At 73.7% G+C, this 55,631-nt stretch carries 53 protein-coding genes and 2 pseudogenes (2 of these 55 cut by a window edge); 37 read left to right on the plus strand and 18 right to left on the minus strand.

Translation table 11 applies throughout. The features are described 5' to 3' along the window. Positions 1 to 158 carry the 5' portion of a CBS domain-containing protein gene (locus ABZ478_RS16820; RefSeq protein ID WP_359549797.1) on the minus strand. The gene continues 526 nt to the left of window position 1, outside the view, so the window shows 158 of its 684 coding nt (coding positions 1–158); it begins with the start codon at positions 156 to 158; the stop codon falls past the left edge of the window. Positions 159 to 213: 55 nt separating this feature from the next. Further along, positions 214 to 558: an STAS domain-containing protein gene (locus ABZ478_RS16825; protein ID WP_359549800.1), complete on the minus strand. Its 345-nt coding sequence runs from the start codon at positions 556 to 558 to the stop codon at positions 214 to 216. Between the two features lie 332 nt (positions 559 to 890). Between ABZ478_RS16825 and ABZ478_RS16830 the strand changes: the two genes are divergently transcribed. The 4 genes from ABZ478_RS16830 (at position 891) to ABZ478_RS16845 (ending at position 4,371) form a co-directional block, all read left to right on the plus strand. Continuing rightward, complete coding sequence (locus ABZ478_RS16830; protein WP_359549803.1) at positions 891 to 1,961, plus strand: zinc-dependent alcohol dehydrogenase family protein; 1,071 nt, start codon at positions 891 to 893, stop codon at positions 1,959 to 1,961. Positions 1,962 to 2,058: 97 nt separating this feature from the next. Further along, a complete protein-coding gene (locus tag ABZ478_RS16835) occupies positions 2,059 to 2,709 on the plus strand; it encodes a pyridoxamine 5'-phosphate oxidase family protein (protein WP_359550022.1) in 651 nt (216 codons plus the stop codon). Positions 2,710 to 3,024: 315 nt separating this feature from the next. Beyond that, complete coding sequence (locus tag ABZ478_RS16840) at positions 3,025 to 3,726, plus strand: CBS domain-containing protein (RefSeq protein ID WP_359549806.1); 702 nt, start codon at positions 3,025 to 3,027, stop codon at positions 3,724 to 3,726. 318 nt (positions 3,727 to 4,044) lie between these two features. Continuing rightward, the gene (locus ABZ478_RS16845) at positions 4,045 to 4,371 is read left to right on the plus strand and encodes a hypothetical protein (protein WP_359549809.1); all 327 of its coding nucleotides are present in this window, start codon (positions 4,045 to 4,047) and stop codon (positions 4,369 to 4,371) included. A gap of 77 nt (positions 4,372 to 4,448) precedes the next feature. Here ABZ478_RS16845 and ABZ478_RS16850 read toward each other — a convergent pair whose 3' ends face one another. The 4 genes from ABZ478_RS16850 to ABZ478_RS16865 all read right to left on the minus strand — a co-directional run bounded on the left by ABZ478_RS16850 (position 4,449) and on the right by ABZ478_RS16865 (position 7,741). Then, positions 4,449 to 5,099, minus strand: a complete 651-nt coding sequence (locus tag ABZ478_RS16850; RefSeq protein ID WP_359549812.1) for a CBS domain-containing protein — start codon at positions 5,097 to 5,099, stop codon at positions 4,449 to 4,451. Between the two features lie 26 nt (positions 5,100 to 5,125). Further along, positions 5,126 to 5,587, minus strand: a complete 462-nt coding sequence (locus tag ABZ478_RS16855; RefSeq protein WP_359549814.1) for a cyclic nucleotide-binding domain-containing protein — start codon at positions 5,585 to 5,587, stop codon at positions 5,126 to 5,128. 325 nt (positions 5,588 to 5,912) lie between these two features. Then, a complete protein-coding gene (locus ABZ478_RS16860) occupies positions 5,913 to 6,950 on the minus strand; it encodes an L-idonate 5-dehydrogenase (protein WP_359549816.1) in 1,038 nt (345 codons plus the stop codon). A gap of 20 nt (positions 6,951 to 6,970) precedes the next feature. After that, the gene (locus tag ABZ478_RS16865; RefSeq protein WP_359549819.1) at positions 6,971 to 7,741 is read right to left on the minus strand and encodes an SDR family oxidoreductase; all 771 of its coding nucleotides are present in this window, start codon (positions 7,739 to 7,741) and stop codon (positions 6,971 to 6,973) included. Positions 7,742 to 7,909: 168 nt separating this feature from the next. Here ABZ478_RS16865 and ABZ478_RS16870 point away from each other — a divergent pair, with 168 nt between their 5' ends. The 7 genes from ABZ478_RS16870 (at position 7,910) to ABZ478_RS16900 (ending at position 12,493) form a co-directional block, all read left to right on the plus strand. Continuing rightward, a complete protein-coding gene (locus tag ABZ478_RS16870; RefSeq protein ID WP_359549822.1) occupies positions 7,910 to 8,695 on the plus strand; it encodes an IclR family transcriptional regulator in 786 nt (261 codons plus the stop codon). Positions 8,696 to 8,805: 110 nt separating this feature from the next. Further along, positions 8,806 to 9,480 (plus strand): PAS domain-containing protein, encoded by a 675-nt coding sequence (locus ABZ478_RS16875; RefSeq protein ID WP_359549824.1) that lies wholly within the window; start codon positions 8,806 to 8,808, stop codon positions 9,478 to 9,480. A 10-nt stretch (positions 9,481 to 9,490) separates the two neighbouring features. After that, the gene (locus ABZ478_RS16880) at positions 9,491 to 9,691 is read left to right on the plus strand and encodes a hypothetical protein (protein WP_359549826.1); all 201 of its coding nucleotides are present in this window, start codon (positions 9,491 to 9,493) and stop codon (positions 9,689 to 9,691) included. After that, on the plus strand, positions 9,688 to 10,857 hold the full coding sequence (locus tag ABZ478_RS16885) for an alanine racemase (protein ID WP_359549828.1): 1,170 nt from the start codon (positions 9,688 to 9,690) through the stop codon (positions 10,855 to 10,857). The genes ABZ478_RS16880 and ABZ478_RS16885 overlap by 4 nt, the downstream gene beginning before the upstream one ends. A gap of 77 nt (positions 10,858 to 10,934) precedes the next feature. Continuing rightward, positions 10,935 to 11,903: a threo-3-hydroxy-L-aspartate ammonia-lyase gene (locus ABZ478_RS16890; RefSeq protein ID WP_359549831.1), complete on the plus strand. Its 969-nt coding sequence runs from the start codon at positions 10,935 to 10,937 to the stop codon at positions 11,901 to 11,903. 61 nt (positions 11,904 to 11,964) lie between these two features. Further along, positions 11,965 to 12,279 carry a DUF6400 family protein gene (locus tag ABZ478_RS16895; protein WP_359549833.1) on the plus strand — a complete coding sequence of 105 codons (315 nt, stop codon included), beginning with the start codon at positions 11,965 to 11,967 and terminating at the stop codon, positions 12,277 to 12,279. Beyond that, positions 12,266 to 12,493 (plus strand): hypothetical protein, encoded by a 228-nt coding sequence (locus ABZ478_RS16900; RefSeq protein WP_359549835.1) that lies wholly within the window; start codon positions 12,266 to 12,268, stop codon positions 12,491 to 12,493. Before ABZ478_RS16895 ends, ABZ478_RS16900 begins: the two co-directional genes overlap by 14 nt. Positions 12,494 to 12,517: 24 nt before the next feature. Here ABZ478_RS16900 and ABZ478_RS16905 read toward each other — a convergent pair whose 3' ends face one another. Continuing rightward, positions 12,518 to 13,096: a hypothetical protein gene (locus ABZ478_RS16905; RefSeq protein WP_359549837.1), complete on the minus strand. Its 579-nt coding sequence runs from the start codon at positions 13,094 to 13,096 to the stop codon at positions 12,518 to 12,520. A 103-nt stretch (positions 13,097 to 13,199) separates the two neighbouring features. Further along, complete coding sequence (locus ABZ478_RS16910) at positions 13,200 to 14,273, minus strand: NAD(+)/NADH kinase (protein WP_359549839.1); 1,074 nt, start codon at positions 14,271 to 14,273, stop codon at positions 13,200 to 13,202. 286 nt (positions 14,274 to 14,559) lie between these two features. Between ABZ478_RS16910 and ABZ478_RS16915 the strand changes: the two genes are divergently transcribed. Next, a complete protein-coding gene (locus ABZ478_RS16915; RefSeq protein WP_359549841.1) occupies positions 14,560 to 15,276 on the plus strand; it encodes a DUF4232 domain-containing protein in 717 nt (238 codons plus the stop codon). A 99-nt stretch (positions 15,277 to 15,375) separates the two neighbouring features. After that, positions 15,376 to 16,287: an NAD-dependent protein deacetylase gene (locus ABZ478_RS16920; RefSeq protein ID WP_359549843.1), complete on the plus strand. Its 912-nt coding sequence runs from the start codon at positions 15,376 to 15,378 to the stop codon at positions 16,285 to 16,287. A gap of 106 nt (positions 16,288 to 16,393) precedes the next feature. Here the strand turns inward: ABZ478_RS16920 and ABZ478_RS16925 are convergent, their stop codons facing one another. Then, positions 16,394 to 17,266, minus strand: coding sequence for a serine hydrolase (locus ABZ478_RS16925; protein WP_359549846.1), 873 nt, complete (start codon positions 17,264 to 17,266; stop codon positions 16,394 to 16,396). A 181-nt stretch (positions 17,267 to 17,447) separates the two neighbouring features. Between ABZ478_RS16925 and ABZ478_RS16930 the strand changes: the two genes are divergently transcribed. Next, positions 17,448 to 18,899 (plus strand): cytosine permease, encoded by a 1,452-nt coding sequence (locus ABZ478_RS16930; protein ID WP_359549848.1) that lies wholly within the window; start codon positions 17,448 to 17,450, stop codon positions 18,897 to 18,899. 169 nt (positions 18,900 to 19,068) lie between these two features. Beyond that, on the plus strand, positions 19,069 to 19,950 hold the full coding sequence (locus ABZ478_RS16935; RefSeq protein WP_359549849.1) for an NmrA/HSCARG family protein: 882 nt from the start codon (positions 19,069 to 19,071) through the stop codon (positions 19,948 to 19,950). Positions 19,951 to 19,959: 9 nt separating this feature from the next. Here ABZ478_RS16935 and ABZ478_RS16940 read toward each other — a convergent pair whose 3' ends face one another. The 3 genes from ABZ478_RS16940 to ABZ478_RS16950 all read right to left on the minus strand — a co-directional run bounded on the left by ABZ478_RS16940 (position 19,960) and on the right by ABZ478_RS16950 (position 22,171). After that, positions 19,960 to 20,751 (minus strand): ribonuclease BN, encoded by a 792-nt coding sequence (locus tag ABZ478_RS16940; RefSeq protein ID WP_359549852.1) that lies wholly within the window; start codon positions 20,749 to 20,751, stop codon positions 19,960 to 19,962. 236 nt (positions 20,752 to 20,987) lie between these two features. After that, positions 20,988 to 21,626: a hypothetical protein gene (locus tag ABZ478_RS16945; protein WP_359549854.1), complete on the minus strand. Its 639-nt coding sequence runs from the start codon at positions 21,624 to 21,626 to the stop codon at positions 20,988 to 20,990. A 53-nt stretch (positions 21,627 to 21,679) separates the two neighbouring features. Beyond that, positions 21,680 to 22,171 carry a peptidylprolyl isomerase gene (locus tag ABZ478_RS16950; RefSeq protein WP_359549856.1) on the minus strand — a complete coding sequence of 164 codons (492 nt, stop codon included), beginning with the start codon at positions 22,169 to 22,171 and terminating at the stop codon, positions 21,680 to 21,682. A gap of 133 nt (positions 22,172 to 22,304) precedes the next feature. On the opposite strand from ABZ478_RS16950, the gene ABZ478_RS16955 reads away from it, so the two are divergent. From ABZ478_RS16955 to ABZ478_RS16965, 3 genes are all read left to right on the plus strand, one after another. Beyond that, a complete protein-coding gene (locus tag ABZ478_RS16955) occupies positions 22,305 to 23,204 on the plus strand; it encodes a class I SAM-dependent methyltransferase (protein ID WP_359549858.1) in 900 nt (299 codons plus the stop codon). Positions 23,205 to 23,273: 69 nt separating this feature from the next. Beyond that, positions 23,274 to 25,757, plus strand: coding sequence for a helix-turn-helix domain-containing protein (locus ABZ478_RS16960; RefSeq protein WP_359549860.1), 2,484 nt, complete (start codon positions 23,274 to 23,276; stop codon positions 25,755 to 25,757). A gap of 13 nt (positions 25,758 to 25,770) precedes the next feature. Next, on the plus strand, positions 25,771 to 26,328 hold the full coding sequence (locus ABZ478_RS16965; protein WP_359549863.1) for an XRE family transcriptional regulator: 558 nt from the start codon (positions 25,771 to 25,773) through the stop codon (positions 26,326 to 26,328). Positions 26,329 to 26,365: 37 nt separating this feature from the next. Here ABZ478_RS16965 and ABZ478_RS16970 read toward each other — a convergent pair. Next, a pseudogene (locus tag ABZ478_RS16970) lies at positions 26,366 to 28,194 on the minus strand (coagulation factor 5/8 type domain-containing protein). Between the two features lie 296 nt (positions 28,195 to 28,490). Here ABZ478_RS16970 and ABZ478_RS16975 point away from each other — a divergent pair. From ABZ478_RS16975 to ABZ478_RS17000, 6 genes and pseudogenes are all read left to right on the plus strand, one after another. After that, positions 28,491 to 29,558 carry a DUF1996 domain-containing protein gene (locus tag ABZ478_RS16975; protein ID WP_359549865.1) on the plus strand — a complete coding sequence of 356 codons (1,068 nt, stop codon included), beginning with the start codon at positions 28,491 to 28,493 and terminating at the stop codon, positions 29,556 to 29,558. A gap of 29 nt (positions 29,559 to 29,587) precedes the next feature. Next, on the plus strand, positions 29,588 to 31,342 hold the full coding sequence (locus tag ABZ478_RS16980; RefSeq protein ID WP_359549867.1) for a discoidin domain-containing protein: 1,755 nt from the start codon (positions 29,588 to 29,590) through the stop codon (positions 31,340 to 31,342). Between the two features lie 31 nt (positions 31,343 to 31,373). After that, positions 31,374 to 33,815 (plus strand): glycoside hydrolase family 3 C-terminal domain-containing protein, encoded by a 2,442-nt coding sequence (locus ABZ478_RS16985; RefSeq protein ID WP_359549868.1) that lies wholly within the window; start codon positions 31,374 to 31,376, stop codon positions 33,813 to 33,815. 65 nt (positions 33,816 to 33,880) lie between these two features. Next, positions 33,881 to 34,921, plus strand: coding sequence for a LacI family DNA-binding transcriptional regulator (locus ABZ478_RS16990; protein WP_359549870.1), 1,041 nt, complete (start codon positions 33,881 to 33,883; stop codon positions 34,919 to 34,921). A 118-nt stretch (positions 34,922 to 35,039) separates the two neighbouring features. After that, complete coding sequence (locus ABZ478_RS16995) at positions 35,040 to 36,263, plus strand: MFS transporter (protein WP_359550024.1); 1,224 nt, start codon at positions 35,040 to 35,042, stop codon at positions 36,261 to 36,263. Between the two features lie 132 nt (positions 36,264 to 36,395). Next, positions 36,396 to 36,743 (plus strand): annotated as a pseudogene (locus ABZ478_RS17000) (DUF6174 domain-containing protein); the annotation flags it as partial. A 132-nt stretch (positions 36,744 to 36,875) separates the two neighbouring features. On the opposite strand, the gene ABZ478_RS17005 reads toward ABZ478_RS17000, so the two are convergent. After that, entirely contained in the window at positions 36,876 to 37,430 is a 555-nt protein-coding gene (locus ABZ478_RS17005) for a TetR family transcriptional regulator (RefSeq protein ID WP_359549871.1), read from the minus strand. Positions 37,431 to 37,779: 349 nt separating this feature from the next. Here ABZ478_RS17005 and ABZ478_RS17010 point away from each other — a divergent pair, with 349 nt between their 5' ends. Then, the gene (locus ABZ478_RS17010; protein ID WP_359550026.1) at positions 37,780 to 38,652 is read left to right on the plus strand and encodes an SGNH/GDSL hydrolase family protein; all 873 of its coding nucleotides are present in this window, start codon (positions 37,780 to 37,782) and stop codon (positions 38,650 to 38,652) included. 96 nt (positions 38,653 to 38,748) lie between these two features. Beyond that, the gene (locus tag ABZ478_RS17015; RefSeq protein ID WP_359549873.1) at positions 38,749 to 39,552 is read left to right on the plus strand and encodes a maleylpyruvate isomerase family mycothiol-dependent enzyme; all 804 of its coding nucleotides are present in this window, start codon (positions 38,749 to 38,751) and stop codon (positions 39,550 to 39,552) included. Positions 39,553 to 39,568: 16 nt separating this feature from the next. On the opposite strand, the gene ABZ478_RS17020 is transcribed toward ABZ478_RS17015, so the two are convergent. Continuing rightward, a complete protein-coding gene (locus ABZ478_RS17020) occupies positions 39,569 to 40,642 on the minus strand; it encodes a PP2C family protein-serine/threonine phosphatase (RefSeq protein ID WP_359549875.1) in 1,074 nt (357 codons plus the stop codon). A 270-nt stretch (positions 40,643 to 40,912) separates the two neighbouring features. Between ABZ478_RS17020 and ABZ478_RS17025 the strand changes: the two genes are divergently transcribed. From ABZ478_RS17025 to ABZ478_RS17040, 4 genes are all read left to right on the plus strand, one after another. Further along, positions 40,913 to 42,178: a glycosyltransferase family 4 protein gene (locus ABZ478_RS17025; RefSeq protein WP_359549877.1), complete on the plus strand. Its 1,266-nt coding sequence runs from the start codon at positions 40,913 to 40,915 to the stop codon at positions 42,176 to 42,178. Beyond that, positions 42,175 to 42,996 carry a transferase gene (locus ABZ478_RS17030; RefSeq protein WP_359549879.1) on the plus strand — a complete coding sequence of 274 codons (822 nt, stop codon included), beginning with the start codon at positions 42,175 to 42,177 and terminating at the stop codon, positions 42,994 to 42,996. The genes ABZ478_RS17025 and ABZ478_RS17030 overlap by 4 nt, the downstream gene beginning before the upstream one ends. Positions 42,997 to 43,092: 96 nt before the next feature. Continuing rightward, the gene (locus tag ABZ478_RS17035; protein WP_359549881.1) at positions 43,093 to 43,851 is read left to right on the plus strand and encodes an IclR family transcriptional regulator C-terminal domain-containing protein; all 759 of its coding nucleotides are present in this window, start codon (positions 43,093 to 43,095) and stop codon (positions 43,849 to 43,851) included. A 258-nt stretch (positions 43,852 to 44,109) separates the two neighbouring features. Next, positions 44,110 to 45,222 carry a PP2C family protein-serine/threonine phosphatase gene (locus ABZ478_RS17040; RefSeq protein WP_359550029.1) on the plus strand — a complete coding sequence of 371 codons (1,113 nt, stop codon included), beginning with the start codon at positions 44,110 to 44,112 and terminating at the stop codon, positions 45,220 to 45,222. 85 nt (positions 45,223 to 45,307) lie between these two features. On the opposite strand, the gene ABZ478_RS17045 is transcribed toward ABZ478_RS17040, so the two are convergent. Further along, entirely contained in the window at positions 45,308 to 45,724 is a 417-nt protein-coding gene (locus ABZ478_RS17045; protein ID WP_359549883.1) for an ATP-binding protein, read from the minus strand. A gap of 202 nt (positions 45,725 to 45,926) precedes the next feature. Between ABZ478_RS17045 and ABZ478_RS17050 the strand changes: the two genes are divergently transcribed. Beyond that, on the plus strand, positions 45,927 to 46,694 hold the full coding sequence (locus ABZ478_RS17050) for an IclR family transcriptional regulator (protein ID WP_359549885.1): 768 nt from the start codon (positions 45,927 to 45,929) through the stop codon (positions 46,692 to 46,694). 45 nt (positions 46,695 to 46,739) lie between these two features. Next, complete coding sequence (gene glpK, locus ABZ478_RS17055) at positions 46,740 to 48,254, plus strand: glycerol kinase GlpK (protein WP_359549887.1); 1,515 nt, start codon at positions 46,740 to 46,742, stop codon at positions 48,252 to 48,254. Positions 48,255 to 48,299: 45 nt separating this feature from the next. Here the strand turns inward: glpK and ABZ478_RS17060 are convergent, their stop codons facing one another. After that, positions 48,300 to 49,091 carry an SDR family NAD(P)-dependent oxidoreductase gene (locus ABZ478_RS17060; RefSeq protein WP_358934054.1) on the minus strand — a complete coding sequence of 264 codons (792 nt, stop codon included), beginning with the start codon at positions 49,089 to 49,091 and terminating at the stop codon, positions 48,300 to 48,302. A gap of 73 nt (positions 49,092 to 49,164) precedes the next feature. On the opposite strand from ABZ478_RS17060, the gene ABZ478_RS17065 reads away from it, so the two are divergent. The 5 genes from ABZ478_RS17065 to ABZ478_RS17085 all read left to right on the plus strand — a co-directional run bounded on the left by ABZ478_RS17065 (position 49,165) and on the right by ABZ478_RS17085 (position 54,476). Next, positions 49,165 to 49,779, plus strand: a complete 615-nt coding sequence (locus tag ABZ478_RS17065; protein ID WP_359550031.1) for a TetR family transcriptional regulator — start codon at positions 49,165 to 49,167, stop codon at positions 49,777 to 49,779. Between the two features lie 132 nt (positions 49,780 to 49,911). Next, positions 49,912 to 50,598 carry a GntR family transcriptional regulator gene (locus tag ABZ478_RS17070; RefSeq protein ID WP_359549889.1) on the plus strand — a complete coding sequence of 229 codons (687 nt, stop codon included), beginning with the start codon at positions 49,912 to 49,914 and terminating at the stop codon, positions 50,596 to 50,598. Continuing rightward, on the plus strand, positions 50,595 to 52,022 hold the full coding sequence (locus ABZ478_RS17075) for a hypothetical protein (protein WP_359549891.1): 1,428 nt from the start codon (positions 50,595 to 50,597) through the stop codon (positions 52,020 to 52,022). Before ABZ478_RS17070 ends, ABZ478_RS17075 begins: the two co-directional genes overlap by 4 nt. Then, positions 52,019 to 53,851, plus strand: a complete 1,833-nt coding sequence (locus ABZ478_RS17080; protein ID WP_359549894.1) for a GMC family oxidoreductase — start codon at positions 52,019 to 52,021, stop codon at positions 53,849 to 53,851. The genes ABZ478_RS17075 and ABZ478_RS17080 overlap by 4 nt, the downstream gene beginning before the upstream one ends. Positions 53,852 to 53,909: 58 nt before the next feature. Then, on the plus strand, positions 53,910 to 54,476 hold the full coding sequence (locus tag ABZ478_RS17085; protein WP_359549895.1) for a hypothetical protein: 567 nt from the start codon (positions 53,910 to 53,912) through the stop codon (positions 54,474 to 54,476). Positions 54,477 to 54,509: 33 nt separating this feature from the next. Here the strand turns inward: ABZ478_RS17085 and ABZ478_RS17090 are convergent, their stop codons facing one another. Then, a protein-coding gene (locus ABZ478_RS17090; RefSeq protein WP_359549897.1) for an FAD-binding oxidoreductase crosses the window boundary here: on the minus strand, positions 54,510 to 55,631 show its 3' portion. 291 nt of this gene lie beyond the right edge of the window; only the last 1,122 of its 1,413 coding nucleotides appear in the window; its start codon lies beyond the right edge, outside the window; its stop codon occupies positions 54,510 to 54,512.

The raw sequence follows: 55,631 nt of genomic DNA on the forward strand, positions 1-55,631 counted from the left end.
ACCACACCCACGACCCGGCCCTCGCCCTCGATCACCGGCAGGGCGCTGACCCGCCAGTCCTGCATCATCTCCACGATCTCCTTGAACGGCGCCCGGCGGCCGACGGCGGCGACCGTGTGCGTCATGACGTCGCTGACGATGTGCGGGGTGCCGTACATGGGGACTCCAAGGGGGGACTTGGCTTCGGCGGCGGATCCGGCGGCGGGCCGGGTCCTAGGGCAGTCGCGAGTGCACGTCGAAGACGCCCCCGAGACCCGTGAGGCGCAGCATGCGCAGGAAACCCGTGCTGTCGTCGGCGACCAGCCGCAGCCGGCCCCGGCGGGCCAGCGTCCGGTTCCGGGTCCGGCACAGGACGCCCAGCCCGGTGCAGTCGATGAAGGTGGCCGGCCTGAGGTCGAGCACCAGATCGGGGCGCGGGCCCGCGGTGAGCGTGTCGAGCCGTTCCGCCAGCGCGTCCACGGACAGCAGGTCGATCTCCCCGTTCACGGCCACGACGGTCGCGCCGTCGGCCTCGCGGAGCGCGGAGGCCGGGCTGGGCATCGTGTGGTTCTCGGACATACAACGAGACAAACGCCTGCGGGGGTGTCCGCGGAAGGGCCGGTCGGCCCCATCCCGTGGCCGACAGGGCCCGCGGGGTGCGGTACGGGCATCGCGCGGCGTGAGGACGGCGCCCTCCGGGGGGCTGAAACAGGGCGGCCCGGCGGGGGCGAGGGGCCGGGACGGGCGCCCTCCGGCCGGTGGCGAGGGCCGGTCGGCCCCATGCGCGGGCCCCGAGTACCGCACAAGCTGGACATGTGCGGCACTTCCGGCAGTGTGCCGGAGTCCGGCCGGCGCCCGCGTGCCTGCCGGACGCCCTGGTCCCGCGGCAGACCGAAGAGGTGAGGAGCGTCATGAAGGGCTATGTCTTCCACGGTCCCGGGCAGGCCTCCTGGCAGGACGTCCCGGACCCGGCGATCAAGGAGCCGACCGACGCGATCGTGCGGGTCGGTGCCGTCACCATCTGCGGGACGGATCTGCACATCCTCAAGGGCGACGTGCCCGAGGTACGCCCCGGCACGGTGCTCGGCCACGAGGCGGTCGGCGAGGTCGTCGAGGTCGGCAGCGACGTGAACACCGTGCGGCCCGGTGACCGGGTGCTGCTCTCCTGCATCAGCTCCTGCGGCCGGTGCCGATTCTGCCGGGACGGCGCCTACGGCCAGTGCCGCGGCGGCGGGGGCTGGATCCTCGGCCACCTGATCGACGGCACCCAGGCCGAGTACGTCCGCGTGCCCTACGCCGACCTGTCCGTGCACCCGCTGCCCGGCGCGGTCCGCAGCGAGGACGCGGTACTGCTGGCGGACATCTTCCCGACCTCCTACGAGGTCGGCGTCCTCAACGGGCGGGTCCGTCCCGGTGACACCGTCGCCGTCGTCGGCGCCGGCCCCATCGGACTCGCGGCGATCATCACGGCACACCTGTTCTCGCCCGAGCGGATCATCGCCGTCGACCTGGCGCCGGCCCGGCTCGAGGCGGCCAGGCGGTTCGGCGCCGACGCGGTGGCCGACGTGCACGAGGCACCGCGGCAACTGGTGGCCGACCTGACCGACGGGCTGGGCGCGGACGTGGTCATCGAGGCGGTCGGCGTCCCCGAGAGCTTCGAACTGTGCACCCGCATGGTCCGCCCCGGCGGGCACGTCGCCAACATCGGCGTGCACGGCCGGCCCGCGACCCTGCACCTCGAGGACCTGTGGATCAGGAACGTGACCATCACCACCGGCCTGGTGGACACCTACTCCACCCCGACCCTGCTGCGGATGGCCGCCGCGGGCCGGCTGCCGACCGGCCGACTGGTCACGCACACCTTCCCGTTGCAGCAGATGGAGGAGGCGTACGACATCTTCTCCCGGGCCGGCGAGACCGGCGCGCTCAAGGTGGTTCTCGGCGGGGAGCAGCACGCGGAACTGGCCGTCCCCGCGGCCTGACCGAGCAGCGAGAAGGAGGCGAACGACCATGACCGGCAGGACAGGAGCGAGGACGGCGGCCCCCTCCGGGGAAGCGGTGACCGACACGCCCGCGGAGATGGACACCCGTACGGCGCTGGGCGACCTCGGCCGGCGGCTGGCCGCCCGGCGGCTGCAGCTCGGCCTGACCCGGCGGCAGGCGGCGACCCGCGCCGGGATGGCGGCCAGCTATCTCAGGTACTTGGAGGAGCACCCCGGCGCCGCGCCGGGCACCGGTGCCCTGATGAACCTGGCCAAGGCGCTGGAGACCACCGTCACCGAACTCACCGGCGGCGGCGTCGACCTGCCGCCCGGCACCGGACAGGCCGGGCGCGCACCGGAGTTCAGCAAACTGCGTCCCAGCGAGTGCCGGACGCTGCTGGCCATGCACGGCGTGGGGCGGCTCGCGGTGCCCACGCCGTCGGGGCCGGTGATCGTGCCGGTCAACTACACCGTCGTGGACGGCGCGATCGTCTTCCGGACCGCGCGCGGCGCCACCCCCTCCCTGGCCGCGGGACTCCAGGTGGCGTTCGAGGTGGACCGCATCGACGACGCGTTCAGCCAGGGCTGGAGCGTCCTGGTGCGCGGGCCCGCCCGCGCCGTCACGGACCGGCACGAGCAGCAACGGCTGGCGGAGCGGGCGTACAGCATGCCCTGGGCCGGCGGCCCCCGGAGCGTGTGGGTGCGCATAGATCCCTTCACCATCACCGGACGCCGGATCACCGTGTGAGGCGGTCCGGCGCCGGGGCCACGGGCTGCTGCGCCGGGAGCGGGACGACGGAGCGACACCGCGGGGGATCGGTGCCGCTCCTGCGTTCACTGTCGTCCACGCCGCGCCCCGGCCGTAGTGCCGATGGGCCCCGATGGGGGGCCACAGGTCCCTCGGAGTACGTGGCCGGCCGTGGTCCGGGCCGCTTCGCCCCCGGGAACGGGCCACTCGGCCCATCCCCCCGGGCGGGGCGGTGGCCGCACGCTGGGAGTGTCCCAGGAAGGGATCCCCAGGAAGGGGTCCCCAGGACGGGATCCGAGCTCCCGGGAGGGCGCCATGAACGGCACTCCGACCGTCGTTGACGACGTGATGACCCGCACGGTCGTGGCCCTGCGCACCGGCGCGGCCTTCAAGGAGATCGTGCGGGCGATGCAGGAGTGGCGGGTGAGCGCCCTCCCCGTGCTGGACGCCGACGGCCGGGTCGTGGGGGTGGTCTCCGAGGCCGATCTGCTGCCCAAGGAGGAGTACCGCGAGGGCGACCCGGACCGGTCCGCACAGGTGCGGCACCTCGCCGACCTCCGCAAGGCGGACGCGGTGACCGCGGCGGAGCTGATGACCTCCCCGGCCGTCACCGTGCCGCCCGAGGCCGCCCTCGCCCACGCGGCGCGCGTCATGGCCCGCCGCGGGGTCAAGCGCCTGCCGGTCGTCGGCCACGACGGCACCCTCAAGGGCGTGGTCAGCCGGTCCGACCTGCTGAAGGTGTTCCTCCGCACCGACGAGGACATCGCCGAGGACGTCGACCGGGAGGTCGTCGTGCGGCTGTTCGGCACCGCGCAGGCACCGGTGCGGGTCGAGGTGCGCGACGGCGTGGTCACCCTCACCGGGCGCGTCCACGACACCGTGCTCGTACCGCTCGCCACCCTGCTGGCCCGGTCGGTACCCGGTGTCGTGGACGTGCGCTGCGCCCTGACCGGCCCGCGCCGCCACCCGCACGCCGGTCCGGAGCTTTCGGAGCCGCGGCGGACGGCCCCCACCTGACGGCGGCCGACGGCAGGCGGAGCCGAGAGGAGGCCACCCCGATGCCGGCGAAGACACCCCGCACGAGCAAGTCCCCTGTCCGGCTGTGGCGTTGGCGGCGCAACGCGCTGCGCAGACACAGCGACGTCGTGGAGGCCTGCATCGTGCTCGGGATGTGGCTCCTCGTCGTCGCCGGCGGGGCCGTCGCGGGGCTGGTGGCGGCACGGACGGTGGACTCGGCCTTCGCCGCGCGCCGGGCCCGGTCGCCGCCGTGGTCACCGACGTCACGCCGGCTGCCCCGCCCGCCACCGCACCGCGAGCGGACGCGACGACGGCCGGGTGCGGGTCACCGTGCGCTGGACCGACGCGGACTGCTCGGTGCACCGGGCCACGGCCAGGCTGCTGCCGGGCGCCCCGGTGGGCACCCGGCTCACGGTGTGGACGGACGACGCCGACCGGGTGGTGCCGGAGCCCCTGGGCAGGACGGAGGCGGCCCTCCAGGCGGACCTGACCGACATCCTCGTCGGCCCGCTCGCCGCCGGGGCGATCTGGGCCGGCGGCCGCCTGCTGCGGGCCGCCCTCGTACGCCGCCGCCTGAACGAATGGGCCGAGGAGTGGAAACGAGTCGGCCCCGAGTGGCGCGACCTCAGCGGCGGGCGAGGGTGAGGACGCCGGCGTGTCGCCCCGTGAGGGGCGACGGTCGTCGGCGTCAGCGCCGGCGGAGGGCGAGGGCGAGGGGGGCGTCAGTCGTCGGCCGAGGTGAGGTGGCAGTCCACGCCCACCACGCCCTCGACGGCCCGGACCATGCCGACCGCCAGGGGGATGCGGGTCGCGTCGGTGACGCGGCCGGTCAGGGTGGCCACGCCGTCCGAGACCGTGATGTGCACGGGCTCGACCGGGGCCGGGAAGAGGACGTCGACGACGTCGCGCCGGATCTCGTCGGCGAGGTCGTCGTCCGGGCGCAGGAACACCTTGAGCAGGTCCGAGCGGCTGACGACGCCTTCGAGTACGCCCTCGGCGTTCACCACGGGCAGCCGCTTGACGTGCCGCAGGGCCATGATCCGTGCCGCCTCGGCGAGCGTGGCGTCGGCGTGCACGGTGACGGCCGGGGCGCTCATCACCTCGTCCGCCGAAACCGCGCCGGCCTTGGCCATGTCGGGCAGCCGGCGCAACTGGGTGCGCCGGTCCGGATCGCTGTCCCGGAACTCCTCCTTGGGCAGCAGATCGGCCTCGGAGACCACGCCGATCACCCGTCCGTCGCCCTCCAGCACGGGCAGCGCGCTGACCTTCCACTGCTCCATGCGCTCGACGATGTCCTTGAACGGGGCCTTGCGGCCCACCGCGACGACGGCACGCGTCATCACGTCGCCCACCCGGTACGGGCTGCCTGCCATGATGTCCTCCTCGCCGGGCCGGGTGCTCACACCAGGCCGCCGCTGCCGTAGGGGGCGTAGAGGTCGAGCAGCCGGATCCGGGACGCGTGCAGCCGCTGAGCGACCACCCGCCCGACCCAGACCGCGATCGCCCGGCCGAACTCCGGGTCCTCGGCGCACATCTCCAGGACGGTCCCGGCGTCGAACTCCCAGGCCCGTACGGGGCTCAGCGCCTCGGCGCCCAGCTGCCAGATGTGCGGCGGGAAGTGCCAGGACCAGCCGACCAGATCGCCGTGGCCGAGCGACTCGATGACGGCGGGACGGCGGCCGGGCACCCGGAGATCCAGGGCCACGGTGCCGGTGCGCACGATCCAGAAGCGGTCGGCCCGCCGGCCCTCCTCGAACAGGCGGATACCGCTGTCGAACGAGACCTCGCGGGCGGCCCGCATCAGGCGTTCACGGTGTTCGGCGGGCAGAGCCGCGTTCAAGGTGGTGGTGGCGGAGGTCATGGCACCGGCTCCCTTCCTGGCGTCTGCTGCCAGAGTGGGCCTCCCGTGCCCCTGGCACCACGGGCCGCTCGGGCCCGAACGGGGGCCCTTCGGCCCAGGCACCGAAGGCCGGGAAGGACGCATGACCGGGTGGGTGCGTGACGGACGGGAAGGACGCCATCCGCTTCTCGTGGATCCTGATTGCGCGGTGCACGGCCGTCAGCCGCTTCTCCGCGTCTCCAAGGAGTCCTTCCCGCTACCTCCAGCACACCACGGGAAACGCCCGTCCACCAGTAGTGTCCTGCCGCCGGCCCCCGTCAGCCACCTCAGTCCCTCCAGCCCCTCCTCAGTCCCCGGACAGGTCGAGCAGGACCTTGGAGGCGACCGTGCGGTCCTGGGCCACGGCGAACGCGGCGGCGGACTGCTCCAGCGGGAAGACATGGGTGACGGCGGGTTCCACGTGCAGGCCCTGGGCCAGCAGCGCCAGCGCCTCGTCGAACTCGGTGTCGAACCGGAAGGCCCCGCGCAGCTCCAGCTCCCGCGTCACGGCGACGTTGCCGAGCAGCCCGACCTCGCCCGGCGGCAGCAGCCCCAGCAGTACGACGACGCCGCCCCGGCGCACCCGCTCCACGCAGCTGCGCAGCCCCGCCGGCGCGCCGGACGCCTCGACGGCGACGTCGAACCCGGCGGACCAGGCCGGATCACCGGACCGGTCCGCGCGCACCGTGGCGGTGGCGCCCATCGCCGTGGCGATCCGCAGCGGCTCCTCGTGCAGATCGCTGACGACGACCTCGGCGGCCCCGGCGTGCCGCAGCGCCGCCACGACCAGGCAGCCGATCGGCCCGGCGCCGGTGACCAGGACCCGACTGCCCCGCACCTCGCCCGCCCGGCGCACGGCGTGCAGCGCCACCGACAGCGGCTCGGCGAGCACCGCGCGGCGCAGGCTCAGCCCGGGCGGCAGCGCCCGGACCTGCTCGGCGGGCACGCTGATGAGCTGGGCGAAGCCGCCCTGCACGTGCGGGGTGTGGGCGGCGCTGCCCAGGTAGCGGGTGTGACCGCAGATGTTGCGCCTGCCGCGCGCGCACTCCTCGCAGGTGCCGCAGGGGGTGGCGGGATGGATCGCGACGGGGGTGCCCGGCGCCGGCCCGTCCGGGGCGCCGGTGCCGGGTCCGAGGTCCGCGACACGGCCGACCACCTCGTGCCCGAGCACCATCGGCTCACGCAGCGCGAAGTCACCCACCCGGCCACGGTGGTGGTAGTGCAGATCGGATCCGCAGATTCCGCCGAGGGCGACGGCGACCGCGATCTCACCCGGTCCCGGGCCGGTGAACGGCCGCTCCTCGATCCGCAGATCGCCGGCTCCGTGGACGACACAGGCTCGCATGGTCAGGGGCTCCTTCACGGTCACAGGACGGAGAGCATGCCGCCGTCGACGTACAGCAGCTGCCCGTTGACGAAGTCGGAGGCGGGGGAGGACAGGAAGAGCAGGGCGCCGACGAGGTCCTCGACGTCGCCCCAGCGGCCGGCCGGGGTACGACCGCGCACCCAGGCGCTGAACTCCTCGTCGGCGACCAGCGCGGAGGTCAGCTCGGTGTCGAAGTAGCCGGGACCGATGCCGTTGACCTGGATGCCGTGCGGTCCGAGGTCGGCGCACATGCCCTTGGTCAGCATCTTCAGGCCGCCCTTGGTGGCGGAGTAGGGCGCGATGCCGGGGCGTACCACCTCGCTCTGCAGCGAGCAGATGTTGACGATCTTGCCGTGCCCCCGCGGCACCATGCGCCGGGCGACCTCGCGGCCGACCAGGAAGGCGCTGGTGAGGTTGGTGTCCAGCAGGCCGTGCCAGTCCTCGTCGGTGAAGTCCAGCAGGGGCGCGCGGCGCTGTGCCCCGGTGTTGTTCACCAGGACGCCGATCGGCCCCGCCTCGTCCTCGATCCGGGCGACGGCGACGGCGACCGCGGCCGAGTCGGTGACGTCGAACGCCTCCGCGACGACCGCGTCCCCGAACTCCGCCGCCAGCTCCGCGCGGGCCGACCCCAGCGCCGCCGCGTCACGGCCGTTGAGGACGACGGTGCAGCCCGCCTCCAGCAGACCCCTGGCCAGGGCCTTGCCGATACCGCGACTCGACCCGGTGACCAGGGCCACCTTGCCGGTGACGTCGAAAAGGGGATGGCTCATGTGTGTCGTCCTCCAGGTGGCCTCGACCGCGATCCAACAGCACGTCTTTCCATTGAGCGGAAAGATTGTCTGCTCAACGGAAAGCATCGTGGGCTGGTCCGAGGATCAATGTCAACCACTGAATGAAATCGCTTTCCACCCAATGGAAAATTGGGTACCTTTGCCTCTGTGACCTCCAGTGACTCCAACGACTCCAGTACGGCCCCGGCGGACGTCGTGGGCCGGGCGATCCGGCTGCTCGTCCTGGTCGGTGAGCACGCACACGGCAGCACCCTGTCCGCGCTGGCCCGCGAGAGCGGCGTCCCGATCAGTACGGCGCACCGGCTCCTCAACACGCTGCGCCGCGAGGGCCTGGTGGAGTTCGAGCCCGACGGCAAGCGCTACAAGCCGGGCCTCAGGCTGTTCCAGCTCGGCCAGCAGGCGGGGCAGGCCCACGGGTTCGCCGGCACCGCCCTGCCCGTCATGCGGGGCGTGACCCGGCAGACCGAGGAAGCCACCCTGATGTCGGTGCTCGACGGCACCCGGCACCTGTACGTGCACTACGTCGACGGGCCCCTCCCGGTCGGCGTCCGCAGCGAGCCCGGCCGGCACGGACCGCTGCACTGCACCTCGATGGGCAAGGTGCTGATGGCCTTCGCCCCCGACGACGTACGCGCCGACCTGCTGGACCGCGTCGAGCTGACACCGCACGGGCCGAACAGCATCACCGACCGCGACGTCCTGCGCGCGGAGGTCGCCCGCGCCGCCGACCTCGGCTACGCCACCGTCGACGAGGAGCACCACGCCGGGCTGCGCGCCGTGGCCGTGCCGATCCTGCGCCCGGACGGCGGCCTCTACGGCGCCCTGTCCACCGCCGCCCCCGCGTTCCGACGCGGCGTGGACGATCTGGTCGCCTTCGTCCCCGTGCTGCGGGCGGCCGCCGCGGAGCTGGGGGTCCGCCTGCCCGCCCGCTGAGCCGGGCGCGTGCATCCGGCTCTGGACGGCGGTGAGACCCCGAGTTAGTCTTCCTGTCCAGAGTTGGATTCTCAGTCCAGATTCCGAGGTGGACGCCTATGGACCACGTCATGGACGGCGCAGAGCCGGACCCCCGCACCGGCGCGGCGGCGTTTCCGGCCGCCGAGGCGGACGAACACCTCATCGGTGAGGCGGAGAAGATCGCCGTAGCCCTCGGGCGCATGTTCCCCGGCCTGTGCGAAGTGGTCCTGCACGACCTGCGCGACCCACGGCACGCCATCCGGACGATCGAGAACAACCTTTCGGGCCGCCGGACCGGGGACTCCGCGACCGAGTTGGGCCTGGCCCGGATCGCCGACCCGGAGTACCCCAGCGTCATCCAGAACTACCCCAACCGGTTCCCCGACGGCCGCCCGGCGAAGAGCACCTCCATCGGTATCAAGAACGCCGCCGGCGAGTACATCGCCGCCCTCTGCCTGAACCTCGACGTCTCCGTGCTCTCACCCGTCACGCTCGCCCTGTCCAACCTCGTCGCCACCGGCACCGAACACCGCGAGCAGCCGCTGGAGACTCTGCGCGACCGCAACGCCCGCGAGCTGCGCCGGGCGGTCGAGGCGCTCGCCGCCGAGCGCGGCGGGACACCGCGCTCGCTGAGCCGGGAGGCCAAGAAGGCGCTCGTACGGCACCTGCAGGCGGAGGGCTACTTCGACTCGCGCGACGCCGCCCGGATCATCGCCGACCTGCTCGGCGTGTCCCGCGCCACCGTCTACAACTACACCAGGTGAGAGGCCGCCCATGACCGCCGCGGACCGCCGCACGGGGGAGTGCCGGCACGCCCCCGAGGACACCGGTGCTCACCCGCTCGGCGACGTCCTCACCGGCCGGTCCCGGACGCCCGACGCACACGACATCACCGTCTTCGACAGCTCCGGCATCGGCCTGCAAGACCTCCACCTGGGCCTGGCCCTGCTGAAGAAGACGGACATCAGCCTGTGACCACCACCCCGCCGCCCGCCCCCGCCCGGACCCTGGCCGACCCCGACACCCCCTTCGCGGTCGTCGACGCGAACCGGGTGCGGCGCAATGTCGAGCGGCTCGCCCGGCGCGCCGACCGCCTCGGCGTCACCCTGCGCCCGCACGTCAAGACGGCCAAGAGCCTGGACGTCGCCGCGCTCCTGCACGACGGCACACCCGGCCCCGTCACCGTCTCCACCCTCGCCGAGGCCGAGGCGTTCGCCGACGGCGGCCACACCGACATCACCTACGCCGTCGGCATCGACCCGCACAAGCTGCCCCGGGTGATCGCCCTGCTGCGCCGCGGCGTCACCCTGCGCGTGCTGCTCGACAGCGCCGCACAGGCGGCGTCCGTGGCCGAAGCGGCCAGGGAGGCGGGCATCGCCGTCCCAGCCCAGATCGAGATCGACTGCGACGGCCACCGCGGCGGCCTGCGCCCCGACGCGCCGGAACTCGTCGGCATCGGCCGCGTCCTGCACGAAGCGGGCTGCCTCGACGGAGTCCTGACCCACGCGGGGGAGTCCTACTTCGCCCACACCGCCGAGGAGCGGCGCCGGGCGGCGGAGCGGGAACGCGACGCCGCCGTCACGGCGGCCGGGCGGCTGCGCGCCGCCGGCCTGCCCGTGCCAGTCGTCAGCGTCGGCTCCACCCCCACCGCCCACGCCGCCGAGGACCTCACCGGCGTCACCGAACTGCGCGCCGGGAACTACGTCTTCTTCGACCTCGTGATGGCCGGTCTCGGCGTCTGCGACCTGGACGACCTCGCCCTGTCGGTCGTGGTCACCGTCATCGGACACCGCCCCGAGTTCGGCTGGATCCTCACCGACGGCGGCTGGATGGCCATGTCACGGGACCGCGGCACCTCCGCCCAGCCCCAGGACCAGGGCTACGGACTGGTCGCCGACCTCGACGGACGGCTCGTCCCCGGGCTCGTCATGACCGCCGCCAGCCAGGAGCACGGCACCCTCACCGCCCGCGACGGCGCCCGTCTGCCCGACCTGCCCATCGGCACCCGCCTGCGCGTCCTGCCCAACCACGCCTGCGCCACCGCCGCCCAGCACCACGGTTACCACGTCGTCGACGGCACCCGGCCCGCCCGGCCCGCGCCCGCGGTCCAGACGGTCTGGAACCGCGTCGCCGGCTGGTGAACCGCACCCCGCCGGCCGCCTCCACCGGCCACCGCCCCGCCCGTCACCCCCGCCCGCTCCTGCCGTAAGGAACCACCATGGCCGCCGCATCACCCGTATCGTTCGACGACGTCCGGGCAGCAGCCGCACGCCTCCGGGGCATCGCCCACCGCACCCCCGTCCTCACCTCCCGCACGCTGAACTCGGCCGTCGGCGCCGAGGTGTTCGTCAAGTGCGAGAACTTCCAGCGGGTCGGCGCCTTCAAGTTCCGCGGCGCCTACAACGCCGCCGCCCAGCTCTCGCCCGGGCAGCTCGCCAAGGGCATCGCCGCCTACTCCTCCGGCAACCACGCCCAGGCGACCGCGCTGGCCGCCCGTGAACTGGGCACCAGCGCCGTCATCCTGATGCCCGAGGACGCCCCCCGCTCCAAGCTGGCGGCCACCGCCGGGTACGGCGCCGAGGTCGTCACCTACGACCGCTACGCGCAGGACCGCACCGCGCTCGGCGAGGCCCTGGCCGAGGACCGCGGCCTGGCCCTGATCCCGCCCTACGACCACCCGCACGTCATCGCCGGCCAGGGCACCGCGGCCCTCGAACTCCTGGAGGACACGGGAGAGCTCGACGCCCTCCTGGTGCCGGTCGGCGGCGGCGGCCTCATCGCCGGCAGCGCGACCGCGGCCAAGGCGCTGCACCCCGGTATCCGCGTGATCGGCGTGGAGCCGGAGGAGGGCGACGACACCCGGCTCTCCCTGGCCAGCGGCGCGCGCGTCACCATCCCCGTGCCCCGCACCATCGCCGACGGCCAGGCCCTGGCCACGCCCGGCGAGATCACCTTCCCGATCAACCAGCGGCTCGTCGACGCCGTCAGTGTCGTCAGCGACGAGGAGATCGTCCACGCCATGCGGTTCGCCTTCGAACGCCTGAAGATCGTCCTCGAACCGAGCGGCGCGAGCGCCCTGGCGGCCCTCATGGCCGGGCGCGTCGAGAACCCGCCGCGGCGGATCGGCGTCATCGCCTCCGGCGGCAACATCGACACCGAGAGGTTCGCCGGGCTCCTCGCCCGCTGACCCTGTGACTTCTCCCACCTGCTCTTGCCGCGGCGGCCGACACGTACCTACGTTCGGACGCATGTCCACCCATGGCCCCATCATTCCTGGCGAACCGGACGAACCCGTCGTGGCGGGCAAGTCCCCGGCGGACCGGCCCGGCGCCGCCGAGCCGGTCGAGTTCACCGTCGACCTCAGCTCCCACGAGATGCTCCGGCGCACGCACACCGTGGCCGCCCTCGGTGCCGGCTGGGACCCCGTCGCGGCGCTGCACGGCGAGGAGGCTGCGTACGACCTGCTGTACTCCGGCCTCGACGACGAACAGCAGCGGCTGTACGAGGAGCTGATCGCGGCCGGTGTGCTGCCGCGGCGCGGCGGCGGCGATGCTGCCGCTTGATCCGCAGGCCGACATCGGCCGTCGCGCCTGGGTGGCCTGCCCGAACTGCGACGACCGCCGCGGCTGCGCCACCTGCGAGCAGGGGCGCCCGTGCCGCGGGCACTGGCGCTACCTGCTCTCCAACAGCGGCAGCCTGCTGCATCTGCAGTGCCCGTCCTGCCGGCACGTCTGGAACCACGAGACGCACTTCGGCGCCACCCGCTCCCAGATGTGACACGGCCGGGACCCGCGGATCCGCTCAGCGGGCTCCCGTCCAGTTGTGGGCCACGTCGACGACCAGATGGCCCGACACCTGCTGGACCCGGAACGGCAGCCGGGCCCGTACGCCGAGACCCACCTGCGTCTCGCCCTCGAAGCTGCCGGCGAACCGGGTGTCCCGGAAGGTGCGGTACCCGTGCACATCCACACCCGGCAGGGTGCGGCCCACCCGCCCCGGGTACGTGACCGCGCCGGTCGCCGGGTCGTAGCTCGGCGCGCCGGCATGGACGTCCAGCACGGCCCCGCCGCCGACCGGGATCGTGTGCCCGGTGGCGCTCTGCCGGAGCCGGTCCACGTACCGGACGTAGTAGCCGACTGTGCGGCCGCCGCCCGGCACGTCGAACACCATCCGGTCGTAGCAGTCGTGCCGGCCGGTCCTGATGTTCTTCAGCGGCACCGCCCCGGTGGCCGTACCGCCCTTGGCTCCGCTGCCCCAGCCGGTCGGACAGGCCGTGGCCCGCGCGGCGGCCGCCGGAGCCGCGTCCGCGGCCGTCGCCACGCCGCCCAGTCCGGCACCCGCCAGGACGAGAGCTGTCGCTATTACCCCTGTTCTCCGCATGATGTCCCCCTTGGTCACGCCATGCTGTTATGGGATGAGACATGCGGATATGGCGAATGGTTGCACGGAGAGAGGGGGAAACTGTCGCGCGTCCGGTCAGGACTCAGGACACAGGTGGCGTCCGGTGCGGGGCGGTGGGCAGCGCGAGGTGCGCGAGGTCGCCCGGCGGCGGTGTCGTCACCGGCCACAGGGGAGCGGCATCGCCGTCGGCGAGCGCGGCGGGAGCGTCGGTGAGGTTCATGCGCTCGCGCAGCCGGCCGTAGAAGTCCATCGGGCCCAGCCGGACCGCCTTGAGCCGGCGGGGCGCGGCGTACACACCGATCCAGTCCCCGGGGTTCAGCACCCCGCGCACCTGGCCGTCGATGCTGACGGCGGCAGGCCCGGACCGTTCCAGCACGCGCAGCGCGACGGGCTCGTCCGGGGCGGCCACGACCGAGCGGTTGAACGCCATGTGCGGGGCGACCGGGGTGAAGATCAGGCCCTCCGCGCGGGGCGAGACCACCGGACCACCCGCGGCGAAGCTGTACGCCGTCGAGCCCGTGGGCGTGGCCACCAGCAGAGCGTCGGCGGAATAGGCGGCGAGCAGCCGGCCTGCGAGATAGACGCCCACCGACACCTGCCGGTCCCGGGTCAGCTTCTCCAGCACCACGTCGTTCAGCGCGACGACGTTCAGGGCGACGCCCCAGTCGTCACCGATCTCGCACTCCGCGCGCACCCGGGGCGGCGGCAGCATGGGACCGCGGCCGTAGCGCACCAGCGCCTCCATGTGCTCCGGCACCTCCAGCCGGCACGAGGCCCGCAGGGTGAGCAGCATCCGGTTCTCGACCGTGATCCGCTCCTCCCGTACGGCGTCCAGCGCGGCGCGCACCGCCGGGGCGGGAACCTCCGTCAGGAAGCCCACCCGCCCGAGGTCGACGCCCAGCACCATGGCGTCGTTCGCGGCCGCCAGCCGGGCACCGCGCAGGAACGTCCCGTCGCCGCCCAGGGTGACGATCAGGTCCGGATCGCCGGCCGAGTCCATCTCCTCCCGGGCACTGTGCCGCCCGCCCTCCTGCCACACGTCGATGTCGGCACAGGTCACGGTGTGCTCGGCGCACCACCCTCGCGCGGCGCGCGCGGCGGCCACGGCCTCCGCCCGTCCGCCGTGCACGACCAGGCCGACACGGTTCACCGTCATACCCGCCTCCCAGCGGTTCGCCCAGAAGTCCATCCTCGCCGGGATTCCCGGCGGGCACCTCCCGCGCCGGCCGGCCATGGCCCGGCCCTCCCGGGCGCGGCCGGTCCGCGCACCCGGTGCCGGGCGGCTCCCCGGGCCGGGTTCCGTGCCGGTCCGACCCCGTTACCGTCACCGCCGTGTCACAGGTGGAGCGGCGCGGAACCCCTGCTCAGGCCGCTCTGTCTGGGTGAGTGAGCACCGGCGCCGAGCCGGTCGACCTGAGCACTTCGAACCATCGGGGGATCCCATGCCGTACCGCAGCACCGTCCGGGTCACCACATCCGCCGCCGCCGTCATCGCGGCCGCCCTGTCACTGACGGCATGCCAGTCCGGCGGCGACGAGCCGGCCGCCGGGGCGTCCCGGACACCGGCGACGTCCGCCGCCTCCCCCACCGCGTCCGCCGGAACCGCCTCGACGCCCACGAGCCCGCCGCCCGCGGCCTCCCGGCCCGCCGGGGGCGGCACGCCGGCCGCCACCGCGGCTACCGCCTCGCCGGTGTCCCGCACCTCGGCGAAGCCCGCGCCGCCGTGCCCGGCGACGGCCCTTAAGACCAGGGCCTACCAGGCCGCCGACCGCCCGGACGGCACGGGCACCGGTGCGGCGGTCGTGGAGTTCACCAACGCCTCCGGCGGGGCCTGTGTGCTGCGGGGCCACCCCTCGGTGGCCGGGGCGGGCAACGGCTCGCCCGAGCACAACACCCCGCTGTCGGTCACCCCGCAGGGCACCGCGTCGAGCGTGCGGCTAGCACCGGGCGGCAAGGCGTGGGTGAAGCTGACCTTCGTACAGGTGCAGGGCGAGGGCGACGGCTACTGCGCCTCCGGTGCGAAGCCCGCCGCCTTCCCGACGCTGGTGGTCGGCCTGCCCGGTGCGGGAGCGCACCAGGTCGCGCTGGACGACGGTGTGTTCGCCGAGTGCGACAACAAGGTCACGGCGACCGCGGTGGCGTCCGTCAAGCCGGTCTGACCGTCCCCGCCGCGCCGTCCGTTTCCCCGCGGCACGGCCGAGGACCCCGGCGGCCGACGCGGGAGCGGGCCGCGGCGGCCGGTTCCGTACCCTGGCGGCATGCGCATGCGCCCCACCCTGAGCTGGACCCCCGCGGAGGACCTGCCGCCGGGCACCACGGACCTGGAACCGGTCGCCGACGCGCTGAGCACCGGCGGAGTGCTGGTGCTCAGCGGGGCCGGCATCTCCACGGAATCGGGCATCCCCGACTACCGGGGCGAGGGCGGCAGCCTGAGCCGGCACACCCCGATGACCTACCAGGAGTTCACCGGCGACGCCCAGGCCAGGCGCCGTTACTGGGCGCGCAGCCACCTCGGCTGGCGCACCTTCGGCCGCGCGCGGCCCAACGCCGGGCACCGGGCCGTGGCCGCCTTCGAACGGCACGGTCTGCTCGCGGGCGTGATCACCCAGAACGTCGACCGCCTGCACCAGGCCGCCGGCACCGGGAACGTCGTGGAACTCCACGGCAGCCTCGACCGGGTCGTCTGCCTCACCTGCGGCACCTTCGGCCCGCGTCGCGAACTCGCCCGGCGCCTGGAGGAGGCCAACCCGGGCTTCGATCCGGTTGCCGCCGGCATCAACCCGGACGGAGACGCCGACCTGACCGACGACCAGGTCGGCGACTTCCGCGTCCTGCCCTGCACGGTCTGCGGCGGCATCCTCAAGCCGGACGTCGTGTTCTTCGGCGAGGCCGTTGCGCCGGAGCGGGTCGAGCACTGCCGCACCCTGGTCCGCGAGGCCGCCTCGCTGCTGGTCCTCGGCTCCTCCCTGACGGTGATGTCCGGCCTCCGGTTCGTCCGTCAGGCGGCCCAGTCCGGGAAGCCGGTGCTGATCATCAACCGGGACGTCACCCGGGGCGACCGCCACGCCCGCACCCGCGTCGCGCTCCCCCTGGGAGCGGCCCTGACCAGGGTGGCGGGGCGGCTCGGCATCCCCCTCGACGGGCAGGCCGAGGACTTGGCGAAGTCCTGAGCCGCCGAGTACGGCGGCCGGTGCCACCGCACCCACGGCGCCCTACGGGCGGCGCGCCACCCTCGGGCACCGGGCACCGGGACCGCGCCGTGTACCGGGCCGTGTCCTAGGAAGCGCGGGCCGTCGTGGTGGACACGGCGGTCCGGGCCGCCCGTTCCACCAGCGAGACGCCGTCCTTCATCGTCTTGTTGCCGTCGGACAGGACCGCGACGAGGTAGTGGTGCCCGCCGGCCGTGATCCGGCCGACGCTGTTGACGTCCCACAGGTCGGTGGTGTCGCGCTGCAGCCAGCCGTTCTTCAGGGCCCATCCGGAGCGGCCGGCCGCCGAGACGCCCCAGGACTGGTCGTCGGCGACATGGCTCATCAGCGAGCGGATGTAGGCGCGGGGCGCCGCGTCGAGCGCCGGCCGGGAGCTCTTCTTCGTGGCTTGCCCGGTGTCGAACACCGCGCGCAGCAGCCGTATCTGGTCGGCGGACGTGGTCCGGGTCAGCCCCCACTTGCCGCCGGGGCCGCCCTCGGTCTCGGTCAGCCCCAGCCGCTTGTTCGCCGCCTTGAGACCAGGGGCGAGGCCGATGCGGCGCCACAGGGCGTTCGCCGCCGCGTTGTCGCTGTGCTCGATCATCTTCTTGGTCTGCGCGCGCTCCTCGGTGGTCAGCGCACGCCCCGAGTCCTGTGCCTTGAGCAGCAGCGCGGCGAGGATGTCGACCTTGACGATGCTGGCCGTGTCGTAGGGGGTGCCCTCGCCGAACACGGCGGGCGCGTGGCCCGGACGGTCCAGATCGAGGACCGCGGCGCTCACCCGTGCCTTGCCGTGCGCCCCGACCGACGCGGGGAAGTCCGCCGGGCCGGCGGCGGCCCGCCCGGCAGCGGGGGCCGCCGAGGCGGCGGACGTCAGCAGCGTCGCCGCGGCGGCCGCGAGCGCGCCGCAGGCGGCCGCGCGCTTGCCCGGACGCGGGAAGGGGGAGGTTCGGAACGGCATGGTGGCAGGCCTCGGCGGTGCGGGGAACAGGAACACGGACTTGCGAACGTAGCCAGAACGCCCGCTCCGTGAAGTGACCGCTGCCACGAAAAGGCCCCTTCAGGGCGATATGTGAGCAGAGCAACAGGTTCTGGTGGGCGCAGAATGAGACCAGGGAGGCGTGACCGGTCCGGGAGGCGTCATGAGCACATCAGGCGAGTCCAGGGTGTCCGGGCTGGAGGTCCGGTCCATCGACTACGTGCCCCTGGACGAGCGGCACGGCCGGCTCTGGCACCTGGGCCCGCTGTGGTTCATGTCCAACGCGACGATCGCCACCCTGGCGGTGGGGCTGATCAGCATCACCGAGGGCGGCAACCTGATCTGGTCGCTGCTGGCCATCGTCGCCGGCACCGTCATCGGCACCTTCTTCATGGCCTTCCACTCGGCCCAGGGCCCCCAGCTCGGCCTGCCGCAGATGATCCAGTCGCGGCCCCAGTTCGGCTACGTCGGCGCCCTCCTGGTGTGGCTCTTCGCCTATGTGCAGTACGCGGGATTCAACGTCTTCAACAGCATCCTCGCCGCCGAGGCCCTGCACACCACGCTGCACGGAGGCGTCAAGCTGTGGGTGGCCGTGGTCACCGCGGTCGCGCTGGTCGTGGCGCTGGTGGGCTACGACATCATCCACAAGGCCGAACGCTTCCTGACCTACACCTTCCTCGTCGTCTTCGGCGTCTTCACCGTCGGTGTCCTGGTCTCCCTGCACTACCCGGCGGGCTCCTTCGACCTCGGCGGCTTCCGGTGGACCCCGTTCCTCGCCCAGTTCGGCGTGGTCGCCGGCTACCAGATCAGCTGGGCCATCTACGTCTCGGACTACTCCCGCTACCTGCCGCCGGACGTGACGGTCCGCAAGACCTTCTACTGGACCTACTTCGGCTCCGCGCTCGGCGGCATCTGGCTGATGGTGCTCGGCACACTGCTGGCCGCCTGGGCCGGCAAGGACTTCGAGACGATCCGGTCCATCAACGCCGCCGGCGACATGGTGTTCGACGGGTTCGGCGCGATCGTGCTGCTCTTCGCCTCCCTGGGCCTGATCTCCGTCACCGCGCTGAACATGTACGGCGGTTCACTGACCCTCATCAGCGGCCTGGACTCCATCCGGCGGGTGCGGCCCACCCTGGGCGTACGGCTGGTGACCATCGGGCTGACCGCGGTGCTCTCGCTGGTCGGCGCGCTCGCCGCGACCGCCCACTTCCTCGAGAACTTCAACGACTTCCTGCTGCTGGTGCTCTACCTGTTCATCCCGTGGACCGCGGTGAACCTCATGGACTACTACGTCGTGCGCCGCGGCCACTACGCCATCGCCGAGATCTTCAACCCGCGCGGCATCTACGGCCGTTGGGGCTGGCACGGCATCATCGCCTACCTGGTCGGCTTCGCCGTCATGGTCCCGTTCTTCTCCGTCGGGAAACTGTTCGTCGGTCCCGCCGCCGCAGCGCTCGGCGGCGCCGACATCTCGCTGTTCATCGGGCTGCCGGTCTCCGCGCTCCTGTACTGGTGGCTGACGCGCTCCGTCGACGTGGAGGCCGAGACCCGCATCGCCGAGGCCGAGGCGGAGGCACTGGAGCAGGCGGCACACGAACACCGCGAGCCCTGAGCGTCCGCACCTCGGAGCGGAGTTCGGTCGCCGCGATTTATTACCTGCGCGACGCAGGAGAACCAAGGTATGTTTCTGCGTGGCGCAACCAGTGTGCCGCGCAGTGTTCGGCATGCGCTGCCCCGCGCCCCGCCCTGAAACCCGACTGCCTTTCCCGAGGAGCCCCGCCATGCTCACCATCGCTGTCACCGGTGCGACCGGCGCCCAGGGCGGTGCCACCGCCCGCGCGCTGCTCACGGCCGGACACCATGTCCGCGCCCTCACCCGGGACCCGGCCGCACCGGCGGCCGAAGCCCTGCGCCGGCTCGGTGCCGACGTCCGCCGCGCCGACTTCGACGACCGCCCCTCCCTGGACGCGGCCCTCGCCGGCGCCGACTCCCTCTTCGCGGTGACGACCCCGTTCGGCACGGACACCACGACCGAGGTGCGCCAGGGCAGGACCCTGCTGTACGCGGCGGCGGACGCCCGTCTCGGGCACATCGTGTTCACCTCGGCGGCGCACGCCGACCGCCGCACGGGCATACCGCACTACGACAGCAAGGCCGAGATCGAGCGCGCCCTGAGGACGACGGGCGTTCCCTGGACGGTCGTCGCCCCGGCGGCCTTCATGGACAACTTCGCCTCCGGCTGGACTCTGGAGGGCCTGCGCGAGAACACCTTCGCCTGGCCCATGGCGGCCGACCGCCCCCTGACGCTCATCCCCGCCGAGGACATCGGCGCCTTCGCGGCCCTGGCGCTGACACGCCGCGCGGAGTTCAGCGGCCGCCGGATCGACATCGCCTCCGACGAACTCACCGCCGCCGGGATCGCCGCGGTCCTGACCGCCGTCACCGGCCTCCCGGTCGGGCACCACGAGGTGCCCCTGGCCCAGGTCCGCACCCATTCGCACGACCTCGCGGCGATGTTCGGGTACTTCGGCACCACCGGCCTCGACGTCGATGTCGCCGCCCTGCGCCGCGCCCATCCCGAGGTCGGCTGGCACACCTTCGCCGACTGGGCCGCCGCCCAGGACTGGCCGGCCCTGCTCACCGCGCCCGCCCGCGCCTCCTGAGCGCGAGCCTCACTCCTCGTGGGACGGCATCCAGTGGTGCTCGCAGAACCAGCGGCCGAACAGGGCGCCCCCGTACACGACGAAGCCCACCCCGATCAGCCAGGACTCGACCACCAGCACCGTCCCCACCGCCCCGTAGTTCAGCGCGTTGGTGACGATGAGCGGGGTGAAGACGAGGTACGAGAAGACGCGCAGCCCGGCCAGGCCCGCGACGGTGGCGATCGCGCCCGGCAGCAGGCGGCGCCAGTTGACCTGCCCGCCCAGCAGGAAGCGCTGGCCCCACCAGAAGAACAGCACCCCGCTCAGCACGGACACCACGATCCGCGCCGTCCCGTGCAGCGCCGGGCGGGTCTGCACCTCCTGGTAGAGGTAGCCGGTCAGCACCACGAGCCAGGTCGCCTGCCGCCACACCCGGTGCCAGGGGCCGGCCGCGAGACCCCAGACGCGCTCGTAGCCGTTCTGCACACTGCCGGCGAACGACACCCCGAACACGGCCAGCAGCACCAGGCTCAGCACACTGGTGGTGCCGATGACCTTGCGCGGCGGACTGATGATGCCGGTGAGCGCGTCGGCGGACTGGCCGGACAGGCCCATGCCGTCGGTGAGCCAGGACGCGAAACCGCCCCGGACCAGCGGATCGCCGGCGGCGACCACGATGAGCAGCGGAGCGAGCGTCACCAGGGACAGCGTGGCGAACCCCATCGCCCGGTGCATCAGTTCCAGATCCCGCCCGCGGCGGAACAGCGCGCGCACACCGAGCCACTGCCACGCGCGGTGGAGGCCGCGCCGCCACTGCCTCACGGGTCCCTCCCGTGCTCGCCGCACCCGGGCTCGTCGCCGACGGCCGTGATGTCGCCCCTGGAGCGGGCGGCACCGGTCGAGCCCCTGGTGCCATGATCCGACGAACGGAGCCGGTCCGCTCGGTCCCCTCTGGTGGGCGGCACGCTCGGCTCAGGCTGCCGGGTCCCCGTGGCCGAGGGGAATACACCGGGCGGACGGCGCCGGGAGCCCTGGACCCGGCGGTTCCGCGGGCGTCGTCAGCCGTGTGTCTCCCGCACCGTGGTGGTCACGCGTACGAGGGAGGGCCGGCGGGGAGTGGAGCCGAAACCGAAGCGCACGGGCGGTGCGACCGGCGCGAGAGTGCCCAGCTCCTGGCCCTCGAACGTGGCCGTCGCCGAGGTCAGGGCGCGCAGATCACGGGCCCCGTACCACTCGCGTCTGCCCCCGCCGGCGCTCCCGCGCGTGCGTACGCCCATCAGCAGGTGGGCGAGCGGATCGGTCACCGCCGTCCAGGCGGGTGACGCGGCCAGCGCACCCGGTACGGCCCTCAGCAGCAGCCCGGTCGCTCCGCGCCGCCCGACGGTGAAACGCAGCCGGAGCAGCGGTCCGGCCTCGACCGTCCAGCAGCGGTCGTCGTCGTGCACCCGTACGGGCGCGACCCGCACCTCGTCGAAGGTGTAGGTACTGCTGATGAACCGCGCCGTCCGCGAGGTGGGGGCCAGCAGCAGCCGGTGGCCGTCGGCCCGTTCGAGCATCACGTCGCTGAACGGGCCGAAGGGCGAGCGGACCCAGTGCCCGACCACCAGACGGGTCCCGGACGACGTCCCGACCCCCGCGATCCAGCCGTCGAAGCGCAGCGGAGCGGGCCGGGCCCGGTTCCGGGCGCGGCCGCTCATCGGCGCGGGCCGGGCGGGGGCGGCGTCATCGGACGGGTCCGTCCCGGCGTCCGCTAGACCGTGCCGCTCTCGGCGATCGTGACCTTCGCGCTCGGCGTGCCGCTGCGGCTGCCGAGCGACTCGATGCGCTTCACCAGGTCCTGGCCCTCGACGACCTCACCGAAGACGACGTGCTTGCCGTCGAGCCAGTCGGTGACGATCGTGGTGACGAAGAACTGCGAGCCATTGGTGTTCCGGCCCGCGTTCGCCATGCTCAGCAGGTACGGACGGTCGTGCTTCAGGTCGAAGTTCTCGTCCTCGAACTTCTCGCCGTAGATGCTCTTGCCACCGGTGCCGTTGCCCCGGGTGAAGTCGCCGCCCTGCAGCATGAACTGCGGGATGACGCGGTGGAACGAGGAACCGGCGTAGCCGAAGCCGTTCTGGCCGGTGGCCAGCTCGCGGAAGTTCCTGGCGGTCTTGGGGACCACGTCGTCGAACAGCTTGAAGACGATCCGGCCGGCCGGCTCGTCGTTGATCGTGATGTCGAAGTACACGTTGTCACTCATGGCGATCAACCTACCGTCGAGCGGCGTCCCGGCGCGCGGAAGGGTCCGCCTGGACGCCGGTGTCGTAGCCGGCGGCCGAGGCGACTCGGACTGCCGGCGCCTCAGGGAACCCTACCGGAACACGCGCCGTGGCATGATCGCCCCGGACGGATCCGGTGGGGGAGAGGAGGCCGTCGTGGCCGAGGGCTGGACCTGGGACGAGACCCTGTTCGCCGGCACGGCGGTCCACTACGAGCGGGGCCGGCTGCCCTACGCCCCGGCCCTGGTGCCGCGGCTGGCCGAGGTGCTCGCACTGGACGGGACCGGACGGCTCCTGGACGTGGGATGCGGGCCCGGCACGCTGACGCTGCCCCTGTCGCACCTGTTCGCCGAGGTGGTCGGCGTGGACCCCGACCCCGGGATGATCGCCGAGGCCGCACGCCGGGCCGCCGGCGGGGAGGCGGCCGGAAAGGTCCGGTGGGTACGGCTGCGGGCCGAGGGCCTGCCGGGGGGCCTCGGGACGTTCACCGTCGCGGCCTTCGCCCAGTCCTTCCACTGGATGGACCGCGACCCGGTGGCGGCCGCCGTGCACCGGATGCTCGTGCCAGGCGGGGCCCTGCTGCACGTGTCGGACATGAAGAGCGAACGGCGTGGCGTCGAGGGCCTGCCGTATCCGGCGGTGCCCTACCCGGCCGTCGTCGAACTGGTCAAGGAGTACCTGGGCCCGGTCCGCCGAGCCGGGCGCGGGGTGCTGCCGCGCGGCACTCCCAGCGGTGAGGCGGCGGTGCTGGCCCGGGCCGGGTTCCTCGGGCCCGAACGGCATGTGGTGCCCGGCGGGCAGGCGCTGGAACGCGAGGTGGACGACGTCGTCGCCTGGGTCCTCTCCCTGTCGTCCTCGGCTCCGGGGCTCTTCGGCGAGCGCCTCGGAGCCTTCGAGGCCGACCTGCGCGGGCTGCTGTGGTCCCGGTCTCGCGAAGGGCGCTTCTCCGCGCGTGTACCCGGTACCGAGGTCTTCGTCTGGCGCACGCCAGGATCGGGCCGGCCCTCCCGATGAACGCGCCATGCACGCGGTTCGTACGCGAAACGTGCGCTTGACGCTAGGGTTCGGGGTAGGAGGTGCCGCATGTCCGAGCTGTTCGACGCCATCGACGCACTGGTCGCGTCCCGGGCTCCGCTGCCGCCGCCGGCCGAACGCAGGAGGCTGCGCCAGGCCCACGGCCTCACGCTGGACGAGGTGGCCACCGCGCTGCGGGTACGGCGTGCGACCGTCAGCGGCTGGGAAGCGGGCCGGACCGAACCCCGCCCCCCGGAACGCGACGCCTACGCCCGCCTGCTGAGGCAACTCGCCGAGCTCTACCCCGCCGACACCGCGGACACCGGGGGGCTCGCGGGCGCCGCGGGGGCCGCGGATGCCGGGGGGACGGAGGGTGCTGCCGGGACCGGGCGCGCGGATGCCGGGAGGCCGGGGGGTGCTGCCGGGACCGGGCCCACGGATGCCGGCGGGCCCGAGGGCGCCGCCGATCGCGGGGCCGACGCCTCGCCGGGCCACACCGGTGGGCCTGCGCCCGCCGCCACCGCCGCCGGGGCGAGGGCAACTGCCTCAACGCCTCGACCCGCCGCTGGTCATGAGGCCGCTGCCGAGTCCGACACCGTCGTCAGCCCCGATTCCGCCGCCGCTCCCGCTCCCGCTCCCGTCCCCCGTACCGCCCCGGCGCCCGAGTCCGCCGAGCCCCGCCGGCCCGGCGGCCCGGCCCCCGCGTCCCGTGCCACCGGCGTGCCCCGGCCGGCCGGGGGTGCGCCCCGGCCACCGGTGCCGGGGAGCGGGGCGGCGACGCGTCCCGGGGTGAAGAAGGAAGCACGCTCCGCGTCCGGCGCCGATCCCTTCGCGCACGGGCCGCTGCTCGTGATCGATGCCGGTGAGGACCGGCAGGTGACCGGATACGGGGTCGGGGGCCTCGTCGTCGACGTGCCCGCCAAGTCGCTGCCCGCGCTGGTCGAATGGACGCTGGCGGAGGCCCGGCTCGGGGCCGCGCGGCTGCACGGCTCGGGCAAGGACGCCGACCCGCTCCTGGTGCTCACCGAGGCCGCGTGCCGGCGCTACGGGTTGCCGGGGACGCTGTCCCAGGAGGAGCGGCTCGCCGGGCGCCTCCCGGACGGGCACAAGGTGCTCGGGCAGCTCGACCGCGCCGACTGGCGGCTCACCAAACGGGGTTTCGGCCCCTGGGCGCGGATCTACCGCCCCGCTAAGGGCGGCCGCAGGCAGTGCGTGCAGCTCTGCCTGCCGTCCTGGGGCTCGCTCGACCCCCGGTCCTGGCGCCACGCCGCCGAGCTCGAACCGGCGGAACTGGCCCGGGTCCTCGGCACCTACGCGCGGCGGGTGATGACACCGCGCGGCTCCACCGCCGTGACCGGCCTGGAGCTGATGACCGCGCTGAACCCGCCCACCCGGGCGAGTGAACCCGACGCGCACGGCAGGCGGCACAAGGAGCACCGGCCCGGCTCGCTCGGCGAGGACCCCGTCGACTGCGCGCCGTGCGAGGCGCCCGACGGGCATCCGCTGCTCGCCGGGCTGCCCCGATTCCACCAGCGCGGCCCCGACGAGATGCTGTTCGAGGAGGCGTACGACTGGGCCCGTGAGCTGACCGACGACGAGTGCATGCGACGCCACCTGGTCGGCATCGACGTCAACCTCGCCTTCGGCGCCGCCGCCAACGGCGCGGTCGTCGGACTCGCGGCGCCCCCCGTGCACGTCACCGACCCGGAGTTCGACCCCGCGCTGCCCGGCTCCTGGCTGGTCGACCTCTCGCACGTCGACCTCTCCCACGTCCTGGTGGCCAGGCAGTGGCGGCGGCTGGAGGGCGAGTTGCTGCCCAGCCCCTTCACACCGTCCGGCGAACGCCCGTCCGGCCCCGCCTGGTACGCCACGCCGACCGTGGCGTACGCGGTGGAACTCGGCTACGAAGTCGCCCCGCTCGAAGCCTGGGTGCGCCACGACAAGGGCAGATTCCTGGACGCCTGGTACAAGCGGCTCCGGGACGCCTACGTCGCCACCATGGCGGACCTGGGCGTGACCGAGAAGCTGCCCCCGGAGCGGTTCCTGTCCGCGATGGACGGCTGCAAGGAGCACGACCCGGAGCTGGCCATCGTCCTGGACGCCGTCAAGTCCACCGTGAAGGGCGGCATCGGCAAGCTGCGCGAGCGGGCGCGCGGCGGCGGCTGGAAACCGGGACAGGCGTGGCCCGCCCTCGCACGGCCCACCTGGCGCCCCGACATCCGCGCCGCCGTCATCTCCCGCGCCCGCGTCAACATGCACCGCAAGATGCTCGCCCTGGCCGCGGCCACCGGACGCTACCCGGTGGCGGTCCTGTCCGACTGCGCCGTGTACGCGGCCGACGGCCCCTCACCGCTGGACGTCCTGCCCTACGACGCCGACGGGAAGACCGTGCCCGGCGGCTTCCGGCTCGGGGTGTCCCCGGGCATGGTCAAGCACGAGGGCACCCGGACCACCCTGTGGGCGGAGGAAGTACGCGAGAAGTACGGCGCGAACCTCAACCTCGCCCGCTACATCAAAACGGGCGAGGTAACCGCCCACGACGACGGAGAGTAGGGGAGGGGAACCGATGGAGACGGTCGGGGAAGGGCTCGACAAGGCGGTGCGCGGCGCGTTCACCCGCCCCCTCCCCAAGTCCGCTGGGGCCAGGATGCGTTACCTGGTCCGGCAGCACCGGGGCAGCACCGGACGGGTCGCCGAACTGCTCGGCATCAGCCGGCGCACCGTCGAACGGTATGTGAAGGACCAGATCCGGCATCCGAGGCCGGGCCTCGCGCAGCGCATGGAGCGCGAGGTCGCCAGGCGCTGGCAGCCCCAGATCCGCGCCAGGGCGAGGCGGACCGCGGCCACCAGCACCGGCATCGTCATCGACACCCGCGCGCGGTTCGGGTACACGGCCGCCCCCGGCTCGACGGACGACGCCCGGCTGCGCCACCTCACCCTGGCCCTGCCCCCGCGGCACGCCGCCCGCCTCTTCGAGGCGCAGGAGGCGGGGGCCGGCGAGGACCGGCTGCGGGAGATCGCCGCGGAGGCACTGGGCGAGGTCTACTTCCGCGACAGCGGCCGCCGCGCCCACGGCCTCGAGGTGGAGTTCACCGACCTCGAACACGTGGAGTTCGACCTGTAGCCCAGCCCGCCGCCGCGCGCCGAGGCCCGCCGGGGTCCTAGGGGTACGAGACCACCGTGGACGGTGTCGTCGACGTGCCCGAGGTCGGGGCCCCCGTCTCGTTGATGACGTGCTCGTACTGCCCGTTGCCGCCGAGCGAGACGACCAGCAGGTCGTGGAACTTCACGCCGGGCCGGTTCGGCGCGGAGAAGCCGTGGTGCTGCACGATGCCCGGGTCGACGTTGTAGTAGCAGTAGCTGCCCAGGCCCCAGCCCTCGTGCGCGGTGACGTTGTCGCCGACCTTGTAGGCCGCGTAGCCCTTGATGCTGCCGTTCTGCACGGCGGCCTGGTTCGGGGCGTCGTACGCCTTCTCGTTCTGGAAGAAGACCGTGCGGCCCCGCTGGCCGTTCCACTGCACGTCGTACTTGTTGAAGTGCTCCACGAACAACCCCGTGCAGAGCACGTCGTCGCCGTTGACCACCACGCCGTAGTCGGCGCGGTTGGTCTCCCACCCGACGCCGGTGCCGTGGTCGGCGCGCCACACCCAGGTGTGGTCGACGATGGTGTGCCGGTTGTTGATCACCATGCTGGTGGTCGCCTTGCCGGCCCCCGCGCCGCCGATGCGCACGAAGACGTCCTGCACCGTGGTCGGGTTGGCCGAGTGGTCCTTGGCGGCACCCGCCGGACCGATCTCCAGCAGCGACCGGGAGTTGACCGGCCCAGCGTCGACGAGGAACCCGGCGAGCCGTACACCGTCGACGTCGGCGACCTTCACGGCCGTGCTCCCGTTGTCGGGCACGATCGTGGCGTAACCGAGGCCCAGGACCACGGTGTTGGGTCGGTCGACCTGAATCGGCCGGTCCACGTGGTAGACGCCGGGCGTCAGCAGCAGGTGCAGGCCCTGCGCGAGCGCCTGGTTGAGGGTGGCCGCGCTGACGCCCGGCTTGGCGACGTAGAACCGCGACAGCGGCACGCTCGTGCCCCTCGGCGTGCCGTTGCCCCAGGTCACCCCGCGGGCGTTCGTCCGCTTCTCCGGCAGGAAGACCCGGAACTCGCTGCCGCTGACGTACAGGAACGGCTTCTCGCGGGAGACCGGGGTGGTGTCCAGCGTGGTGTACACCGGGTTCGGGAAGCCCTGTGCCGGGGCGCCCTGGACGCCGGAGAACACCAGTTCCACACGCCGTTGAGCCAGCTCCCGATGACGCTGTCGCGGGTGTACCACTGCTGCTGCGAGTAGGGCCCGACCTGGCCGTCGATCCGGCTGTCCGCGATGTAGCCGCCGCTCGCCCAGCCGTAGCCGGACGGCGCGAGGTTGAGCCCGCCCCGTACGTGCATCCGGCGGAACGGCGCCGCCTGGGCGACCGCCCACCGGTTGGTGCCGTTCACGGGGACCAGGGCCAGGTTCTCCGCCGAACGCCAGAAGTTCTGCGTGGCGTTGCCGTCGAACCAGCCCGCGTCGACCGTCACGTCACCGTTGATGGTCGTGTCGTCGGGGGACAGACCCAGGCCCGCGATGGAGGTGTAGAAGCCGAGCTGGGCGTTGAGGCCGTTGTACGTGCCGGGCTTGAACAGCAGCGCGTAGCGGCCGGTGCCGAACTGGGCCGACTCCTGCTTCGCGAAGACCTCGTTCAGCTTGGCCTGTATGCCGGGCGTCGCCGGGTCGAAGACGAGCACGTTCGGGCCGAGGTCGCCGCCACCGGGCAGGGCGCGCGGGGACCTGCGGCGCCCGGTCGCGGCGCCGGCCGGGGCGGCCGCACCGGCCAGCACCGGGACGGCCGCGGCCGCGGCGCCCAGAACGGTACGGCGGCCCACGGACGGCGAGGACGGCGAGGACGGCGAGGACGGCGAAGAAGGGGAGGTGGGGGAGGTGGGGGAGGAGGGGGGCATGCGCGGCTCTCCTGGTTCAGGAAGTGAACGATGCGGGGCATGGGAGCGCTCTCTCGACGTTGGATGCTTCATTGGCGTGAACGATGCGTCAAGAGTTACGACGGGATTTCCCCACAAGGCCGCTGAGCGACCGTCACATTCCCACCCATGCCTTCGAGAAGTGAGCGAACGGGCATCGCGGATCCTTTGGTCGATCCCCTTGACACCTCTCGTCACCGCCCCAACACTCCAGCGGTGGGAGAGCGCTCTCCCGATCCGTACGACCGTCAGCCCCCACCTCCCTCCGAGGAGTCCGTATGTCACGGAGATCGAAGGTCCTCTCGGGCGCGCTCATCACCTCCGCCCTGCTGCTGACCCCGCTCGGCCTCGGCGGAGTCGCCGCGTCCTCCACGCCGTCCGCGGCCGTCGTGCACACCGGCCACACCATGGCGCTGTCCACCGCGTCCTCGCCCGAGGACCCCGACGGGGACGGCTACATCCCGGCCAACCCCCCGGTCACCGGCGGCACCCCGTCGACGCAGAACCCCCCGCACCGCTACTTCCACGAGTTCCAGGCCAACTGCTCCGTCAGCCACACCAGGCCGGACGACCCGATCGTCCATCCGCAGCAGCCCGGCAAGTCCCACGACCACACGTTCATGGGCAACACCACCACGAACGCGAGCAGTACCACCGCGACCCTGAGCGCGGGCGGCACCACCTGCAAGGCCCCCGGTGACCGCTCCGGCTACTGGATGCCCACCCTCTACAACGGGGACAAGCCGGTCCTGCCGGTCGGACCACAGGTCATCTACTACAAGGCCGGCGTCACCGACTACACCAGCGTCCGGCCCTTCCCCAAGGGGCTGCGGTTCGTCGTCGGCAGCCCCATGCAGAGCGCCGACGAGTTCCGCCGCCACCCCGGCTTCGTCGAGGGCTGGGAGTGCGGTGACAGCTTCTTCAACACCGAGTTCCCGGCGAGCTGCCCCTCCCGGCCCGACGTCCAGCTCAACATCCGCTTCCAGGCACCCAGTTGCTGGGACGGCAGGTACCTGGACACTCCCGACCACAAGAGCCACATGGCCTACCCGGTGGTGAAGCCCGGCACCAACGACAACATCTGCCCCGCCGGCCATCCGGTGGCGCTGCCGATGATCGAGTTCAAGACGGCGTTCCCGGTCAACGGCGACATGTCGAAGGTGCGGCTGGCCAGCGGCCTGGGCCACAGCTTCCACTACGACTTCTTCAACGCCTGGGACGACCGCACGCTCAAGGCGCTGGTCGACCACTGCGTCGTCGGCGGACTCCAGTGCGATGCCCGCGGCTACGACGAGACGCACCCGGAAGCGGGCGCGGCCCTCGGCACCGACTACCGCCTCCCCTGATCCCCCCTCACACCGGAAGACCCCACACCATGACCCCACCACCCCGCACCCGCGCGCGCCGCCTGGCCGCGCCCCTCACCGCCGGCGTGCTGACCGTCGGCGCCCTCACCGCACTGCCCGCCCCACAGGCCCACGCGGCCGGCAGCGTCGTCAAGGTGACCGGCGCCCAGGGCGACTGGCAGCTCACCGTCGACGGCAAGCCGTACCAGATCAAGGGCCTCACCTGGGGGCCGTCCATCGCCGACGCCGACAGGTACATGCCCGACCTGAAGTCGATGGGCGTCAATACCATCCGCACCTGGGGCACCGACGCCTCCAGCAAGCCGCTGTTCGACTCCGCCGCCGCGCACGGCGTCAAGGTCATCGCCGGGTTCTGGCTGCAGCCCGGCGGTGGACCGGGCAGCGGCGGCTGCGTGAACTACCGGACGGACACCGCCTACAAGAACCAGATGCTGGACGAGTTCCCCAAGTGGGTCCAGACCTACAAGGACAACCCCGGCGTCCTCATGTGGGACGTCGGCAACGAGTCGGTGCTCGGCCTGCAGAACTGCTACGGCGGAGCCGAGTTGGAACGGCAGCGCGACGCCTACACCTCCTTCGTGAACGACGTGGCGAAACGGATCCACGCCGTCGACCCCGGCCACCCGGTGACCTCCACCGACGCCTGGGTCGGCGCCTGGCCGTACTTCAAGAAGAACGCACCCGACCTCGACCTGTACGCCGTCAACTCCTACAACGCGGTCTGCGACGTCAGATCCGCCTGGGAGAAGGGTGGTTACACCAAGCCGTACATCATCACCGAGACCGGGCCGGCCGGTGAGTGGGAGGTGCCCGACGACGCCAACGGGGTGCCCCTGGAGCCGGGCGACCGCGCCAAGGCCGACGGGTACACCCGGGCCTGGGGCTGCGTCACCGGGCACCGGGGAGTCGCCCTCGGCGCCACGATGTTCCACTACGGCACCGAGTACGACTTCGGCGGCATCTGGTTCAACCTGCTGCCCGCCGGCCAGAAGCGGCTGTCGTACTACGCGGTCAAGCGGGCCTACGGCGGCGACACCTCCCACGACAACACCCCGCCGGCCGTCTCCGATTTCACCGTCGAGGGCGACGCGGGCCGGGTGCAGGCGGGCCGCGACCTGACCCTCGCCGTCCGGGCCACCGACCCGGACGGGGACGCGCTCTCCTACGAGGTCCTGGACAACAGCATGTACATCGACAAGGGCAAGGACCTCACCCCGCTGCCCCTCACCGATCTCGGCGGCGGCCGCCTCAGGGTCACCGCGCCCGACCGCCCCGGCGTATGGAAGGTGTACGTCAAGGTGACCGACGGCCACGGCAACGTCGGCGTCGAGACCCGGTCCGTCCGGGTCGTCCCGCCCACCCCGAGCGGCACGAACCTCGCCCTCGGCAGGCCCGCCACCGCCTCCTCGTACCAGCCGGGTTACGGCGACTGCCCGTGCCCGACCGCCAACGCCGTCGACGGGAACCAGAACACCCGCTGGGCGAGCGACTGGAGCGATCCGCAGTGGCTCCAGGTCGACCTCGGCGCCCGCACCGCGTTCCGGCACGTCCAGTTGGTCTGGGAGGCCTCGTACGCGAAGGCGTACACCGTGCGGACCTCGGACGACGGGCAGAACTGGCGCACCGTGCGCACCGTGACGGACGGCAACGGCGGCGTGGACGACTTCGACGTCACCGGAACCGGCCGTTACGTGCGCGTCAACGGCACCGCGCGCGGCACCGGCTACGGCTACTCGCTGTACGAGTTCGGCGTCTACGGCTGACCCGGGCGGCCGGCGGAAGAAAGGGGTGGGAATGGCCGACGAGGACGAACTCGACCGGCTGCTCGACAAGCTGACCCTGCGGACCGCGGTCCGTCTGCTGACCGGCGCCACCACCTGGCGCACGGCGGCCGAACCCGCGGTGGGACTGGGCCAGTTGGTACTGTCGGACGGCCCGGCGGGGGTACGCGGGGAGGGCTGGGACGAGCGCGACACCTCCGTCCTGCTGCCCTCGGCCACCGCGCTCGCCGCCACCTGGGACGAACCGCTGGTCGAGGAACTCGGCGGCCTCCTCGCCTCGGAGGCCCGGCGCAAGGGCGTGCACGTCGTCCTCGCCCCGAACCTCAACCTGCACCGCAGCCCCCTGGCCGGGCGGCACTTCGAGTGCTTCTCGGAGGACCCGCTGCTGACCGCCCGGACCGGGGCCGCCCTGATCCGCGGCATCCAGGCACACGGAGTCGCCGCCACGGCCAAGCACTTCGTGGCGAACGACGCCGAGACGGACCGGCTGACCGCCGACGCGTCGATCGACGAGCGGACGCTGCGCGAGGTCCACCTCGCCCCGTTCGAGGCGGCGGTGGCGGCGGGCGTCCGGCTGGTGATGGCCGGGTACAACCGAGTGAACGGCACCACCATGACCGCGCACGAACTCCTGACCACACCGCTGAAGGACGAGTGGGGGTTCGACGGCGTCGTCGTCTCCGACTGGGGCGCGGTGCGCGGCACCCTGGACACCGCCCGCGCCGGTCTCGACCTCCAGATGCCCGGCCCGGCGGGGGAGTGGGGCGAGTCGCTGGCGCGGGCCGTGGCGGCGGGCGAGGTCGAGGAGCGGGCCGTGACCGGCAAGGTGCGCCGGCTGCTGCGTCTCGCCGCCTGGTGCGGCGTCCTCGGCGGCCCGGACCGCCCGGCCCGGCCGCTGCCGCGGTCCCGGCAGGCGCGGGTCCTGGCCCGGCGGGCGGTCGCGGCCGGAGCCGTACTGCTGACCAACCGGGGCGTCCTGCCCCTGGACCCGGGACGCCTCGGCACGGTCGCCGTCATCGGCGCTCCCGCGGCCCGCACCCGCACCCAGGGCGGCGGCAGCGCCGGCGTCTTCCCCCAGGACGAGGTCCCACTGCTGGACGGCATCCGGGCCGGTCTGCGCGGCCGGGCCCGCGTCGTCCACGTACCCGGACCGGCCCCGGACGGGCCGCCCCCGCCCCTGGACATGACGCTCGCCGCCGACCCGCGCACCGCCACGCCCGGTGTGCTGCTCCGCGTCCTGGACGCCTCCGGTGCCGAGCTGTACGCCGGGCACCGGCGCGGCGGACGGCAGCTGGAGCCACCACTGCCACCCGGCGCGCACACCGTGGAGATCAGCGCGCGGCTGCACCCCCGCACCTCCGGTTCATGGCGGATCGGCATCGCCGGATTCGGCCGCCTCAGGCTGCACCTCGACGGACTCCCGCTGCTGGACGGCGAGTTCGCCGCCACGACCGACGACCCGGCCGTCATCCACGTGAATCCGCCCACCCAGGTCGTCACGACGCGACTGACCCGCGGTACGACTCCGTTGCTGGTCGCCCGCCGGGAACTCGCCCCCGGCACCGGCCGGGCCACCGTCGTCGGCGCCGAACCCCCCGCGCCGGGCGCCGCCGAGGCCCTCGCGGCCGCGTCCCGGGCGGCGCGCGCGGCGGACGTGGCGGTGGTGGTGGTCGGCACCGGCGAGCAGCAGGAGTCCGAGGGGCGCGACCGCACGCACCTCGGGCTCGGCCCGGAACAGGACGCCCTGGTCCGCGCGGTCGCCCGGGCCAACCCGCGCACGGTGGCCGTGGTCAACAGCGGCGGCCCGGTGGAACTGCCCTGGCGGGACGAGGTCGGCGCGCTGCTGCTCGCCTGGTTCCCCGGCCAGGAGGCCGGTGGTGGCCTGGCCGACGTACTGCTCGGCCGGACCGAGCCGGGCGGGCGGCTGCCCACCACCTGGCCCGCCGCGCTCACCGACGCCCCCGTCACCCGCACCCGGCCGGACGCCGGCCGCTTCTCCTACGACGAGGGCGTGCACGTCGGCCACCGCGGCTGGCTCCGCGCCCGGCGCACCCCCGCGTACTGGTTCGGGCACGGACTCGGCTACACCACCTGGGAGTACGAGGAACTGTCGGGCCCGCAGCGGACGCCGGCCGGGGCGGACCTCACCGTACGGGTGCGGCTGCGCAACACCGGCACGCGCGCCGGACGGGAGGTCGTGCAGATCTACCTCGCCCGCTCCCGCCCGACCACCGTCGGCCACCCGGAACGATGGCTCGCCGGCTGGACGGCGGTACGGGCCCGGCCCGGGGAGAGCGCCGTCGCGCAGGTGCGGATCCCGGCGCGCGCCCTGTGCCACTGGGACGTCCGCGCGAAGGCCTGGCGGACGGAACCCGGACCCTGCCGGATACTCGCCGGACGTTCGGCGGGAGACCTGCCCCTGAGCCTGGAGGTGGACGTGCCCGACCGGCCCTGAGCACCCGCGCTGTGGCATGGAGAGCGCTCTACCCGCGCGGGCCGCCGGGCCGTTAGGGTGCGGGCATGAGCAGACAGGCCCCGACCCTGGAGGACGTCGCCCGGGAGGCCGGTGTGTCCCGGGCGACCGTCTCCCGGGTCGTCAACGGCGTGCGCAACGTGGATCCGGCGATCCAGGAGGTGGTCCGCCGGGCCATCGACCGGACCGGGTACGCGCCCAACCGGGCCGCCCGCTCCCTCGTCACCCGGCGGGCCGAGACCGTCGCCCTGGTCGTGTCCGGTGCCGGGGAGACCTCCGACGAGGCCCGGGCGGCCTTCGCCGCCCGGGTGTTCGCCGACCCCTTCTTCGGGCGGGTGGTCGCCGGGATCGTGGGTCATCTGCGGCCGCGCTCGGTCCACCCCGTGCTGATGTTCGCCGAGTCCGCCGAGGCCCGCCAAGAGGTGCTGACCTATCTGCGGCAGGGCCGGGCCGACGGCGCGCTGGTCGTCTCCAGCCACGCCGACGACCCGCTGCCCGCCCTGCTGGCCGAGGCCTGGCTGCCCGCGGTGCTCTTCGCCCGTCCCTCCCGCCCGGTCCCGCTCAGCTATGTCGACCTGGCCCACCGGGACGGCGGCCGGCTCGCCGCCGAACACCTGCTCGCCCGCGGCCGGCGCAGACTGGCCACGATCTGCGGCCCGTTGGCGGTCGCCGCGAGCCAGGAGCGGCTGGCCGGCTTCCGCGACACCCTCGCCCGCCACGGCCACCCCTACGTGCCCGTCGCCGAGGGTGGGTTCACCCTGGACAGCGGCGTCGCCGCCATGACCGACCTGCTGACCGAACACCCGGAGCTGGACGGGGTGTTCGCGGCGAACGACCTGATGGCCCAGGGCGCCTGCCAGGTGCTGCGCGAACGCGGCCGCCGGGTGCCCGAGGACGTCGCCGTGGTCGGCTTCGACGACTCCACCGTCGCCGCCACCTGCCGGCCCCCGCTGACCACCGTCCGTCAGCCCGTGGAGGACATGGCGGCCGACATGGCCCGGCTGCTCGACGAGCACATCCACGGCACCCGCACCGCCCCCACCTCGGTCGTGTTCGACCCGGAGCTGGTGGTCCGGGACTCGGCCTAGGGGACGCTCCCGGTCGGCACCGGGCAGCCGGGTGCGCCGGCCGGAACCGCGCCGGGCCCCCGGACGGGCGATCGCCGGTACGCGGCGGCCGGGCGCCCGGTGCCTAAGGTGGAGTGTGATCAGTAGCGCCACAGAGGACCGCGGGCAGGACCGGCGGGCGGACCGGCGGCGGCCGGGATACCTGGCCGCGGCGGCCGTCTTCGCCGTCGGCATGCTCGGCACCACCCTGCCCACACCGCTGTACGGGCTGTACCGGCAGCAGCTCGGCTTCTCCGAACTCATCGTGACGGTGGTGTTCGCCGCCTACGCGATCGGTGTCATCACCGCCCTGCTGATCGCCGGTGGCTTCTCCGACGTGCTGGGGCGGCGGCCGGTGCTGCTGGCGGCGCTGGGTCTGTCGGCGCTCAGCGCGGTGTGCTTCCTGGCCGAGGGCGGACTGCCGCTGCTGTACACGGGCCGGGTGCTGTCGGGCTTCTCGGCCGGGCTGCTGAGCGGCACCGGCACCGCGGCCGTCCTCGAACTGGCCCCGCCGGGCAGGAACGCCCGGGCCGGGTTCGCGGCGACCGCGGCCAACATGGGCGGGCTGGGGCTCGGCCCGCTGCTGTCCGGCATCCTCGCCGAGTACGCGCCGCAGCCGCTGAAGCTGCCGTTCGCCGTCCATCTCGCGCTGCTCGCGGCGGCGGCCGTCGTCGTCTGCCTGCTTCCCGAGACCGTCCGCCGCTCCCATCCGAGGGGGTCGCTGCGGCCCCAGGGGATGACGGTGCCGCCGGAGGTGCGCGGGGTGTTCGCGCCCTGCGCACTCGCCGCGTTCGCCGGCTTCTCCATGCTCGGGCTGTTCACGGCGGTCGCCCCGGCCTTCCTCGACCAGACCCTGAAGGAGCACAACCTGGCGGTCGCCGGCGCCGTCGTCTTCTGCGTGTTCTGCGCCTCCACCTGCGGACAGCTCCTCATGGGCCGGATCGGAGCGCGCCGGGCCCTGCCCTGGGGATGCGCGGTGCTCGTCGCCGGACTCCTCCTCATCGCGCTGTCGCTGCTGCTGACGTCCTTCCCGGTGCTGCTCGCCGGCGCGCTGACCGGCGGCGCCGGCCAGGGAATGGCGTTCCGAGCCGGCCTGAGCGAGGTCAGCTCCGCGGCGCCCGAGGCCCATCAGGGCGCCACCATCTCGGCGTTCTTCGTCGTCGCCTACGTGGGCATCTCGCTGCCGGTCGTCGGCGTGGGCGCCCTGACGTCGGCGCTGGGACTGCGCGGCGCCGGGCTGGTGTTCGCGGGGTGCGCGGTACCGCTCGTCGCGGCGGTGGGCCTGCGGGTGAGCCGCACCCTGTCCCGGGCCTCCGACCGCTGACCGAGGGGCCGCGCGCCTGCGGTGAACGTCCGGCCGGCCACCGGCGTCGAAGGAGAGACAGCCGGCCGAGCCGAGAGGCGCCCCATGACACGCGCACGTTCCGTATCCCGTCCCTCGCTGCCGCGCCTCGCGATGATCGCGGGTCTGGTCTGCGCGGCCGCCGCCTGCCAGGGACCGGCCGTGTCCACCCAGCCGGCGCGGACCGCCGGCACCGCCTGGCGGGAGCCGTCCGCCTACACGTACACCCTGCGTTCGACCGGCGGGGAGCGGGCGCTGATCGGCTCGTTCCGGGTGAGTGTGCGGGCGGGGAAGGTGGTGCGCGCGGCGGGTCTGGACGCGGAGAGCCGGGCCGTGGTCCGGCGCTCGCCCGCGATCGTGCCCACCATCGGCACGCTCTTGCGGGAACTGGAGCGGGCGCGGCGCGAGGGCGCGGACCGGGCCGACGCGCAGTACGCGTCCGCCGGGTACCCCCGTCGTATCACCGTGGACTGGTCGGCGACCGCCGTCGACGACGAAGTCCGTTACGAGATGAGCGACTACACGCCCGGGGGGGGAGCAGGCCCGGCGCCGTTCGGGCACCGCGCGCGGGGCAGACGCGTGCGGGGGAGCCCGTCACGCGCGCGGGGTCAGGACTTCCTGGAGGAGCGCGCCGTAGCGTGTGATGAGTTCCTCGCGGTCGGTGCCCAGCAGGCCCTCGTCCCGCGCCACCCACAGGCCGTAGAGCAGGCCGCCGGACATCGACGCGGCGAGCCGGGCGCGCAGGTCGGCGTCGGGTCCGCGCAGCCGGTCGCGCAGTGGCGCGATGAGCACCTTCTCGTGGGTCTCGCGCAGCCGGTCGAGGATCTGCGGTTCGCCGCTGCCGTGCACCAGGGCCAGGAAGATCCCCCGTGCGGTGCCGTCGAGGTCGAGGAGGAGTTCGGCCAGCCGCTCACCCAGTCGTTCCAGCGGTACGTCGAACAGGGGCTCGTTGTCGATCGCCAGGTGCATCGTCTCCAGGAACAGCATCTCCTTGCTCTTGAAGTGACGGATCACCAGGGCCGGATCGGTCCCGGCGGCCGCGGCGATCCGGCGGACGGTGGTCCTGGCGAACCCCTGGTCCCGGAACAGCCGGGCGGCGGCGTCGTGGATGGCGTCACGGGTGGTGGAACCGGAACCGGTCTGCAGCATGCGGCACAGCCTATGCGGGTGCCCGCCCGGCTTCGCGGATTCTCCTCGACCGCTCCGCGAACAGGGCGTGAACCGGCCGCTGACCGACGGGAAGATCGGGATACGTGAGCGTTTCAAGAAGTTCGGTCAACATTGTTGACTCGCCGCCGGGCCGCCCGCACATTACCTATCAGTAGAACCGTCCGGTAATCCCGCGGCGGTCCTTCCCGGCCGTCGGCGTGCGCCTTCCCGCCCACGCTCCGCAGGCCGGAACTCCCCCTGCTCGAGCCGCCCCGTTCTCGCGCACCAGGTCCGCGCGCACCGCCGTGCCCGCGTGCTCCCCATGCGCCCCACCGAGAAGAGAGAGCAGATACCCATGCCCGCATTGCGTCGTGTCATGACCGCGACAGCAGCCGCCGCCGGTGCGCTGGCGCTCGGCCTCACCGGCACCACCGCCCAGGCCACCACGCCGCTGAACTACGCGGCCCTCGGCGACAGTTACAGCGCCGCCTCGGGCGTCCTCCCCGTCGACCTCTCCAGCCCGCTCTGCCTGCGCTCAACGGCCAACTACCCGCACGTCCTCGCGTCCCGTACCGGCGCCCGCCTGGCGGACGTCACCTGCGGCGCCGCCCAGACCAAGGACTTCACCGCGTCCCAGTACCCCGGCGTCGCGCCGCAGGTCAACGCGGTCACGGCGGACACCGACCTGGTGACCCTGACGATCGGCGGCAACGACAACGGCACCTTCATCAACGCCATCCTGTCCTGCGGCGCCGCCGGCGTCCTCAGCGGCGGCAAGGGCAGCCCCTGCAAGGACAAGTACGGGACCTCCTTCGACGACGCCATCGACGCGAACACCTACCCCGCCCTGAAGCAGGCCCTGGGGAGCGTCCGGGCGAAGGCGCCGGGGGCCCGCGTGGCCGTGCTCGGCTACCCGTGGATCACGCCCGCCACCGCCGACCCGTCCTGCTTCGCCAGGCTGCCGATCGCCTCCGGCGACGTCCCCTACCTGCACGCCATGCAGGCCCACCTCAACGCCGTCGTCCGGCGCGCCGCCGAGGAGACGGGGGCCACGTACGTGGACTTCGCGCAGGTGTCCACGGGCCACGACGCCTGCCAGGCCGCCGGGACCCGCTGGATCGAACCGCTGCTGTTCGGGCAGAACATCGTCCCCGTGCACCCCAACGCCCTGGGAGAACAGCGCATGGCCGAGCGCACCATGACCGTCCTCGGACTCGGCTGACCGACCGCCGGCCGGCCCGGCTTGCCTTCGAGCGGACTCCAGCGTCCACACTGAGCGCGACGGAGATCCGCACCAGGGACGAGGACGGCGCAGCCGATGGACACGACGAGCAGGGCAGGGCACCCGCTGCCGTACGACACCTACCGTGAAGCGGTCGCACGCGAGACGCTCCGCTTCACCGAGGTGGCCGCCGGCGCCGACCCCACGAGCGCGGTGCCCTCGTGCCCCGAGTGGACCCTGGCCGACCTCACCCGGCACGTGGGTGCGCTGCAGCGCTGGTTCTGCACGTTGCTGACCCGGCTGGTGCAGGAGCCGCCCCGCTCCCGCGACGTGGAGCTGGGGCTGCCGGACAGCGCGGCCGCGTACCCCGGCTGGGTGGCGGCCGGGGTGCCCGCGGTGGCGGCCGTGCTGCGGGACACCGACCCCGGGGCGCCGATGTGGGCCTGGGGCGAGGACCAGCACGCGCGGTTCTGGGTCCGCCGCATGCTCTTCGAGACACTCGTGCACCGGGTGGACGCGGAACGCGCCGCCGGCCTGGAGCCGGAGATCGACAGCGCGCTGGCGGCGGACGGGGTGGACGAGTTCCTCGTCAACCTGCCCCACGCGGGCCTCTTCGCCCCCGGGGTGCGTGAGCTGCGCGGCAACGGCGAGACCATCGCGTTCCGGTGCGCGGACACCGGGGAGGAATGGCGGGTGCGGCTGGACCCGGACGGATTCCGTTCGCTGCCGCCCGCGCAGGACGGCAGCGCGCTCCCCGGACCGTGCACCGCGGCGGTACGCGGGCCGGCGGCGGACCTGCTGCTCCTGCTCTACGGCCGCAGGACCCGCCAGGACCCCGTCTTCGACGTGTCGGGTGAGGCGGCGGCCCTCGACCACTGGTTCGCCCACACGGCCTTCTGACCACGGGCGGCGGTTCCTACGGCTCGCCGGTGAGCAGACAGGCGGCCAGCGCCGCGGTGTCGTCCTGCAGCCGGTTGTCGCTGTGGGCCAGCAGGTCGTGGTGGAGCCGGTCCAGCAGTTCCCGGGGCGGCAGCGGACCCCACTGGCGCAGGCGCTCCGTCAGCGGGTAGAAGCAGCCGTCCGCGTCCCGTGTCTCGGTGACACCGTCCGTGTACAGCAGGAGCTGGTCCCCGGGCCGGAACGGATACGCGTCCACGTGATAGGCGTCCCCGACCAGCACGCCGAGGTTCAGCGGCGGCGCCGACCGCCCCCGGTCCAGCTCGCGCACCTCCCCGGGAAGGATGAGGAGCGGGGGCGGGTGGCCGCAGTTGACGACGCGGACGACCCGGCCCGCGCCGGGGATCTCGGCGAACACGGCCGTGACGAACCGCTCGCCCGCGTCGTTCCCGCCGAGCTGGGCCGCCCTGCGGCTCATGCTCGTCTCCACCCGGTCGGCCAGCGCGGCCAGATCGGGCTCGTCGTGCGCGGCCTCGCGGAACGCGCCGAGCAGGGCGGCCGCGGTCTCCACCGCGAGCAGCCCCTTGCCGCGGACATCGCCGATGAGCAGCCGGACGCCGAACCGGGTGGGAACGGCCTCGTACAGGTCGCCGCCGATGCGTGCCTCCGCCGCCGCCGAGAGGTACAGGCTCTCCAGACGGAGGTTGCCGATCCGGTGCGGCACCGGCCGGAGCAGGACCCGCTGCGCGATGTCGGCCACGAAGCGCACGTCCGCCAGGGTGCGCTCGCGGCGGATGCGGTGCGCGGCCAGGATCGTGCCGAGGGCGCCGACCAGGGCGGTGCACCCGTACGCGGCCACGTAGTGGCGCTCCCACAGGTAGCCCACCTGCCGGCCGGCGCAGCACGGGGTGCCGGCCAGCACCCCTTCGAGGAACACCGCGAACGCGGCGGCGGCGACCACGATGACGGGCCGGTGGGCGAACGCGGCCACCAGCGGCAGCGCGATCAGCGCGAAACTCACCGGCCACTGCACGGGCGTGACGGGTTCGAGCAGCAGCACGGCCGCCACGAACATGACCGGCAGCCAGCGCATCCATTTCGGGGCCGCCGGTAATCCGATCCGCGAGACCGTGCCGTGCACCGGCCCGTGACCGGTACGTCCGTGCTTCACCCCTCGCACTCGCCACTCCCGTCACACGATCCCGACGGTACCCAGCCTGGGGCGCCGGGCCCCGGCGCACCGGTGATTGCTCCACCCAGCGGCATGTTCCACCGCCGCCGGCGGCCGCGGCGGCCCCGCGCCCGGAGACACGAACTGGTAACAGCGCACAACTGGAGGAGAGTTGACGAGGTCTGCACCGGCATGAAGATCTCTTTCCTGCTCCACAACGCCTACGGCATCGGAGGGACGATCACCACGACGTTCAATCTGGCCCAGGCACTGGCCGAGCGGCACGACGTGGAGATCGTCTCCGTGTTACGGCACCGCGAGCGCCCCCGGATCACCCCCGACCCACGGGTGAGCCTGCGGCCGCTGGTCGACCTGCGGCAGGAGAAGGACCACGTGTCGCACCGGACACCGGCGAAGGTGTTCCCCGCCGCTGAGTACCGCTACCGGCAGTACAGCCGGCTGACCGACGAGCGGATCGCCGCGTGCCTTGCGGCCACCGACGCCGACGTGGTCATCGGCACCCGGCCGGGACTCAATGTGCACCTCGCGCTCCAGGCCCCCGAGCGGGTACTGCGCGTCGGCCAGGAGCACCTCACGCTGGACAACCACCCTGCGCCGCTGCGTACCGCGCTGCGCCGGGCCTACCGGCGTCTCGACGTCCTCACCACGGTCACGGAGGCGGACGCCCGCGACTACCGGCGCAGGATGCACCTGCCCGGCGTCCGCGTCGAGGCCCTGCCGAACAGCGTGCCCGATCCGGTGCTGCCGCCCGCCGACGGCCACGCGAAGATGATCGTGGCGGCCGGCCGGCTCGTCCCGGTGAAACGCTACGACCTGCTCATCCAGGCGTTCGCCCGGGTCGCCTGCGAATACCCCGACTGGCGGCTGCGCATCTACGGAGCGGGCGAGCAGCGGGACGCGCTGCGGGCCCGCATCGAGCGGCTCGGGCTGAGCAACAACGCCTTCCTGATGGGTCCGGCCTCGCCCATGGAGGCGGAGTGGGTGAAGGCGTCCATCGGCGTGTCCACCTCCTCCTTCGAACCGTTCGGCATGACCATCGTCGAGGCCATGCGCTGCGGGCTGCCGGTCGTGAGCACCGACTGCCCCTACGGTCCCGCAGAGATCATCGAGGACGGGGTCGACGGCCGGCTGGTGCCCGTCGGGGACCGGGACCGGCTGGGATCGGCGCTGCTGGAGCTGGTCCGTGACGACGAGCGCCGCCGGGCCATGGGACGGGCGGCCGCCGAGAACGCCCGCCGCTTCGCTCCCCGGAGCGTGGTGGCACACGTGGAGCGCCTGCTGGAGGAGGCCATCGCGATCCGGTCCGCGGGGCGGAGCGCCACGGGGACGCCACGAGACGTGCGGCAGAACCTGGTGAGCCACGGGTTCGCGGCCCGCGACATCGCGCACACCGCCACCGGGCGGGTGCTGAGGACTCTGCGCAGGGGGCAGCGGTGACCACGGAAAGCGGCGCCGGAGCGCGCGTGTACTGCGTCGTGGACGCCGAGGGCCGCATCACCCTCGAGCTGCCCACGCCCGTGGCGGCCACCCGGCCCCACCTGCTGCTGCGTCTGCGGCCCAGGAAGGGCGAACCCGTCACCGCCCGCCGAATCGTTCCTCTGCAAGCGGTGGGGGACGGGCCGGCGCGTGCCGTCCTGGAACCGCTGCCCGCCCTCGAGGAGGGCCGCTGGGACGTGTTCCTGCTGAACGGACCCGACGACACGGCGCCCGTGCGGCTCCGGCCCGGTCTGCGCGACCTGCGGGCCCTCGTCGACGGACATCTCAGGGACCGGCCCTCCCCGGTGGCGGTGCGGATCCCGTACGTGACCAAGGAGGGCTATCTCGCGGTACGGGCCTGGCTGCGCACGGCCCACGCGGAGGCCGGCCGGATCGACACCGGCGACCGGTCCACGACGGTCACCGCCCGGCTGCACGGCGCCACGTTCGAGGACGGCGCCGTCGTCCGCCTGCGGATGCGGGGCAACGACTCCGCCGAGCTCGAACTGCGGCCGGTGACCGACGGCGACCACCGGGGCTTCCGGTTCACCGTCGACCACGAGCACCTGGCCGCCGGCACCGCCGCCGAGGGCGGCATCTGGGACGTCTTCGTCCACCCCGCCGCGGACGCGTCCCCGGTCCGGGTCGCCAGGCTCCTGGACGACGTGGCGGACCGCAAGACGTCGTTCGTCCACCCGGCCGCGCGCGCGGCAGGCGCCGTGCTGCGGCCCTATTACACGCTCGACAACGACCTCTCCATCCGGGTGGCCGCGGGCTGACCGCCCGGCGTCCGGCAGGGACGAGGGCCGGGGCTCGCGCGGCGCGCCCGGGCCCGTTGTCTTGCCCCCGCCGGGCGCCCGGCGCACGCTGTTGCTATGCGCGCGCACGACAGCCCCACGCTGATCACGTCCGTCCAGCGCGCCTTCCGGCTGATGGAGGCGGTCAGCGCGCACGAGAACGGCGCGCCCGCCAAGCAGCTGGCCCGGGAGACCGAGCTTCCGCTCGCCACCGCCTACCACCTGCTGCGGACGCTGGTGCACGACGGGTACCTGCGCAAGCTCGACGACGGCGGCTTCGTCCTGGGCGACAGGCTCCAGACGCTGCACGCCACCAGCCGCGCGCAGGTCCTGCTCAACCGGGTCCGGCCGACCCTCGCCGCGCTGCGCGACGAGCTCGCCGGCGCCGCCTACCTCACCTTCTACGAGGACGGCGAGATCAGGGTCGCCGAGATCGTCGACGGCCCCCGCGCGCCCCGGGCCGATCTGTGGGTGGGCTTCGAGGACGCGGGACACGCCACCGCCCTGGGCAAGTCCGTACTGCGCGAGCTGGACGACGGCTCCCGCCGCGACTACCTCTCCCGGCACCACCTCGCCGACCTCACCCCACGGACCGTCACCAGCCTGACCGAACTATTCAGACGGCTCGACTCCGCCCCGCTGGCCCCGGCCGTCACGGACGTCGAGGAATACTCGCTCGGCACCGTGTGCGTCGCCGTACCCGTGTACAGCGGGGACATCCTGGGCTCGCTCGGCGTCTCCGTGCCGGCGGAGCGGCTCTCCCGGCTGCCGGAGATCGGGGCCCGGTTGATGCCGGCCGCGAGCCGCGTGACCAGAAGCCTCTCGCTCACTATCTGAAAATCCACGCCTTGAAGCCGTCCCGCCGAGCCCTTTTCCTTGAATGAGGGAACAGGGCAAGGGGCACGGCAGGGGAGCACCCCGGACAGGTGAGGGACAGCGCGACAGGTGAGCGATTCCGGAGAGAACTCGAGCCGGCGCCGGGAGCACGGTGGCGAGCACTGGGCGGCACGGCTGCTCAGGACGGCCGACCCCGGCGCGTCGGCGCCCCGGCGCGCCGCCGGACAGGCGGCCGCCGCGCTTCCGGTGGTGCTCGTCATGGTCGTCGTGCTGGTCGACCTGCTGACCGGGGCGGGCCTGCCCTGGCTGCCCATGCTGGCGGCGGGGCCCGCGCTCGCGGCCACCACCAACGGACCGCGCGGTGTCCTGTGCGTCGGACTGCTGGCCTCGGCGGTGTGCGCGGCCCTCAGCACGGTCTACACCGTGCCGGGCCGTGAGCCGGCGGCCGTGCTGTGCGCGGTGCTCGCGGTCACCGCGGCGAGCGGTCTGGCCAGTGAGCTGCGCGGCCGGCGGGAGCGGGTGCTCGCGGCGGTCCGCTCGGTCGCCGAGGCCGCCCAGCACGCCCTGCTCAAGCCGGTCCCGGAGACCGTGGGCCGGTTCCAGGTGGCGGTCCGCTACAGCGCCGCCGCGGCGGAGGCCCGTATCGGCGGTGACCTCTACGCGCTGGTGCCCACCCCGCACGGGGTCCGGCTGATCGTCGGCGACGTGCGCGGCAAGGGGCTGCCGGCGGTGAGCACCGCCGCGCTGGTCCTCGGTGTCTTCCGCGAGGCCGCCTACGACGAGCCCGACCTGCTGGCCGTCGTCGGCAGGATCGAGCGGAGCCTGGCCCGCAACCTCGGGCCGGACGACTTCGTCACCGCCGTGGTCGTGGGCTGCCCGCGGCCTGGGGAGCTGGAAGTGGTCAACTGCGGGCACGCGCCTCCGCTGCTGATATCCGCGGCCGGGGAAGTGGAGCCGGTGGAGCCCGTCCGGCCCGCCCCGCCCCTCGGGCTGCGCGCGCTGTCCGGTGAACACCCGGAGCTGCACCTGCTGCCGTTCTCGGACGGCGACCAGCTGCTGCTCTACACCGACGGGGTCACCGAGGCCCGCGATCACGCGCGTGAGTTCTACCCGCTGGCCGAAGGCGTGGCGCGCCACGTGTCCGACGATCCGGCCCGCACCCTCTCCGCGGTCCACGCCGACCTCCTGGCCCACGTGGGCGGACGGCTGCACGACGACGCGGCGCTGCTGCTCCTCCGTCAGTCGGTCGAGGAGCCGGCCGGGGGCGAGCCGGAGGAGGCGGGCCGTGCGCCCGACGCGGGGCGCGAGGTCATGCCGGTGCGCTCCGGCGCGCGGCCGGTGGCCGTCACCTGCCATGGCGGCGGCCGCTGAGAGGGATGGTCATGCCGTGGCGGCGGCCGCTGGGAGGGATGGTCATACCGTGGCGGCGGCCGACGCCGGCCGCTGAGAGGGGTGGTCAGGCCGCCACGAGGTCGGCCCAGCGCGTGCACCCGCCGGGATGAAGGTGGATGCCGTGCCGGTCGGCCAGAGCGTGCACGATGTCCTCGCCCCGCCCGTGTTCGTCCGGGTCGGTCCACGTGGGCGACTGCCCCGCCGGCCGGGCCGGCCCCGCGTCGGTGACCTCCACCCGCAGCACGCCGGGCCCGTCGCACGAGAGCCGCAGCACCGCCGGCGGCAGGGCGTGCACGATCGCGTTGGTCAGCAGCTCCGACACCACCAGCAGGGCGTCCTCGACGACCGCCGGGGACACCTCCCAGTCCGCGAGGATCGCGGCCACCCGCCGGCGTACGACCGAGACGGCCCCGGCGAAGGGCGGCAACACGAAGACCTGTTCGCGGGTGTCCCGCGCCAGCGTATTGAGCTGTACCGCCATGTTGGTCTCCTGGGGATGAAGCGCTACGGGCCAGGCGTCCGGCCCGCCATTTGTGTCGGGCTCTGTAGGCACGCTATGGAGGGCCGGCGGGCCGGTCAATGAACAGAGGTCGGCATTGCCGAACGCTCCCGCCCGGGCGGGGTTACCGTACGGTCCCCACGCACGCGAAGCGAATCTCCCGCAACGGTAATAGGCTCGCTTCATGGCCGGTCCGGTCCAGTCGATCGAACGGGCGGCGGCGATTCTGCGCCTGCTCGCCGGTGGGCCCCGACGACTCGGGCTCGGCGAGGTGGCCGCCTCGCTCGGGCTGGCGAAGGGAACCGCCCACGGCATCCTGCGCACCCTGCAGCACGTGGACTTCGTGGAACAGGACGCGGCGACCGGCAAGTACCAGCTGGGGGCCGCCCTGCTGCACCTCGGCACCAGCTATCTCGACGTCAACGAACTGCGGTCGCGCTCCATCAACTGGGCCGACGCGCTGGCCGCCCGCAGCGGGGAGGCGGTGCGCCTGGGCACCCCGCTGGAGGGCAAGGTCCTGGTCGTCCACCATGTGTTCCGGCCCGACGACACCCTCCAGACCCTGGACGTGGGCTCTCTGCTGCCGCTGCACGCCTCGTCCCTGGGCAAGGTCCTGCTGGCCTTCGGCACCGCACCCTTCGAACAGGCACTGGAATCCGGTCTGGAGACGTACACCCGGCACACCCTGGTCAGCCCCGACCGGCTCAATCGCGCTCTGGCCGAGGTGCGCGACCACGGATGGGCCGCCGAGATCCAGGAGATGAGCATGGGCGAGGCCGGCATCTCCGTGCCGATCCGGGGACACGGCGGTCTCGTGGTCGGCGCCATCGGGCTGTCCGGGCCGGTCGAGAGGATCTGCGACAACCAGGGCCAACCCCGGCCGAACCTGATCACCCTGATCCGGGAGGCAGCACGGGCCATCTCCAGAGACCTGGGCGCGGCCCGCTGGTAGGCCCATCCCGCCCCTGACGCGACGCATCGGAAGGTGAACCCGATCATGGTTGACCGGTATGTGATGTCCATCGATCAGGGCACCAATTCCACCCGCTGCATCCTGTTCGACCACGGGGGACGGCTGGTGGCCGTGGCACAGCGGGAGCACGAGCAGCACTTCCCGAAACCCGGATGGGTGGAGCACGACGCCGTCGAGATATGGCAGAACCTGCGGCGCGTCGTGCCCGAGGCCCTGTCCGGCGCCGGAATCGATCCGGCCCAGATAGCCGCCATGGGCATGGCCAACCAGCGGGAGACGACCGTGCTCTGGGACCGGCGCACCGGCGCCCCGGTGGACCGGGCGATCGTCTGGCAGGACACCCGAACCGAGCCGCTCGTCGAGGCCCTCGGACGTGACCCCGGCAGGGAGTTCTTCCTCGACCGGTGCGGCCTGCCGCCCTCCACCTACTTCTCGGCCCTGCGCCTGCGCTGGCTCTTCGACCACGTCAAGGGCCTGGAGCAGCGCGCCAGGGACGGCGAGGTGCTGTTCGGCACGATGGAGAGCTGGCTGATCTGGAACCTCACCGGGGGCACCGACGGCGGACTGCACATCACCGACGCCACCAACGCCAGCCGCACCATGCTCATGAACATCCGCACCCTCACCTGGGACGAGGAACTCCTGGCGTTCTTCGGTGTGCCCCGTGCGATGCTGCCGGACATCAGGTCCTCCGCCGCGCCGTACGCCGAGTCCCGCGCCCTGCTGCCCGGAGTGTGGATCACGGCCGCCCTCGGCGACCAGCAGGCCGCCCTGTTCGGCCAGACCTGCTTCTCCCCGGGCGAGGCCAAGTGCACCTACGGGACGGGCAGCTTCCTGCTGCTCAACACCGGCACCGAGCCCGTACGGTCCCGGCACGGCCTCCTCACCACCGTCGCCTACCAGATCGGCGACCGGCCGCCGGCCTACGCCCTGGAGGGTTCGATCGCCGTCACCGGCTCCCTGGTCCAGTGGTTCCGCGACCGGCTGCGGCTGATCAACAGCGCCCCGGAGATCGAGACCCTGGCGCGGACGGTGGAGGACAACGGGGGCTGCTACATCGTTCCCGCCTTCTCGGGCCTGTTCGCACCCCGCTGGCGCAGCGACGCGCGCGGGGTCGTCGTCGGCCTCACCTCCTACATCACCAGCGGCCACCTGGCCCGGGCCGTCCTGGAGGCCACCGGCTGGCAGACCCGGGAGGTCGTCGACGCCATGAACGCCGACTCCTCGGTGCCGCTGCGGGAACTGAAGGTGGACGGCGGCATGACCGCCAACAACCTGCTGATGCAGTTCGTCGCCGACGTGCTCGACGTCCCGGTGGTCCGGCCCATGGTCGCCGAGACCGTCTCCCTCGGCGCCGCCTACGCCGCCGGACTCGCCGCCGGCTACTGGCCGGACCTGGAGGTCCTGCGCCGCAACTGGCACCGGGCCGCCCAGTGGCTGCCCGACATGGACCCCGCCCTGCGCGACGCCGAGTACGAGGACTGGCAGCGAGCCGTCGAACGCTCCCTGGGCTGGGTCAAGCCACCCCGCCCCTCCTGAACCCGGGCCACGGCGGTCCCGGCGCCCCGGCCGCGCGGCCCCGGTTCAGCGGCTCGCGCGCTGCGCCGTCACGATCGTGTCCAACGCCCGCTCCGCCCCCGCCAGCCGCTGCACCCGCTCCGCGAACCCCGGGAACTGCGACGCGACCTTCGTGAGGAGACGCAGTTCGAGCGGTGCCACGTTGATCTCCGCGACATCGCGTTCGATCGCCCGGACCACGCCCCGGACGACCTGCCCCGGCGCCACCGTGCGGACACCGCCCGGCGTGGGCGAGCCTGTGGCGGCGAACATCCCCAGCTCACGGACGAAACCGGGCTGCACGATCGAGACGCCCACGCCCGTGCCGTGCAGGTCCTGGCGCAGCGCGAGGGAGAAGCCGCGCAGCCCGAACTTCGTGGCGTTGTACAGCGACGACGACCTGGTCGCCGCCACCCCCGACAGCGAGCCGACGAAGCAGATGTGGCCGCGCCCGCCGGCCACCATGGCGGGGGCGAGCAGCCGGGCGAGCATCGCGGGCGCGCGCAGGTTCACCGCGAGCGCCCGGTCGATCTGGTCCGGCGTGTAGTCGAGCAGGTCGCCGCTGGAGGGCAGCGCCGCGTTGGCGAGCAGGATGTCCGTCCCGGCGGCCTCCCCGGCGAGGCGCGCCACGTCGTCGGCGTCGCCGAGGTCGGCCAGGATCATGCGCGCGCCGTACCGCTCCGCCAGGGGTTCCAGCGCCTCGCGCCGCCGGCCGGTGAGGACGAGCCGAGCGCCGCGCGCCGACAGCTCCGCGGCGAGCGAGCCGCCGATCCCGCCCGTGACCCCGGTCAGCAGAACAGTTGCCCCAGCAATGCGCACGGCCATCCTCCAGTGTCTTGTTCGTTCGAACGAACAATAGGCAGGAGCGGAGGTCGTGTCCACCGGTGGAACAATGCGGGGCATGCCGAACGACGCTCCCTCAGCCTCCGCCCCGACGCGCCAGCGCATCATCACCGCCGTCCTGCGGATCATCGGCGAGGACGGCGTCGCGGCCGTGACCAACCGGCGGATCGCCAAGGAGGCGGGAGTCTCGCTCGGCTCGGTCACGTACCACTTCGAGACCCAGCACGATCTGCTGCGGGAGAGCCTGCTGCACTTCGTGCGCGAGGAGGCGCGGCACTTCACCGAGCTGGCCGACCAGTGCCAGACGGACGGCCTCGACATCGCGGACGCGGCCTCCCTCGCCGGCCAGGTGGCCTGCGGCGCGGCGCTCGACAGCGCCCATCTCGCACCGTTCGAGCTGTACCTGCACGCCGGGCGCGACGAACGGCTCCGGGAGTCGGCGGCGGAGGCGTTCCGCGCCTACGACCGGCTCGCCACCCAGATCCTCACCGCGCTGGGCGTCCCGGACGCCGACCGTCTGGCGGCCACCACCGTCGCCCTGGTGATGGGCCTCCAACTGCGCCGCCTGGCCACCGGCAGCCCCGCGGACGACCTTGCCGACGCCCTGCTCCTCCTCGTACGCGGGGCCGTCGGACCGTCGGCCGAACGCGACCGCACGGCCTGACGGCCCGCCACGCTCCGTTCGTCAGCGTGGAGTTGAGGGACGTCCGGAATCCAGTCCCATCGTGCCGCCGCCATTGACGCCGTACGTCCACGTTGGTTGAGTGGCTCATCCACTGAGCCACTGGGAGGACGCGTGGAGGCACTGCCCCGGGAGACCATCGTCGACGTGCTGGAGGGCCGGCTGCGGGAGGACATCCTCACCGGGCGCCATCCGGCGGGCAGTTACCTGCCGCCCGAACGCACCCTCGCCGACGGCTACGGCGTCACCCGCACCACCCTCAAGCACGCCTTCGGACGCCTGACCCAGGCCGGACTGCTGGAGACCCGGCACGGCGTCGGCACCCGGGTGCGGGACTACCTGCGCCTCGGCGGCGCCGACCTGCTGCCGATGCTCGTCCGGCACAGCCCCGACTGGATCCGCGAGGTCTTCGAAGTGCGGCGCGGCATCGGGGCGTTGATCGCCGAGCGGGCCGCCGCCCGGGCCGCCGGCCGGCAGCGGGCCGAACTGCGCGACCTGCTCGCGGCGGTGGGGGAGGCGGCGGACACCGACGCCGTACAGCTCGCGGACATCGAGGTCCACCGGGCCCTCGCCCGCGCCACCGGCAACCGCGTCTACGTCCTGCTGACCAACACCCTCTTCAACGCTTACCTGCCGGTCCGTGCCGCGCTCAGCGGCCCGTTCACCGACGCCCGGATGGCCCGCGAGCGCCTGGCTCCGGTGGTCGAGGCGGTCGTGGCCGGTGACCGGGCCGGTGCCCGCGGTGCGGCCGAGCGGTATCTGACGGCGACCGAACGGATCATGCTGGAGGGCCTCGCATGAGCAACGGCAACCGCGGCCGCTCCGGCGCGCCCGCACGCGGCACCGCCTTCGCCGAGACGATGCTCGGCACCGTGCGGCTCGACGGCGAGGACCGCACCCGCCGGGTCCGCCTCGACCTGGAGGTCCGCGCCGACCGCCTGCCGCGGCCCCTCGGCACGACCGAGGCCCGCGCCACCGGACGGATACGGGTGGCCGGCTGGGCCGACGATCCCGGCGTGGAGGGCGAGCTGGAGATCTCGCCGGTCGCCCGCCGCCGCATCCACTACCGCCTCACGTTCAGCGCCGGCGGCCGCCGGCTCACCCTGGACGGCTGGAAGTCGGTCACCGCGTTGAGGCCCCTGGCCTCGATGACCGTACTGCCGTACACCCTCCTCGAAGACGGAAGGCCGATCGGCACCGGCACCCTCCGCTTCCCGCTCGGCACCGGGCTCCTGCCGTTCCTGGCGAGTTTCCGCTTCCCCCGGCCCGAGGACCCCGGTGCCTTCCTCGCGCCCCGCTGGCGCGGCGAGCCCGGCCGTACCGAGGTCTGGTACACCACCCTCACCGACCCTGACAGCGGCAGCGGACTGTGGCTGCACCACGAACTGACCGCGCCCGCCGACGGATCCCGGCCGTACGCGCACGGCTGGGCCGCGGTGTTCCCCAAGGACGGCCCGGTGCGGCACGCCCGCTTCGGCCCCGCGGAGTGGACACCGGGAACGTCCGGCTTCCACGCCGCCGGGGTCACGGCCGCACCGGGGCGCCTGACCGGTACCGCCGAGGACGGAGCCCTGCGCTGGGACCTCACCGAACGCCCCACGGACGAGCCGCTGTTCACCTTTCCGCGCTGGTCCTGGCGCCGGCCCCTGCTGCCGGCCGCGCAGATGCTCCCCGCCGCCCGCGCCGCCTACGACGGCACCTTCACCCACGACGGCACGACACTCGGCCTCACCGCGGCCCCCGGCGCCTCCGCCCGGATCTACGGGCACGGCAACGCCCGCCGCTGGGCCTGGCTGCACGCCGACCTCGGCGACGGGGACGTCCTGGAGATCGTCGCCGCCGTCTCCACGCGCCCGGGCCTGCGCGAGCTCGAGCCGCTGGTCTTCCTGCGGCTGCGCCGCTCCGGCCGCACCTGGCCCCGCCGCCCCGAACGGCCGGCCGTCGGCTGGGCCGGAGCCGGCCGGTTCCGGGCCGGCCTCGCCCTGCCCACCTGGACGGTCACCGGCCGCAGCGGCCCGCGCCGCATCCGGGTCGAGGTCACCCAGCCCCCGGACCGCACCCTGGCGCTCGACTACACCGACCCCGACGGCCGGCACGCGACCTGCCGCAACAGCGAACGCGCCGACGCGCACGTACTGCTGGAGCGGTGGTGGTTCGGCGGCTGGCGCACCGAGGCCGAGTGGACGCTCGACGGCACGGCCCACGCGGAGGTGGGCACCCGATGAGCCTCACCGGTCTGGTGTCCGCCCTCATCGCCGACGACGGCACCGCCGACTGGCCCCGGCGCGTCCCCGGCAGACTCCGCACGGTCCTCTCGGCGATGCCGCTGCCCGCCCGGGCCGGACTGCGGGCGGCCGCGAGCGCCGTCGACGCCTACGCCCTGGCGCGCACCGGACGCACCCTGGACACGCTCGGCGCACCCGAGAGGCAGACCGTCCTCGACGAACTGGGCGCACGGCCCGCCCTCCTGCCGCTCCTGGACGTCCTCAAGGTGCCCGTGCTCCTGGCGGCCGGCACCGAACGGATGCTCCAGGCCGGCCCCGCGCCGCGCGGCCCCGCCCGCGAGGACCCGCCGCTCGACCTGACACCCGCGGCCGACTGGCCCGCCCGGTCCCGTGCCGACGCCGTGGTCGTCGGCTCCGGCGCGGGCGGGGCGATGGCCGCACGGACCCTGGCGCGGGCCGGGCTCGACGTCGTCGTCCTGGAGGAAGGCGAACACCACTCCACCGAGTCCTTCGGCAGGAGCGCGCCCCTCGACCGCTTCACCCGGCTCTACCGGGACGGCGGAGCGACCGTCGCCGTGGGCCGCCCCCCGCTGCTGCTGCCGGTGGGCCGCGCCGTCGGCGGCACCACGGTCGTCAACTCCGGCACCTGCTACCGCACTCCGGGCCACGTCCTCGCCCACTGGAGCCAGGACCTGGGCTTCATGCTCGCCGACGGCTTCGGCCGGCACCTGGATGAGGCCGAGCGTGCCCTGAGGGTGGCCGTCCAGCCGACCGGCGTGCTCGGGAACAACGGCCGCCTCACGCTCGCCGGCGCCCGTGAACTCGGCTGGCGGGCCGCGCCGTTGCGCCGAAACGCGCCCGGCTGCCGGGGCTCCTGCCAGTGCGTGGTGGGCTGCCCGACCGGCGCCAAACAGAGCGTGCAGCTCTCCGTGCTGCCCGACGCCTGCGCCGCCGGGGCCCGGATCGTCACCGGCGCCCGCGTCGAACGCGTTCTCGTCGACCCCGACCGCCCCGGCGGCCCGCGCGCGGCCGGCGTCCGCGTGCGCCGGGCGGACGGCGCGTTCGAGATCCTCGCGCCGCTGGTCGTCGTGGCGGCCGGCGCGCTCCAGTCCCCGCCGCTGCTGCGCCGCTCCGGGCTCGGCCGGCACCCCCGCCTCGGCCGCAACCTCAGCGTCCACCCGGCCACGAGCGTCGCGGGACGCTTCGCCGAACCGGTCACCGCGTGGGAGGGCGTGCTGCAGAGCGTCGGCGTGGAGGAGCACCACGCCGACGGCATCCTCATCGAGGCCACCGCCACCCCGCCCGGCATGGGCTCCTTCGTCCTCCCCGGGCTGGGCGGCGGGCTGCGCCGCGAATTGGAGGGCGCCGACCGGCTCGCCACGCTCGGCGCGATGATCGCCGACCGCCCCTCCGGCCGGGTCCTCGGCCGGGACCGCACCCTGCTCCGCTACGACCTGGACCCCCGCGACGCCGGCCGGCTGACGCGGGCCGTGCGGGCCATGGGGGAGCTGCTGTTCGCGGCGGGCGCCGAGGAGGTGCTCACCGGCATTCCGGGCACACCGCGTGTCCACGGGCTCGCCGAACTGGACGCCGTGCTGGCCCGTACGACGGCGCGGCAGCTCCACCTGTCGGCGTACCACCCCACCGGCACGGTCGCGGCGGGCGCGGATCCCCGGCTCTTCCCGGTGGACCCGCGCGGCCGGCTCCGCGGAGTGCGCGGCGTCCTGGTCACCGACGCCTCGGTGCTGCCGAGCTGCCCGCAGGTCAACCCTCAGCTGAGCGTGATGGCGGCGGCCCTGGCGGTCACGGAGGCGCACACGGGCGCCTGAGGGGCGACTCGCGGGCCCGGTGTTTGCCCGGGGTACCGGGGATCGTCAGCATGGGCGGGTGCTTCTCGTTCCCGGCTGGGTGTGGCAAGGGGGCCCGGTGCGCAGGGCGCTGGGCGCCGGACTGGCCGCGGGCGTGTTCTTCGGCCTGTTCGTCCTCGTCGAGTCCGGAGCCTGGGCGGCCGCCGCCGTCGTCCTCCTGGTGCTCACCCCGCTGCACGGCGTGCGCGTCGCACGGCGGATGAGCGGGGTCTGGCCGGCCGGCGAGGACCTCGGCCCGGCGGACCGGGCGGCGGTGGTACGGGCCACCCGGCGCGGGGAGACCGTACCGGACCCCCGGCTCGCGCCCGACGTCGTCCGGTACGCCGAGGCGCTGCGCGTCACCGCGGAGCGCGACCGGCTCCGCCGGCGGGTGATGGCGCTGGTGGCCGCGGTGGCGCTGGCCCTCGCCGGTTACGACACCGTGGCCGGGACGGCGCGGGAGGCCCTGGTGTCGTGGCTGGTGGTCGTCCTGGTGGCGCTGGATCTGGTCTGGTGGCCCAGGAGGCGGGATCGCCTGATGGCCAGGGTGCGGCGCGCCGAGGCGGCGGCCCGCGCGCCGGAGCGGCGCGACACGCCGGGCGGGTGAGGGACCCGCGCCCGGCGCGCCGCTCCGGCCCGATCAGGCCGCCGTCGAGGGGCGGATGTTCTGGTTGAGACGGAACAGGTTGGTCGGGTCGTAGGCGTCCTTCACCCGCACCAGCCGCTCGTGCACCGCGCCCGGGTACGAGGCCCGCACCCGGTCCTCGGCGGCGTCCCCGGTGAAGTTCACGTACATCGAGCCGTCGCCGTGCCGCGCGATGTCCTCACGGGTCTCGCGGGCCCAGGCGACATGCGCGTCGAAGTCCGCCCCGTCGGGCGACCGCGCGATCACGTTGCACAGCACGCCCGGCGAGCGCCGGCTGAACGCCGTGGCCTCGGCCGGGACCCGGGCGAAGGCTCCGCCGAGCTGGTGCAGATGCACTTCGCTGAAGGGCGTGGGCGTCGTGAGGTGGTGCCGCAGCACCGCGTCGAGGGCGTCGTCGGACGGCTCGACGAACGCCGACGTGAAGTAGTTGTGGGCGCCGGGCGTCCACATCGGGTCGAGCAGGGACTGCATGCCCGTGTACGGCATCGGGCCCATGAGGTCGGCGATGGGTGTGCCCAGGGTGCGCAGCGGGCCGACGGCCGCCTCGCCGGCCGCCGGGTCGCCCGCGTAACAGCCGGCCAGCACCACGACGCGGCTGCCGTGCGCCTCCGGTGGCAGGAACGGCACCGGGGGCGCCGTCGTCAGGACGGCCATGGTGGTCAGCTCGTCGGGCATGGAGCGAGTCAGGTCGCGCCAGCCGGTGACCACCTGCCGGGCCTGGTCGAGGGGGTAGAAGATCAGCCCGCCCAGGATCTGGGGCCCGACCGGGTGCAGCCGGTACTCGAGCGAGGTGACGACGCCGAAGTTGCCGCCGCCCCCGCGCAGCGCCCAGAACAGCTCGGAGTTCTGCTCGGCGTCCGCGCGGACCACGCGGCCGTCGGCGGTGACGACCTCGGCCGCCGTCAGATTGTCGGAGGCCAGCCCGTGGCGGCGCACCAGCCAGCCCACCCCGCCGCCGAGCGTGAACCCGGAGATGCCGGTGGAGGAGACGAGCCCGCCGGTCACGGCGAGGCCGAAAGCCTGCGTCTCGTGGTCGAGGTCGCCCCAGGTCATGCCCGCCTGGGCGACGACCCGCCGGCGCACCGGATCGACGACGGCCCCCTTCATCGGCGACAG

The organism is Streptomyces sp. NPDC005706 (assembly GCF_040631045.1).
Classification (GTDB): domain Bacteria; phylum Actinomycetota; class Actinomycetes; order Streptomycetales; family Streptomycetaceae; genus Streptomyces.

Bases quoted from the DNA above. Each gene is read 5' to 3' on its own strand.
- ABZ478_RS17045 (WP_359549883.1), bottom strand. From the start codon at position 45,724: ATGGCGGTACAGCTCAATACGCTGGCGCGGGACACCCGCGAACAGGTC.
- ABZ478_RS16925 (WP_359549846.1), bottom strand. From the start codon at position 17,266: ATGCCGTTCCGAACCTCCCCCTTCCCGCGTCCGGGCAAGCGCGCGGCC.
- ABZ478_RS16930 (WP_359549848.1), top strand. From the start codon at position 17,448: ATGAGCACATCAGGCGAGTCCAGGGTGTCCGGGCTGGAGGTCCGGTCC.
- ABZ478_RS17005 (WP_359549871.1), bottom strand. From the start codon at position 37,430: ATGCTGCAGACCGGTTCCGGTTCCACCACCCGTGACGCCATCCACGAC.
- ABZ478_RS17025 (WP_359549877.1), top strand. From the start codon at position 40,913: ATGAAGATCTCTTTCCTGCTCCACAACGCCTACGGCATCGGAGGGACG.
- ABZ478_RS16855 (WP_359549814.1), bottom strand. From the start codon at position 5,587: ATGACCTCCGCCACCACCACCTTGAACGCGGCTCTGCCCGCCGAACAC.
- ABZ478_RS17040 (WP_359550029.1), top strand. From the start codon at position 44,110: ATGGTCGTCGTGCTGGTCGACCTGCTGACCGGGGCGGGCCTGCCCTGG.
- ABZ478_RS16835 (WP_359550022.1), top strand. From the start codon at position 2,059: ATGGACACCCGTACGGCGCTGGGCGACCTCGGCCGGCGGCTGGCCGCC.
- ABZ478_RS17080 (WP_359549894.1), top strand. From the start codon at position 52,019: ATGAGCCTCACCGGTCTGGTGTCCGCCCTCATCGCCGACGACGGCACC.
- ABZ478_RS16875 (WP_359549824.1), top strand. From the start codon at position 8,806: ATGGACGGCGCAGAGCCGGACCCCCGCACCGGCGCGGCGGCGTTTCCG.
- ABZ478_RS16935 (WP_359549849.1), top strand. From the start codon at position 19,069: ATGCTCACCATCGCTGTCACCGGTGCGACCGGCGCCCAGGGCGGTGCC.
- ABZ478_RS16955 (WP_359549858.1), top strand. From the start codon at position 22,305: ATGATCGCCCCGGACGGATCCGGTGGGGGAGAGGAGGCCGTCGTGGCC.
- ABZ478_RS16910 (WP_359549839.1), bottom strand. From the start codon at position 14,273: ATGACGGTGAACCGTGTCGGCCTGGTCGTGCACGGCGGACGGGCGGAG.
- ABZ478_RS16950 (WP_359549856.1), bottom strand. From the start codon at position 22,171: ATGAGTGACAACGTGTACTTCGACATCACGATCAACGACGAGCCGGCC.
- ABZ478_RS16860 (WP_359549816.1), bottom strand. From the start codon at position 6,950: ATGCGAGCCTGTGTCGTCCACGGAGCCGGCGATCTGCGGATCGAGGAG.
- ABZ478_RS17015 (WP_359549873.1), top strand. From the start codon at position 38,749: ATGGACACGACGAGCAGGGCAGGGCACCCGCTGCCGTACGACACCTAC.
- ABZ478_RS16850 (WP_359549812.1), bottom strand. From the start codon at position 5,099: ATGGCAGGCAGCCCGTACCGGGTGGGCGACGTGATGACGCGTGCCGTC.
- ABZ478_RS16965 (WP_359549863.1), top strand. From the start codon at position 25,771: ATGGAGACGGTCGGGGAAGGGCTCGACAAGGCGGTGCGCGGCGCGTTC.
- ABZ478_RS16865 (WP_359549819.1), bottom strand. From the start codon at position 7,741: ATGAGCCATCCCCTTTTCGACGTCACCGGCAAGGTGGCCCTGGTCACC.
- ABZ478_RS17075 (WP_359549891.1), top strand. From the start codon at position 50,595: ATGAGCAACGGCAACCGCGGCCGCTCCGGCGCGCCCGCACGCGGCACC.
- ABZ478_RS16980 (WP_359549867.1), top strand. From the start codon at position 29,588: ATGACCCCACCACCCCGCACCCGCGCGCGCCGCCTGGCCGCGCCCCTC.
- ABZ478_RS16905 (WP_359549837.1), bottom strand. From the start codon at position 13,096: ATGCGGAGAACAGGGGTAATAGCGACAGCTCTCGTCCTGGCGGGTGCC.
- ABZ478_RS16830 (WP_359549803.1), top strand. From the start codon at position 891: ATGAAGGGCTATGTCTTCCACGGTCCCGGGCAGGCCTCCTGGCAGGAC.
- ABZ478_RS16960 (WP_359549860.1), top strand. From the start codon at position 23,274: ATGTCCGAGCTGTTCGACGCCATCGACGCACTGGTCGCGTCCCGGGCT.
- ABZ478_RS17065 (WP_359550031.1), top strand. From the start codon at position 49,165: ATGCGGGGCATGCCGAACGACGCTCCCTCAGCCTCCGCCCCGACGCGC.
- ABZ478_RS16890 (WP_359549831.1), top strand. From the start codon at position 10,935: ATGGCCGCCGCATCACCCGTATCGTTCGACGACGTCCGGGCAGCAGCC.
- ABZ478_RS17050 (WP_359549885.1), top strand. From the start codon at position 45,927: ATGGCCGGTCCGGTCCAGTCGATCGAACGGGCGGCGGCGATTCTGCGC.
- ABZ478_RS16945 (WP_359549854.1), bottom strand. From the start codon at position 21,626: ATGAGCGGCCGCGCCCGGAACCGGGCCCGGCCCGCTCCGCTGCGCTTC.
- ABZ478_RS17035 (WP_359549881.1), top strand. From the start codon at position 43,093: ATGCGCGCGCACGACAGCCCCACGCTGATCACGTCCGTCCAGCGCGCC.
- ABZ478_RS16990 (WP_359549870.1), top strand. From the start codon at position 33,881: ATGAGCAGACAGGCCCCGACCCTGGAGGACGTCGCCCGGGAGGCCGGT.
- ABZ478_RS17020 (WP_359549875.1), bottom strand. From the start codon at position 40,642: ATGCGCTGGCTGCCGGTCATGTTCGTGGCGGCCGTGCTGCTGCTCGAA.
- ABZ478_RS16915 (WP_359549841.1), top strand. From the start codon at position 14,560: ATGCCGTACCGCAGCACCGTCCGGGTCACCACATCCGCCGCCGCCGTC.
- ABZ478_RS16895 (WP_359549833.1), top strand. From the start codon at position 11,965: ATGTCCACCCATGGCCCCATCATTCCTGGCGAACCGGACGAACCCGTC.
- ABZ478_RS16840 (WP_359549806.1), top strand. From the start codon at position 3,025: ATGAACGGCACTCCGACCGTCGTTGACGACGTGATGACCCGCACGGTC.
- ABZ478_RS16975 (WP_359549865.1), top strand. From the start codon at position 28,491: ATGTCACGGAGATCGAAGGTCCTCTCGGGCGCGCTCATCACCTCCGCC.
- glpK (WP_359549887.1), top strand. From the start codon at position 46,740: ATGGTTGACCGGTATGTGATGTCCATCGATCAGGGCACCAATTCCACC.
- ABZ478_RS16900 (WP_359549835.1), top strand. From the start codon at position 12,266: ATGCTGCCGCTTGATCCGCAGGCCGACATCGGCCGTCGCGCCTGGGTG.
- ABZ478_RS16825 (WP_359549800.1), bottom strand. From the start codon at position 558: ATGTCCGAGAACCACACGATGCCCAGCCCGGCCTCCGCGCTCCGCGAG.
- ABZ478_RS16985 (WP_359549868.1), top strand. From the start codon at position 31,374: ATGGCCGACGAGGACGAACTCGACCGGCTGCTCGACAAGCTGACCCTG.
- ABZ478_RS16880 (WP_359549826.1), top strand. From the start codon at position 9,491: ATGACCGCCGCGGACCGCCGCACGGGGGAGTGCCGGCACGCCCCCGAG.
- ABZ478_RS16920 (WP_359549843.1), top strand. From the start codon at position 15,376: ATGCGCATGCGCCCCACCCTGAGCTGGACCCCCGCGGAGGACCTGCCG.